The 46,990-nt window shown below is 55.5% G+C and carries 40 protein-coding genes and 2 tRNA genes; 20 read left to right on the plus strand and 22 right to left on the minus strand.

What is annotated here, in order from left to right; all coding sequences use genetic code 11:
- The first annotated feature begins 514 nt into the window (after positions 1-514).
- The gene (locus tag EI185_RS06260) at positions 515-3,655 is read left to right on the plus strand and encodes an EAL domain-containing protein (RefSeq protein ID WP_189836312.1); all 3,141 of its coding nucleotides are present in this window, start codon (positions 515-517) and stop codon (positions 3,653-3,655) included.
- A gap of 158 nt (positions 3,656-3,813) precedes the next feature.
- On the opposite strand, the gene EI185_RS06265 is transcribed toward EI185_RS06260, so the two are convergent.
- The 4 genes from EI185_RS06265 to EI185_RS06280 form a co-directional block, all read right to left on the minus strand.
- Positions 3,814-3,890: transfer RNA gene (locus tag EI185_RS06265), tRNA-Arg, on the minus strand.
- 29 nt (positions 3,891-3,919) lie between these two features.
- Positions 3,920-4,012 (minus strand) — tRNA-Ser (locus EI185_RS06270).
- Between the two features lie 48 nt (positions 4,013-4,060).
- The gene (locus tag EI185_RS06275) at positions 4,061-5,287 is read right to left on the minus strand and encodes an aspartate kinase (RefSeq protein WP_124704279.1); all 1,227 of its coding nucleotides are present in this window, start codon (positions 5,285-5,287) and stop codon (positions 4,061-4,063) included.
- Positions 5,288-5,360: 73 nt separating this feature from the next.
- A complete protein-coding gene (locus EI185_RS06280) occupies positions 5,361-6,155 on the minus strand; it encodes an inositol monophosphatase family protein (RefSeq protein ID WP_124704280.1) in 795 nt (264 codons plus the stop codon).
- Between the two features lie 53 nt (positions 6,156-6,208).
- On the opposite strand from EI185_RS06280, the gene EI185_RS06285 reads away from it, so the two are divergent.
- The 10 genes from EI185_RS06285 to iscX are packed head-to-tail and all read left to right on the plus strand — an operon-like array spanning position 6,209 to position 13,267.
- A complete protein-coding gene (locus tag EI185_RS06285; RefSeq protein ID WP_124704281.1) occupies positions 6,209-6,934 on the plus strand; it encodes an RNA methyltransferase in 726 nt (241 codons plus the stop codon).
- 53 nt (positions 6,935-6,987) lie between these two features.
- Positions 6,988-7,740, plus strand: a complete 753-nt coding sequence (gene cysE, locus EI185_RS06290; RefSeq protein WP_124704282.1) for a serine O-acetyltransferase — start codon at positions 6,988-6,990, stop codon at positions 7,738-7,740.
- A gap of 54 nt (positions 7,741-7,794) precedes the next feature.
- Positions 7,795-8,268 (plus strand): Fe-S cluster assembly transcriptional regulator IscR, encoded by a 474-nt coding sequence (iscR, locus tag EI185_RS06295; RefSeq protein WP_124704283.1) that lies wholly within the window; start codon positions 7,795-7,797, stop codon positions 8,266-8,268.
- A gap of 30 nt (positions 8,269-8,298) precedes the next feature.
- Positions 8,299-9,510 carry an IscS subfamily cysteine desulfurase gene (locus EI185_RS06300; RefSeq protein ID WP_124704284.1) on the plus strand — a complete coding sequence of 404 codons (1,212 nt, stop codon included), beginning with the start codon at positions 8,299-8,301 and terminating at the stop codon, positions 9,508-9,510.
- 21 nt (positions 9,511-9,531) lie between these two features.
- Positions 9,532-9,939, plus strand: a complete 408-nt coding sequence (gene iscU, locus EI185_RS06305; RefSeq protein ID WP_124704285.1) for a Fe-S cluster assembly scaffold IscU — start codon at positions 9,532-9,534, stop codon at positions 9,937-9,939.
- Positions 9,940-9,957: 18 nt separating this feature from the next.
- Complete coding sequence (gene iscA / locus EI185_RS06310; RefSeq protein WP_124704286.1) at positions 9,958-10,281, plus strand: iron-sulfur cluster assembly protein IscA; 324 nt, start codon at positions 9,958-9,960, stop codon at positions 10,279-10,281.
- Positions 10,282-10,316: 35 nt separating this feature from the next.
- Complete coding sequence (gene hscB / locus EI185_RS06315; protein WP_124704287.1) at positions 10,317-10,850, plus strand: Fe-S protein assembly co-chaperone HscB; 534 nt, start codon at positions 10,317-10,319, stop codon at positions 10,848-10,850.
- Complete coding sequence (hscA, locus tag EI185_RS06320) at positions 10,850-12,712, plus strand: Fe-S protein assembly chaperone HscA (RefSeq protein ID WP_124704288.1); 1,863 nt, start codon at positions 10,850-10,852, stop codon at positions 12,710-12,712. Before hscB ends, hscA begins: the two co-directional genes overlap by 1 nt.
- Before the next feature lie 20 nt (positions 12,713-12,732).
- On the plus strand, positions 12,733-13,071 hold the full coding sequence (fdx, locus tag EI185_RS06325; RefSeq protein WP_124704289.1) for an ISC system 2Fe-2S type ferredoxin: 339 nt from the start codon (positions 12,733-12,735) through the stop codon (positions 13,069-13,071).
- Position 13,072: 1 nt separating this feature from the next.
- Positions 13,073-13,267, plus strand: coding sequence for a Fe-S cluster assembly protein IscX (gene iscX / locus EI185_RS06330; RefSeq protein ID WP_124704290.1), 195 nt, complete (start codon positions 13,073-13,075; stop codon positions 13,265-13,267).
- A 76-nt stretch (positions 13,268-13,343) separates the two neighbouring features.
- Here iscX and feoB read toward each other — a convergent pair whose 3' ends face one another.
- Both feoB and EI185_RS06340 read right to left on the minus strand, forming a co-directional pair.
- On the minus strand, positions 13,344-15,128 hold the full coding sequence (gene feoB, locus EI185_RS06335; RefSeq protein ID WP_124704291.1) for a ferrous iron transport protein B: 1,785 nt from the start codon (positions 15,126-15,128) through the stop codon (positions 13,344-13,346).
- A 12-nt stretch (positions 15,129-15,140) separates the two neighbouring features.
- Positions 15,141-15,374: a FeoA family protein gene (locus EI185_RS06340; RefSeq protein ID WP_124704292.1), complete on the minus strand. Its 234-nt coding sequence runs from the start codon at positions 15,372-15,374 to the stop codon at positions 15,141-15,143.
- A 292-nt stretch (positions 15,375-15,666) separates the two neighbouring features.
- On the opposite strand from EI185_RS06340, the gene EI185_RS06345 reads away from it, so the two are divergent.
- Positions 15,667-18,156, plus strand: a complete 2,490-nt coding sequence (locus EI185_RS06345) for a glycogen/starch/alpha-glucan phosphorylase (RefSeq protein WP_124704293.1) — start codon at positions 15,667-15,669, stop codon at positions 18,154-18,156.
- 6 nt (positions 18,157-18,162) lie between these two features.
- Here the strand turns inward: EI185_RS06345 and lysS are convergent, their stop codons facing one another.
- Complete coding sequence (gene lysS / locus EI185_RS06350; protein ID WP_124704294.1) at positions 18,163-19,665, minus strand: lysine--tRNA ligase; 1,503 nt, start codon at positions 19,663-19,665, stop codon at positions 18,163-18,165.
- A 2-nt stretch (positions 19,666-19,667) separates the two neighbouring features.
- Positions 19,668-20,772, minus strand: a protein-coding gene (gene prfB, locus EI185_RS06355; RefSeq protein ID WP_124704295.1) for a peptide chain release factor 2 whose coding sequence is annotated in 2 segments (ribosomal slippage) — positions 19,668-20,690 and positions 20,692-20,772 — 1,104 coding nt in all. Because the reading frame shifts where the segments join, the coding sequence is not laid out codon by codon here.
- Between the two features lie 100 nt (positions 20,773-20,872).
- Here prfB and EI185_RS06360 point away from each other — a divergent pair.
- From EI185_RS06360 to EI185_RS06370, 3 genes are read left to right on the plus strand one after another with little or no spacing between them, the layout of a single operon-like run.
- Complete coding sequence (locus tag EI185_RS06360) at positions 20,873-21,142, plus strand: hypothetical protein (protein ID WP_124704296.1); 270 nt, start codon at positions 20,873-20,875, stop codon at positions 21,140-21,142.
- Positions 21,143-21,198: 56 nt separating this feature from the next.
- On the plus strand, positions 21,199-21,930 hold the full coding sequence (locus EI185_RS06365) for a hypothetical protein (RefSeq protein WP_124704297.1): 732 nt from the start codon (positions 21,199-21,201) through the stop codon (positions 21,928-21,930).
- Positions 21,931-21,955: 25 nt separating this feature from the next.
- Complete coding sequence (locus EI185_RS06370; RefSeq protein WP_124704298.1) at positions 21,956-22,351, plus strand: YqaA family protein; 396 nt, start codon at positions 21,956-21,958, stop codon at positions 22,349-22,351.
- A gap of 165 nt (positions 22,352-22,516) precedes the next feature.
- Here EI185_RS06370 and EI185_RS06375 read toward each other — a convergent pair whose 3' ends face one another.
- Positions 22,517-22,777 (minus strand): hypothetical protein, encoded by a 261-nt coding sequence (locus tag EI185_RS06375; protein ID WP_124704299.1) that lies wholly within the window; start codon positions 22,775-22,777, stop codon positions 22,517-22,519.
- Positions 22,778-22,864: 87 nt separating this feature from the next.
- A complete protein-coding gene (locus EI185_RS06380; protein WP_124704300.1) occupies positions 22,865-23,788 on the minus strand; it encodes a histone deacetylase family protein in 924 nt (307 codons plus the stop codon).
- A 92-nt stretch (positions 23,789-23,880) separates the two neighbouring features.
- Between EI185_RS06380 and EI185_RS06385 the strand changes: the two genes are divergently transcribed.
- Complete coding sequence (locus EI185_RS06385; protein ID WP_124704301.1) at positions 23,881-26,559, plus strand: bifunctional acetate--CoA ligase family protein/GNAT family N-acetyltransferase; 2,679 nt, start codon at positions 23,881-23,883, stop codon at positions 26,557-26,559.
- Between the two features lie 85 nt (positions 26,560-26,644).
- Here EI185_RS06385 and EI185_RS06390 read toward each other — a convergent pair whose 3' ends face one another.
- Positions 26,645-27,433, minus strand: a complete 789-nt coding sequence (locus tag EI185_RS06390; RefSeq protein ID WP_223247708.1) for an extracellular solute-binding protein — start codon at positions 27,431-27,433, stop codon at positions 26,645-26,647.
- Between the two features lie 127 nt (positions 27,434-27,560).
- Positions 27,561-27,983 carry a nuclear transport factor 2 family protein gene (locus EI185_RS06395; protein ID WP_124704302.1) on the minus strand — a complete coding sequence of 141 codons (423 nt, stop codon included), beginning with the start codon at positions 27,981-27,983 and terminating at the stop codon, positions 27,561-27,563.
- Between the two features lie 215 nt (positions 27,984-28,198).
- On the opposite strand from EI185_RS06395, the gene EI185_RS06400 reads away from it, so the two are divergent.
- Both EI185_RS06400 and EI185_RS06405 read left to right on the plus strand, forming a co-directional pair.
- Positions 28,199-28,720, plus strand: coding sequence for a sigma-70 family RNA polymerase sigma factor (locus EI185_RS06400; protein ID WP_124704303.1), 522 nt, complete (start codon positions 28,199-28,201; stop codon positions 28,718-28,720).
- Complete coding sequence (locus tag EI185_RS06405; protein WP_124704304.1) at positions 28,717-29,517, plus strand: anti-sigma factor family protein; 801 nt, start codon at positions 28,717-28,719, stop codon at positions 29,515-29,517. Before EI185_RS06400 ends, EI185_RS06405 begins: the two co-directional genes overlap by 4 nt.
- Before the next feature lie 62 nt (positions 29,518-29,579).
- Here the strand turns inward: EI185_RS06405 and EI185_RS06410 are convergent, their stop codons facing one another.
- The 10 genes from EI185_RS06410 to EI185_RS06455 all read right to left on the minus strand — a co-directional run bounded on the left by EI185_RS06410 (position 29,580) and on the right by EI185_RS06455 (position 45,811).
- Complete coding sequence (locus EI185_RS06410) at positions 29,580-31,277, minus strand: putative bifunctional diguanylate cyclase/phosphodiesterase (RefSeq protein WP_124704305.1); 1,698 nt, start codon at positions 31,275-31,277, stop codon at positions 29,580-29,582.
- A 247-nt stretch (positions 31,278-31,524) separates the two neighbouring features.
- Positions 31,525-32,403, minus strand: coding sequence for a transglutaminase-like domain-containing protein (locus EI185_RS06415; RefSeq protein ID WP_124704306.1), 879 nt, complete (start codon positions 32,401-32,403; stop codon positions 31,525-31,527).
- Positions 32,404-32,440: 37 nt separating this feature from the next.
- Positions 32,441-33,661: a VOC family protein gene (locus EI185_RS06420; protein ID WP_124704307.1), complete on the minus strand. Its 1,221-nt coding sequence runs from the start codon at positions 33,659-33,661 to the stop codon at positions 32,441-32,443.
- A 14-nt stretch (positions 33,662-33,675) separates the two neighbouring features.
- On the minus strand, positions 33,676-36,957 hold the full coding sequence (locus tag EI185_RS06425) for a transglutaminase family protein (RefSeq protein WP_124704308.1): 3,282 nt from the start codon (positions 36,955-36,957) through the stop codon (positions 33,676-33,678).
- 1 nt (position 36,958) lies between these two features.
- Positions 36,959-37,729, minus strand: a complete 771-nt coding sequence (locus EI185_RS06430; protein ID WP_124704309.1) for a proteasome-type protease — start codon at positions 37,727-37,729, stop codon at positions 36,959-36,961.
- A gap of 30 nt (positions 37,730-37,759) precedes the next feature.
- Complete coding sequence (locus tag EI185_RS06435; RefSeq protein WP_124704310.1) at positions 37,760-38,752, minus strand: alpha-E domain-containing protein; 993 nt, start codon at positions 38,750-38,752, stop codon at positions 37,760-37,762.
- A gap of 3 nt (positions 38,753-38,755) precedes the next feature.
- Complete coding sequence (locus tag EI185_RS06440; RefSeq protein ID WP_189836313.1) at positions 38,756-40,195, minus strand: circularly permuted type 2 ATP-grasp protein; 1,440 nt, start codon at positions 40,193-40,195, stop codon at positions 38,756-38,758.
- 403 nt (positions 40,196-40,598) lie between these two features.
- Positions 40,599-44,849, minus strand: coding sequence for a PAS domain S-box protein (locus EI185_RS06445; RefSeq protein ID WP_124704311.1), 4,251 nt, complete (start codon positions 44,847-44,849; stop codon positions 40,599-40,601).
- Positions 44,850-45,126: 277 nt separating this feature from the next.
- Positions 45,127-45,453, minus strand: a complete 327-nt coding sequence (locus tag EI185_RS06450; RefSeq protein WP_124704312.1) for a hypothetical protein — start codon at positions 45,451-45,453, stop codon at positions 45,127-45,129.
- Between the two features lie 73 nt (positions 45,454-45,526).
- On the minus strand, positions 45,527-45,811 hold the full coding sequence (locus EI185_RS06455) for an HU family DNA-binding protein (protein WP_124704313.1): 285 nt from the start codon (positions 45,809-45,811) through the stop codon (positions 45,527-45,529).
- A 243-nt stretch (positions 45,812-46,054) separates the two neighbouring features.
- On the opposite strand from EI185_RS06455, the gene EI185_RS17990 reads away from it, so the two are divergent.
- Together EI185_RS17990 and EI185_RS18335 are read left to right on the plus strand one after the other, a co-directional pair.
- Positions 46,055-46,210 (plus strand): hypothetical protein, encoded by a 156-nt coding sequence (locus EI185_RS17990; protein ID WP_189836314.1) that lies wholly within the window; start codon positions 46,055-46,057, stop codon positions 46,208-46,210.
- Between the two features lie 278 nt (positions 46,211-46,488).
- A complete protein-coding gene (locus EI185_RS18335; protein WP_262982380.1) occupies positions 46,489-46,611 on the plus strand; it encodes a hypothetical protein in 123 nt (40 codons plus the stop codon).
- Positions 46,612-46,990: the final 379 nt, after the last annotated feature.

A 46,990-nucleotide genomic window follows, 5' to 3' on the forward strand; every position in this document is an offset into this window, starting at 1 on the left:
AGGCCGCGTTAAATCGGTTCACGATCATGTTCGATGAGCGCATGCCGCAGCTTTAAACGATTTCCCGTTTACACAAAATCGCGGATACCCCCTGGAACGCCGGAGCGAGCCACATGAACGCGGCCTATCCAAAACGCTTCTTTGACGTACTGGGGTTGGTTTCGTTGCTGGACACTCAGCGACGCTTCCAGCATGTTTAATGAACCGCCGTATGCGGAACCGCACGTACGGTGGTGTGAGAGGGCGACGGGGGCAACTCCGTCCCCTACTCGATCACGACGCCTCCCATTCTTAGTATCTCCTCCTCTCCGCCGGTCTGACTGCTCGCTTAAAAATTCGGTTTAAGAAATGATTATGGGGAGCCGTAAACCCTTGTATGTGCAGGCCCGATGGCACGTGCCCGATTACAGGTACCAAGACGTCTGACCATCGTGGTGACTGCATGATTGATCAATTCACTCATCAATAAATAGCGAAATCTGCAAATTGCCGATAGATGCCAAGAATGGAAGTAATGCACGAGTCCAAGTTTTTTACAAACGACATCGCCGCGCAGGCACGCATTGAACGCTTGATGCAACTCTATAAAGCACTCAGTGAAGTCAATCAAGCCATTGTGCGGGTGCGCGACGAATCCGATTTGTTTCCGCTGGTATGCAGGGTAGCGGTGGACATGGGGGGCATGAGAATGTCCTGGATTGGACAGCAGAATGAGACGGGTGACCTAATCAAGTCAGTGGCGAGTTACGGCAGCGGTGCAGAATATCTGAATGGCATCGTCATTTCCACGAAAGAGGACATGCCCGAAGGCCGAGGCCCTTTCGCAATTGCATTCCGCGAAAATCGTAATGTGGTGCTAACAGACTTCCAGACGAATGAAATCACGGCACCCTGGCATGCTCGTGCTTATAAATATGGCTGGAAATCCGGGGGCTTTTTCCCGATCACGCGTGCTGGCAAACCGATTGCAGTACTGGCTGTTTACCATCAGAATGCGCAGGCTTTCGATCAGGAAACTGTCACTTTGTTTGGCGAGATGGTGTGTGATATTTCCTTTGCCTTGGATAATTTCGATCGCGAAAAACAGCGTAGTGAAGCAGTGCAAGCGCTCTATCAAAGTGAACAACATTTCCGTGCCTACTTCGAGCGCTCCATGGTTGGGATGGCCGCCACTAGCCCAGAGACTGGCTGGTTGGAGGTCAATGATGCCATGTGTGCAATGCTGGGCTACTCGCGTGAAGAATTATTGTGCCTGAACTGGTCTGACCTGACTCATCCTGACGACCTGCCTGCCAACCTGATTTTGCTGGATCGCTTGCGGAGTGGTGAATCCGACGAACACACGATAGATAATCGCTTCCTCCGCAAGGATGGCAGCATTATTCATACTCACCGCGCTGCGCGTGCAGTTCGCAAGGCGGATGGCAGCCTAGACTATGTCATAGCGCTGGTGGAGGATATTACCGCGCGCAAGCAGATGGAAAACCACGAGCGCCTACGCAATCGCGCACTGGAACTCCTGGCCAAAGGCGCGCCACTTGCGGATATCCTGAATACCGTGGTGAGTGGTGTGGAGGCCGATGACCCCACCATGATATGTTCCATACTGGTGCTCGATGACTTGGGAAAATATCTCATGACAGGCGCTGCCCCCAGTTTGCCGGACTATTTCAACACCGCCATGAACGGGATAGAAATCGGCCCTGGTGCAGCTTCCTGTGGCACAACTGTCTACACCGGTAGCCGTGTCATCGTGGAGGATATCCAGACACATCCTTATTGGAAATCCTTTAAAGAACTCGCCGCCAAGGCCGGACTCGTTTCATCCTGGTCGCAGGCGATCCGCTCTGCTTCAGGCAAGGTGCTTGGCACCTTCTCGATCTATCATCGTACAAAATGTGCTCCTACGGATTCAGATATTGAATTGATAGAGAATGCAGCGAATCTGGCCGGTATCGCCATTGATCGCAAGCATTTTGAAGATGAGCAGCAACTCGCCTCGCTGGTGTATCAAAACAGTGCCGAGGCAATGATGATCGCTGATGCAAAAAACAGGATCATCGCCATCAATCCTGCCTTTTCACAAGTGACCGGATACAACTTTGAAGAGGTGCGCGGCAAGAATGCAAAGATTCTCAGTTCTGGCCGCCATAACGAAGCTTTTTACCAAGAGATGTGGCACTCGATTAACACTAGCGGTTATTGGCAGGGAGAAATATGGGATCAGCGTAAAAATGGCGAGGTATTCCCAGAGTGGCTAACCATTAACGCCATCCGCAACAAGGACGGATCGGTTTACAGGTATGTGGCCATTTCCTCTGATATCAGCGAGCGCAAGCAGAATGAAGAGCTGATATGGAAGCAGGCCAACTATGACTCGCTCACCGATTTGCCTAACCGGCGCATGTTCCGTGAGCGTTTAGAACAGGAAATCAAGACCGCACATCGTGCCGATTTTTTATTGGCTTTGCTCTTCATCGACCTTGACCTCTTCAAAGAGGTCAACGATACACTGGGGCATGATATTGGCGATATGCTGCTGAAAGCCGCAGCTCGCAGGATCAATGAGTGTGTGCGTGAATCGGATACGGTGGCTCGTCTGGGCGGGGATGAGTTTATGGTGATTTTGTCGCAGCTCCCGGATACCAGCCCCATTGAAAATATCGCTCAAAATATAATACAAAAACTCTCCGAGCCTTACATTTTGGGTAGTGAAATAGTCTATGTATCCGCCAGTCTCGGCATCACCATTTACCCTTTCGATGCTGAAGAAGCGGAGCAACTGGTCAGGAATGCCGATCAGGCCATGTACGTTGCCAAATACGAGGGGCGCAATCGATTCAGCTATTTCACTCATTCCTTGCAAGAGGCGGCGCAAACCCGGCTGAAACTCATCAAGGATTTGCGTGTGGCGTTAGCGGCTAATCAGTTCAGGGTTTTTTTTCAGCCGATTCTGGATCTGTCGACTGGATGCATCCATAAGGCGGAAGCGCTGTTGCGCTGGGAGCATCCCCAGCGGGGAATGATTAGTCCAATGGAATTTATTCCGTTGGCCGAAGAAACGGGCCTCATTATTGAAATTGGTAACTGGGTGTTCCGGGAGTCGGCCCTTTGGGCGAAACGCTGGGCTGTCCAAGGCCGCGAAGATTTCCAGGTCAGCGTCAATGTGTCACCGGTCCAGTTCCGTGATGAGGGCAATCACATTGATACCTGGCTTACATATTTACAAACGCTCGAGCTTTCCGGGAAAAATATAGTAGTAGAAATTACTGAAGGCCTGCTTTTGCATGCGGATTCAGGCGTTATCGACAAATTGCTCAAGTTTCGTGATGCCGATATTCAGGTTGCCATCGATGATTTCGGTACGGGCTATTCATCCCTTTCCTACCTCAAAAAATTTCACATCGATTATCTGAAGATCGACCAGTCCTTCATTCACAATCTGGAAACCGATCCAAGCGACATGGCGTTATCGGAAGCCATCATTGTGATGGCACACAAGCTTGGACTGCAGGTCATCGCGGAGGGTGTAGAAACAGCGGGGCACCGGCAGTTGTTGGCAGCAGCCGGCTGCGACTATGCTCAAGGCTATCTGTTCTCCATGCCTGTACCACCCGAAGAATTGGAGACGTTGCTACACAGCGGATTTGCTTAGCTCCCCCTGTTGTTGATTGGCTTCCGGTTAGACGCCTTGGGCGTACGTCGTACGGTAACTCGCCGTCTGCGGTTTTGGCTGACTCAATAAATGGCTTGAGTGTTATTGGAGAGGAAATGAAAAGGGCTGCAGAAATGCAGCCCTTTTCATTTCATTAATGGTGCGCCCGGCACGATTCGAACGTGCGACCCCTTGGTTCGTAGCCAAGTACTCTATCCAGCTGAGCTACGGGCGCTTTGAAGCGTGACATTTTAACATAAGTTCTGGCGGAGAGAGAGGGATTCGAACCCTCGGTAAGGCTATAAACCCTACGCTCCCTTAGCAGGGGAGTACCTTCGACCACTCGGCCATCTCTCCGTTTGAGACAGCGCGCAATGATAGCTTCTTGCGCGTCACCGGTCAAATTTATGCGGCTTTTTCCAACCCGAAAGCCTTATGCAGAACGCGCACGGCCAGTTCCAGATATTTTTCATCAATGACGACGGAAATCTTGATCTCGGATGTGGAGATCATCTGGATGTTGATGCTTTCTTCGGCCAGAGTTTTGAACATGCTGCTGGCAATGCCTACATGCGAGCGCATGCCAACACCGACGATGGAGACCTTGGCAATTTTGTCGTCACCGGTCACTTCGCGGGCACCGATTTTCGCTTGCAAGTCGCGTAGCATTTGCAATGTGCGTACATAGTCATTGCGATGCACAGTAAAAGTGAAATCCGTGGTGTTGTTAGCGCCTACGTTCTGGATGATCATGTCAACATCAATGTTTGCGTCTGCGACAGGTCCCAGGATTTGATATGCAACGCCAGGGGTGTCTGGCACGCCAAGCACGGTAATTTTGGCTTCGTCGCGGTTGAAGGCGATGCCGGAGATAATGGCTTGTTCCATGTTGTCATCTTCCTCGAATGTGATGAGCGTGCCTTCGCCTTCTTCCTGAAAGCTGGATAGCACACGCAATTTGACTTTGTATTTTCCGGCGAACTCGACTGAGCGGATTTGCAGCACTTTCGATCCCAGGCTGGCCATTTCCAGCATCTCTTCAAAAGTGATCGTCTTGAGACGCCGTGCTTCTGGCACGATGCGCGGATCAGTCGTGTATACGCCATCGACATCGGTGTAGATCTGGCACTCGTCAGCCTTCAGTGCAGCAGCCAGCGCCACGCCCGTGGTGTCAGAACCACCGCGACCCAGCGTCGTGATGTTGCCGTGTTCATCGACACCCTGGAAACCCGCCACAACAATGACATTTCCAGCCTGAAGGTCGGAGCGCAGGTGTTGCTCGTCAATATTCAGGATGCGCGCTTTGGTATAGGAGCTGTCAGTGAGGATGCGCACTTGCGCGCCGGTGTAGCTCTTGGCTTTGAGGCCAAGATCCTTGAGCGCCATGGCGAGCAGGGCTATTGTGACTTGCTCGCCAGTGGAGACCAATACGTCCAGTTCGCGTGCGTCGGGTTGCGATTGAACATCGTGTGCCAGTTTGATCAGTCGATTGGTTTCCCCACTCATGGCGGATAACACAACCACGACTTGGTGCCCGAGCATTTTGAATTTGGCGACGCGTTCGGCTACCTGCTTGATGCGCTCGACGCTGCCGACTGAGGTTCCGCCGTATTTCTGTACGATGAGTGACATTTATTATTTTCTGCTTCAAAAAATCAAATTCTATCCCAGCGCCGTAAAAATAACGAGGCGGGCCAGCTGCGACTTACTTTAATGCCGTTGTCAGGTGAGGCGCCAGGGTTTGCAGTAACTGGGCGAAAATTTTCGGATTGCCGGCGACGACATTGCCGGTATCTATGTAACTATCGTCGCCATTGAAATCTCCCACCAAACCTCCTGCTTCCTGAATGAGCAGACAGCCGGCGGCAATATCCCATTTGTTCAGACCGATTTCCCAAAAGCCATCCAGTCGCCCGGCAGCAACATAAGCCAGATCCAGTGCAGCCGAGCCAGGCCGCCGTACGCCGGAGGTTTTTTGCAGCATGTCCCGGAACATGGCCATATAAGCATCGAGATGGCTGAAATCCCGATACGGAAAGCCAGTGCCAATCAGGGAATCCGCCAGCTTCAGTCGATTGGACACGCGAATGCGGCGTTCATTCAAATAGGCGCCTTGACCACGCGAAGCGGTAAACAGGTCATTGCGGCTGGGATCGTATACCACGGCCTGATTCAGCTGGCCTTTATGCAACAGCGCGATGGATACGCAATATTGCGGAAATCCATGCAGGAAATTGGTCGTGCCATCCAGCGGATCGATCACCCATTGGTATTCGGAACTGCCTTGCGCGCCGCTCTCTTCTGCTAAAATCGCATGGTTGGGGTAGGCGGTCAGCAGTACGTCGATAATGGCTTGTTCCGCAGCACGATCCACCTCCGTAACGTAATCATTGTGATTCTTGTGTTTGACCGTGAGTGCGTCAATATCCTGGGACGCGCGGTTGATAATGCCGGCGGCTCGGCGAGCGGCTTTCACCGCGGTGGTGAGCATGGGATGCATGTTGATATGTCAATGAGCGTGGAAACAGCCTCCATTTTAAAGGTAAGTGCGCGTTGAATAAAACTTTTTTACTAAATAATGTACGGATTGTACTGAGCCATACCAGCCATCCCGGCAATATTGGCTCGGCAGCGCGAGCGATGAAAACAATGGGGCTGAGCGACCTGCGCCTGGTGAATCCCAAGCAATTTCCGGATCCGGTTGCCCACGCCATGTCATCCGGAGCGCAGGATGTGCTCGATAATGCACATGTTTGCTCGTCACTGGACGAAGCCCTGAACGGTAGCGTATTTGCCGTTGGATGCACGGCTCGGCGACGAGATTTGTCGCATGAAATGCTTAGCGCACGCGACGTGGCACCGATTCTGCTGAAGCAGGCAGCTCTTCAGCCGGTTGCCCTGGTGTTCGGGACTGAAATGTCGGGCTTGACGAATGCTGAGTTGGACCGCTGTCAATTACTTACCCATATCCCGTCCAACCCAGACTATAGCTCATTAAATTTGGCGTCTGCCGTACAGGTTTTGTCTTACGAGCTGCGCTGTGCCTTGCCGGATTTGACCATGCCACCCGCGGACACGCCGGAATTGGCGCAGCACGAAGAGATTGAACTGTTTTACCGCGAGCTTGAGCTTACCCTGATTTCGGCAGGTTTTCTGAATCCAGCGGCACCCCGGCGCCTGATGACGCGCTTGCGCAGACTGTATTCGCGTACCCGGCTAGAAAAAGAAGAGCTTCATTTTCTGATGGGGATAGTTAAGGCGATGCGTAAAGTTGACTGAATTAGTTGGGTATAAGATACTTTTGATTTATGTTGAGAAGGTTTGCATGAGCCATGTTTAGCAAGCTGCGTGAAGACATTTTGGTGGTGTTCGAGCGCGATCCTGCGGCCCGCTCCAAGTGGGAAATTCTCACAACGTACCCCGGCATTCATGCGATATTGGCGCATCGCCTGGCAGCGCGATTATGGCGTGCGAACTTCAAGTGGCTGGCACGTTTCATCGCGTACTTGGCACGCAGTGTGACCGGTATCGAAATTCATCCCGGCGCTATCATCGGCCGACGAGTGTTTATTGATCACGGTATGGGGGTGGTCATTGGTGAAACCGCAGAAATAGGCGATGACTGCACCTTGTATCATGGTGTGACCCTGGGTGGCACTTCGTGGAATAAAGGCAAGCGTCATCCCACTCTGGAGAAGGGCGTGGTGGTGGGGGCGGGGGCCAAGATATTGGGGCCGCTCACGATAGGCGAAGGCGCCAAGATCGGTTCCAACGCCGTGGTGGTAAAAGATGTGCCTGTGGGCGCTACTGCCGTAGGGATACCTGCGCGTATTCTGGACGAGAATCAAGCCAAACCAGATGAGCTGATTGCCCGTAAATTGGGTTTCTCCGCTTACGCCATTAGTGCGGATATGAATGATCCTATGGTCAAGGCAGTGCATGGCTTGATTAATCACTCCACGGTTACCGATGAGCGTATCGCATGGATTTTGCAGCAGCTGGAAAAAATGGGGGCGGAGCCGCCGGCAACCTGCAAAACAGACGCGCAATTCGACGCCGCCTACCTCAATAAAATAGTTGACTGAATTAATCGGGTATTGTATTGTCTTATCAATAGTTATACGAGTGAGGCAACGCAAATGCGCTTGACGACCAAAGGAAGATTCGCAGTAACCGCCATGATCGATTTGGCGTTGCATAACGGTCACGGACCGGTGGCGCTGGCCAGTATCAGTGAGCGGCAAAAAATATCGCTGTCTTATCTGGAACAGCTGTTCGGCAAATTAAGACGGCGCACGCTGGTGGAAAGTGTACGCGGCCCGGGAGGCGGTTACCTGGTAGCAAGACCGCTGGGTGAAATAACCGTGGCGCAAATAATTCAGGCTGTAGATGAGCCGATTGATGCGACGCAGTGTGGCGGCCTGGAAAATTGTCAGGACGACCAGCGCTGCATGACCCACGAACTATGGACGAATTTGAACAGGCGTATTCAGGACTATCTGGCGGAAGTGACGCTGGAGAATCTGGTGGCGCAGCAATCAGGCAGGTTACCATCTGCAAATGTGGTGCATGACCACCGTCGTGGACGCGAAAAAATAAGTGTCGCGGCCTGACGCGATACAGATTGAACAATGGAGTTAGTGATGTCAAAGATGCCGATTTACCTGGATTACTCAGCGACTACGCCGGTTGACCCGCGTGTGGCGCAGAAGATGATCCCATACCTGACCGAGCAGTTTGGCAATCCGGCCAGCCGTTCCCATGCGTTTGGCTGGGATGCCGAAAAAGCTGTGGAAAATGCGCGCGAGGAAGTAGCCAAACTGGTTAATGCCGATCCAAAAGAGATCGTGTGGACTTCCGGTGCCACAGAGGCCATCAATCTGGCACTCAAGGGCGCGGCACATTTCTATAAGGGCAAGGGTAAGCACCTGATTACCGTGCGTACCGAGCACAAGGCGGTTCTCGATACCATGCGCGAACTGGAGCGTGAAGGCTATGAGGTGACGTATCTCACCCCGGAACCCAATGGCCTGCTCGATCTGGAAAAATTCAAGGCGGCGATTCGCCCGGATACCATCCTGGTGTCCGTGATGTATGTGAACAACGAAATTGGGGTAATACAGGACATTCCTGCCATTGGCGAAATCTGTCGTGACAAGGGTATTATTTTTCATGTGGATTCCGCTCAGGCTACTGGCAAGGTAGAGATTGACCTGGCCAAGCTCAAGGTGGATTTGATGTCGTTTTCGGCACATAAGACCTACGGTCCTAAAGGCATTGGTGCACTATATGTACGACGCAAACCACGCGTGCGCATCGAAGCGCAAATGCACGGCGGTGGACATGAGCGCGGTATGCGTTCCGGTACCTTGGCGACGCACCAGATTGTCGGTATGGGCGAAGCATTCCGTATAGCTCGCGAAGAAATGGCTGCAGAAAACGAGCGTATCCGCATGTTGCGTGATCGCCTGTTGAAGGGCTTGTCCGACATCGAAGAGGTCCATGTCAATGGCGATATGGAACATCGCGTGCCGCACAATCTCAATATCAGCTTTAATTTCGTCGAAGGCGAATCGCTGCTGATGGCAATCAAGGATCTGGCCGTGTCATCTGGATCGGCTTGTACTTCAGCCAGTTTGGAGCCATCTTATGTATTGCGTGCGCTGGGACGTTCCGATGAACTGGCGCATAGCTCGATTCGTTTTTCGGTAGGTCGCTTCACGACCGAACAGGACATCGATTTCGCAATTGAATTGTTGCACCAGAAAATCGGCAAGCTCCGTGAACTTTCCCCATTGTGGGAGATGCACAAGGAAGGCATTGATCTCGAAACCGTGAAGTGGGCAGCACACTAATTTTACTGAAGGAGAACGATCATGGCATACAGCGATAAAGTACTCGATCACTACGAAAATCCCCGCAATGTGGGTTCTTTTGGCAAAGGCGATGAAGATATCGGCACCGGTATGGTGGGCGCCCCGGCCTGTGGCGACGTGATGAAGTTGCAGATTAAGGTGGGCAAGGACGGCATCATCGAAGATGCCAAATTCAAAACCTACGGTTGCGGTTCGGCGATAGCCTCCAGTTCGCTGGTGACCGAATGGGTCAAAGGCAAGACACTGGATCAGGCGATGGAAATCAAAAACACCGCCATTGCTGAAGAGCTGGCGCTACCGCCGGTTAAGATCCATTGCTCCATCCTGGCCGAGGACGCCATCAAGGCAGCGGTGGAAGATTACAAGAGCAAACACGGCAGCACACAAGCTGCTGCCAGCTACGGTTAAACCCAGAAGAGGTTCATTATGGCGATTACCCTGACTGAACGCGCTGCCAAGCATGTCTCCAACTTTATTGCCAAGCGTGGCAAGGGCGTGGGCTTGCGCTTGGGTGTGCGTACCAGCGGTTGTTCCGGACTGGCTTACAAGATGGAATTTGCCGATCAGGCCGGAGAAGAGGATCTGCGCTTTGAAAGCCACGGCGTGACCGTCCTGATTGATCCGAAAAGCCTGCAGTATCTGGATGGCACCGAGCTTGATTTTGTGCGCGAAGGCCTGAACGAAGGTTTCAAATTCAATAACCCCAACGTCAAAGACGCCTGTGGCTGCGGCGAAAGCTTTAACGTCTGAGCTGCGCGCCGGGCATTATTCCCAGCGAGCCTATCATGCAGTTTGACTTCAATCGTAACCATTTCGAGTTGTTCGGGCTGGTTCCAGGTTTTGCACTGGACTCAGCCGCGCTCGAACAAGCCTACCGTGCATTGCAAAGCCAGGTTCATCCGGACAAGTTCACACATTTGTCAGCGGCTGAACAACGCGCTTCAATGCAATGGTCAACCCGCGTCAATGAAGCCTATCAGGCGCTGAAATCGCCGCTCAACCGTGCCCAGTATCTGCTGCAACTGCAAGGCATAGACGCGCTGGCTGAGCGCGATACTGCGATGCCAGGTGACTTCCTGATGCAGCAAATGGAATGGCGGGAAGGCATGCAGGAAGCGCGCGAGGCAGCAGATGTGGCAGCCCTGCAAACCATTGAGGCGGAGATTACCGATACCGCCCAGCAATTGCGTGCCGTACTGGCTCGGCAGCTGGATGAGCAACACGATTACCTCGGTGCTGCGCAGAGCGTGCGCAAGCTCAAATTCATGGACAAACTGGTCGTAGAAATCCACGACACCTACGAAGCACTCGAAACCTGATGGCTCTTCTGCAAATTTCCGAACCTGGCATGAGTACCGAGCCACACCAGCATCGTCTGGCTGCAGGCATTGATCTGGGTACCACTAATTCACTTGTCGCCAGCGTGCGTAACAGCGTATCCGTTGTGCTGAATGACGAAGATGGGCGGGCGTTGTTGCCATCCGTGGTACGTTACTCAGCCACGGCTGCACCTGTGGTGGGTTACGCTGCCCAATGCGCGCAAAGTATCGATCCGCACAATACCCTTGTATCGGTGAAACGATTTATGGGACGCGGGCTCGCCGACATTACTGATGCAGGCAGCTTCCCTTATCATTTTGTCGATGCGCCGGGCATGGTGCAGTTCAGGACCGCTGCCGGAGTAAAAAGCCCGGTTGAGGCATCGGCCGAAATTTTACGCGTATTGCGCGATCGTGCCGAACGTTCGCTGGGCGGTGAGTTGAGCGGTGTGGTGATTACCGTACCGGCGTATTTTGACGATGCCCAGCGCCAGGCCACAAAAGATGCCGCCAAGCTCGCCGGCCTGAATGTATTGCGGTTACTCAATGAGCCCACGGCAGCCGCCATTGCCTACGGTCTGGATAATGCCGCTGAAGGCATCTACGCCGTATATGACCTGGGTGGGGGCACTTTCGATATCTCCATCCTGCGCTTGTCGCAAGGCGTATTTGAAGTGCTGGCCACCAATGGCGACTCGGCACTGGGTGGAGACGACTTTGATCAGCGCGTGTTCTGCTGGATACTGGAGAAATCGCGTTTGGCCGCGCTGGATGCAAAAGACACCCGGCTATTGTTGACCAAGGCACGCGAGGCCAAGGAGTCCTTGTCCGAACACCGTGAAGTCAGTATCACAGCCGTGCTGTCGACCGGCGAAACCGTTGATCTGATGCTGAACGCCACAACGTTTCACGAGATTACCCAAAGCCTGGTCAACAAGACCTTGGCACCCACGCGTAAGGCCTTGCGCGACGCCGGTTTGAGCGTGGACGAGATTAAAGGGGTAGTCATGGTGGGCGGCTCGACACGGATGCCGCGTATCCAGGCGGCCGTTGCCGAATTTTTCCAGCAGACCCCACTGACTAATCTGGATCCGGACAAGGTGGTCGCGCTGGGCGCAGCCATTCAGGCCAATGTACTCGCTGGCAACCGTGGAGAAGATGACTGGCTGCTGCTGGACGTCATTCCGCTGTCACTGGGGATTGAGACCATGGGCGGCCTGGTGGAAAAAATCGTGCCGCGCAACACCACCATCCCCGCTGCACGCGGACAGGAATTCACGACCTACAAGGATGGCCAGACCGCGATGAGCATTCACGTGTTGCAGGGCGAACGTGAACTGGTGTCCGATTGCCGCTCATTGGCGAAATTCGAACTGCGCGGCATCCCGCCGATGGTGGCCGGGGCGGCGCGTATCCGTGTGACCTTTCAGGTGGATGCCGACGGCCTGCTGTCGGTTTCGGCACAGGAGCTGAAAAGTGGCGTGCAGGCCTCGGTCACGGTCAAACCCGCATATGGTCTGGCTGACGAAGATATCACCCGGATGCTGCGCGATTCCTACACACATGCCAAAGATGACATGCAGATGCGTGCGCTACAGGAAGCGCGAGTGGACGCACAACGCCTGATGGACGCGACACAAACAGCCCTGGATGAAAATGCTGCGGAGTTGTTGACAGCAGATGAGCGTAATGCGATTGAAGCAGCCATGCGCACACTGCAAGGCAGACTCGACGGTTCAGACCCTCGTGCCATCAAGGATGCAGCCGAAGCGCTCAATGCCGCTACCCATGATTTTGCTGCACGGCGCATGGATGTGAGTGTGCGGGAGGCATTGACAGGCCAGCGTCTTGACGCGATTTAATTAAACAACCGGTTATTGATATGCCAAAAATAATTGTTCTGCCCCACGTGGAGCTTTGTCCGGAAGGTGCGGTGATCGAAGCCGAGTCCGGCGTCTCCATCTGTGACACCTTGCTGGCCAATGGAGTGGAAATCGAGCATGCGTGTGAAAAATCCTGCGCTTGCACTACCTGCCATGTCATCGTTCGTGAAGGCTTTAATTCACTGGCACCATCGGATGAGCTGGAAGACGATATGCTGGACAAGGCATGGGGTCTGGAACCCCAATCGCGACTGTCCTGCCAGGCAAAGGTGAATCAAGCCGACCTGGTCGTCGAGATTCCCAAGTACACCATCAACATGGTCAAGGAAGGGCATTGACATGAAGTGGACAGACACCCTGGATATTGCTATTGAATTGCTGGAAAACCATCCGGATGTTGACCCGCAATACGTGCGTTTCACCGACCTGCACCGCTGGGTGACTGAATTGCCCGGGTTTGACGATGCGCCGGATAAATCCAGTGAAAAGATACTTGAAGCGATACAGCTGGCATGGATGGATGAGGCCGAATAACGCCACCTGATCCGTTCCGGGCAATGACTTTGTTCTGTCCGGATCGGCCTGCTGCCACGTTGTGGCTGCTATGGCATTACCAGCCCAAAGCGCGCGCGCTCTGGTAGAAAATAAAGCTCACCAGCCAGGCCAGGCCGAGTGGCCAGGCGACTGCCAGCACGGTAAACCACCAGCTTTTCGACTCCTGCTTGAGCACCGCCACGGTGGACAGGCACGGCGTATAAATCAGTGTGAACAGCATGAAACTATACGCCTGTACCCAATCCAGTTTGCCGGCGATGATACCCGCCAGATTGGACTGGCCGGCGCCATAAATTACCGCCAGAGCACCGATCACGATTTCTTTGGCGATGAAGCCGAACAGCAGCGCCACCGATAACAATCGGTCGATACCCAATGGCTGAAACAGTGGCGCCATGAAATCGGCCAATTGACCGGCCAGGGTAGCGGGGCTGGCGGGCGGGACGTTGAATGGATAGTGCGTTAATGCCCACACCACAATGACCCCGCCGACGATGTAACCCGAGGCACCTTTCAAAAAATGCTGCGACTGCTGCCAACCTTGAGCGATGAGTTGTTTGAAGGTGGGAAATCGGTAAGGTGGAAGTTCCAGCAATAGCGGTTCCACGCTGCGGTATTTGCCGCGCCACACCAGCGCGGTGAGGAAAGCCATCAAAAAACTCATCAGATACAACGAAAACATCACCATCGCAGCCGCGCGTGGCGCGAAAATGGCGGTGGTGAAAAACAGGAATACTTGCAAGCGGGCCGAGCATAGCGAGAACGGAATCACCAGCATGGTCAGCAGGCGCAAGGCGCGAGAGCGCATCACCCGCGTGCCCATCAGGGCGGGGACATTGCAGCCAAAGCCCATTAGTTGCATCACGAACGAGCGCCCATCCAGCCCCAGCCTGGCCATGACCGCATCCATCAGGTAGGCAGCACGCGCCAGATAGCCGCTGTCTTCGATAATCGCCATGAACATGAAGAACACGACGATGATGGGCAGGAAGCTCAACACGGTGCCGATACCATCGAACAAGCCATCCTGAATGAAACTCTGCAGGGGTAACGGTGCGTGAACCAGTGCGGGTTGCAACAGGCCGGTCTTGATATGCTCCAGCCCCCAGTTCATGCCATCCTGCAAGGGCGTGCCAATGCCGTAAACCAGCTGGAACAGCAAAAACACGGTAATAAAAAACAAGGGCAGGCCCAGCCAGGGATGCAGCAAGACCCGGTCCAGACGGCGCGTGATACCGGGCGACAGCGTAATCGGCGTGCTGACCGAGCCACTGACAATCCGGTCAAGCTCGACCTCGATGCGGTCATCCTGACTGAGACCCTCGGTATCGGCCAGGCGTGCTGCCGGATTGTGTTGCACAATTTGTTCGATGGCATGACGTGCCGACTCGAAACCCTGACCATATTTTGCGCTGATCAGCGTGACTGCCATATCGAGGTTGCGCGCAAGCTCGGCGAGATCAATTTTGACCCCCAGTTGTTTGGCCTCGTCCGACATATTCAGAACCAGCGTCATCGGTAGCTTGAGTGCCTTGAGCTGAAGCAGCAGCGCCAGTTGCCGATCCAGCTGGGCGGCATTGAGAATCACCACCAGACCATTGACGACCTGGGATTCAAGAAAATGCCGCACCACCTGCTCGTCGTCAGAAAAGCCGTGCAGATTGTAAATGCCCGGCAAATCCACCACCTCCACCATGTTGCCGCCCAGCAGAATTTTGGCGGCCAGCAGGTCAACCGTGATGCCCGGCCAGTTGCCAACACGTGCGCCAGCGCCGGTCAGGCGGTTAAAAAAAGTGGATTTACCCGTGTTGGGCATGCCCAAAAGAGCGATACGTTTCATGATGGCGGGGCGTCAGGCAACCAGATTGACGCAGATTTTGGCAGCGTCGATGCGTCGTATCATCAACTCGGTGTGACCAATACGAATTTGCATCGGGCCTTTGAGCGGCGCCGTGCGCACCACTTCTATACGTCGTCCGGGGCGCAGTCCCAGCGCGGCCATACGCCGTCCCAACTCGGGACCGGCATCGATGGTTTCAATCGTGCCACTTTGATTTGGAAACAGATGATCAAGCGAGGTATGCATAAATTTTTATAAATGAGAAACGTTCTTATTTGTATCATAAGCCAGTATGCCATGCAAGCCTGCGAGCAATAATTTTGAAAAGCCATGCAAAATAAAATACAGTTGGAACTCATTGATCCTGTAATCGGATCAATCAGCAATAATCACAACACGGGCTATAACAACGTTCGGGCATGGAGCAGACGTTGAATACGTACTAAATGCGAACCCGTATCCGGCACTTTTGTAGAACTAGCCACTCTGCCAATGTGCAAAATCAACAAACAGGCCAATTAATCAAGGAGCCCCATCCATGCCAGGTTTTACCCCCAAAAACGTTTATCGTCCGGTTCAGCTCAAACCTCTGGCTCACAATGCCAAGGCTATTGGCGCCGACTTTCAGCGTTATCTGTCTTACCATCTGGGACGCTTTCAGGGATGCGAGCCATTCTATGCATACGAGTCCCTTGCGTACACGCTGCGTGACCGTCTGATGGTGGACTGGCGCAACACCTGGGATCGTCAGTTGCAGCCAGGCAGCCGGCGTGCCTATTACTTATCTCTGGAATTTCTGATCGGACGGGCCCTGGGTAATCATCTGCTGAATCTTGGCATTAAAGATGAAACCCATAAAGCCATGCTGGATATTAGCGAGCAGCTGGAAGACATTGTTGATCAGGAGCCCGATGCAGGCCTGGGCAACGGAGGCTTGGGGCGTCTGGCGGCGTGCTTCATGGATAGCTGTGCGACGCTGCAATTGCCGGTAATGGGATATGGCCTGCGCTATGAATACGGCATGTTCCGCCAGCATATTGACAACGGTTATCAGGTGGAAGAGCCGGATCGCTGGTTGCGCAATGGCAATCCCTGGGAGATTGAGCGCAGTGAATATGGCCAGCGCGTGCATTTCGGCGGACGTAGCGAGCACTACCGGGATGACCATGGCAATCAACGCGCACGCTGGGTGGATACACAAGACGTGCTGGCGATTCCATTCGATATGCCTATTTCCGGCTATCGCAACAAAACAGTGAATACCTTGCGCTTATGGAAGGCGGCAGCTACCGAGGAATTCAATCTGGGTGAATTCAATGCCGGGAGCTACACCGAAGCGGTGCAGGCGAAGAATAATGCCGAGCATATTTCCATGGTGCTCTATCCCAATGACACCAGCGAAAATGGCAAGGAGCTGCGTCTGCGTCAGCAGTATTTCCTGGCTTCGGCCAGTATCAAGGACGCCATGCGCGTATGGGAGCACCATGAGGCGCGTGATTACCGCGATTTTGCAGCTGAAAATGTGTTCCAGATGAACGACACACACCCGACCATCGCGGTGGCCGAACTGATGCGCATCCTGATGGATGAAAAAAACCTGAGCTGGGAACAGTCCTGGTCAATTACCACGCGCTGCATGGCTTATACCAATCACACCCTGCTGCCGGAAGCGCTGGAGAAATGGCCGTTGAACCTATTCGAGCGCTTGCTGCCGAGATTGCTGGAAATCATTTACGAAATCAACGCACGTTTTCTGCGTCAGGTATCACTCAAATGGCCCGGCGATATCGAACGACAGCAGCGAATGTCCATTATCGAAGATGGCAGTCAGCGCTACGTGCGCATGGCGTGGCTGGCAATCGTGGGCAGTTTTTCGGTCAATGGTGTGGCGGCCTTGCATTCGAAGTTGCTGCGCGACGGCTTGTTTCAGGATTTCTATCAATTGTGGCCGGAGAAATTCAACAACAAGACCAACGGTGTGACGCCGCGCCGTTGGGTGGCTTATGCCAACCCCGGCATGACTGCGTTGATTAGCGAAACGATCGGTGATGGCTGGGTGGCGGATTTGAGCCAGCTGGAACAACTGAAATCCTATGCCGAGGTTCACCATGAGGCCTTTCATACGCGTTGGCGAGAAGTTAAATTATCCAACAAGCAACGTCTGGCTGCTCTCGTCAAAGCCGAGTGCGATGTGGATTTTGATCCAACGGCGTTATTCGATGTGCAGGTCAAGCGTATTCACGAATACAAGCGTCAGTTGCTCAATGTACTGCACGTGATCCATCTCTACCTGCGCATCAAAAATGGGCGCCTGGAAAACTGGACCAATCGCTGCGTACTGATAGGCGGCAAGGCTGCGCCAGGCTATGTCATGGCCAAACGCATCATCAAGCTGGTCAATAATGTGGCTGCCGTGGTGAATAGCGACCCCGACGTTAACGGGCGCCTGAAACTTGCGTTTCTGCCCAATTACCGGGTATCCAGTATGGAGATCATTGCCCCGGCGACGGATCTTTCCGAGCAGATTTCCACCGCGGGAAAAGAGGCTTCCGGTACCGGCAACATGAAGTTCATGATGAACGGTGCTGCCACCATTGGCACCTACGACGGTGCAAACATCGAAATCCTGGATGCGGTGGGCGCAGAAAATTTCTTCCTGTTCGGACTCAAAGCCAATGAAGTTGATGCCTTGGGCCACCATTATCAGCCATCACGCTATGTCGACGAGGATAATGACCTACACGACGTGCTCAGGCTGCTGCGTTCAGGCCATTTCAACCCTAACGAGCCACACATCTTCGACATGATTCTGGATGCGCTGCTAAGCCCTCACGACCCATGGAAGACGCTGGCGGATTTTCACAGTTATGTGGATGCACAGGAGCAGGTTTCGCTGGCCTGGCAGGATACTGCACGCTGGACGCGCATGAGCATCCTCAATACCGCTTCCAGTGGCTTCTTCTCCACCGACCGTACCATGCTGGAATACAACCGCGAAATCTGGAAGCTCAAGCCCGGAGTGAAGTAAAGTCGGTTATTCCGGCCGCATCTGCGGGAACAGAATCACGTCGCGGATGCTCTGGCTGTCCGTTAGCAGCATCACCAGCCGGTCGATGCCGATGCCGCAGCCGCCGGTGGGGGGCAGGCCATACTCCAGCGCGCGGATATAGTCGGCGTCGTAGTGCATGGCTTCCTCGTCGCCGGCTTCCTTGTTGCGCACTTGTTCCATGAAGCGTTCGGCCTGATCTTCTGGGTCGTTCAATTCGGAGAAGCCGTTGGCCAGTTCGCGTCCGGTGATGAACAACTCGAAGCGCTCGGTGATATCCGGCTGGCTGTCGGAACGGCGCGCCAGCGGGGACACTTCCGCCGGGTAGTCGATGATGAAAGTCGGCTGGATCAGCAAGGTCTCGGTGGTTTCCTCAAAGAACGTCAACTGCAAGCCGCCCAGCCCATCGGATTCGCGGAACTTGGCCTTGTTGGCCTTGAACCATGCGGCCAGCCAGGCGCGGTCGTTGAGTTGCTCGACGCTGAATTCGGGATGGTATTTGCGCACCGCATCGACGATGGTGAGGCGGTCGAACGGCTGGCCCAGGTCAATGATCTGGCCGTTGTAGTTGACCTGCTCGCTGCCGGTGGCGGCACGCGCCGTTTCGCGCAGCAGCGTTTCGGTGAAGTCCATCAGGTAGCGGTAATCCCGATACGCCTCATAGAATTCCATCATGGTGAATTCAGGATTGTGACGTGTGGAGAGGCCCTCGTTGCGGAAGTTGCGGTTGATTTCGAACACCTTCTCGAAGCCGCCCACCACCAGCCGCTTCAGATACAGTTCCGGCGCAATGCGCAGGAACAGTTCCATGTCCAGAGCATTGTGGTGCGTGGTGAACGGCTTGGCCGCCGCGCCACCGGGAATGGGGTGCATCATCGGCGTTTCCACTTCCAGAAAATCGTGACCGGTCATGAAATTGCGGATGGTCTGCACGATTTTCGAACGCGTTGCAAATACTCGGCGTGCATCCTCGTTGGTAATCAAATCAAGATAGCGCTGGCGGTATTTCTGTTCCTGATCGCTCAAGCCGTGGAATTTTTCCGGCAGGGGGCGCAAGGATTTCGACAGCAGGCGCACCGATGTGGCACGCACCGACAACTCGCCGGTCTTGGTCTTGAACAGCACGCCGGTGGCGCCGATAAAATCGCCCAGGTCCCAATGCTTGAATGCCTCGTGCGTGGCTTCGCCGGTAATATCGTTGGCAACATAAATCTGCAAACGCCCGCCCATGTCTTGCAAGGTCGCAAAGCTGGCCTTGCCCATCACGCGCTTCAGCATCATGCGCCCGGCGAACTGCACTTCCACCGGCGCGGCTTCGAGGTCTTCCTTGGTTTTTTCACCATGCGCTGCGTGGATCCTGGCGGCGTAATCGCGACGTTCAAAATCGTTGGGAAACGCCACGCCGGATTCGCGCAACTGCGCCAACTTGGCGCGCCGCTCGGTGATGATCTGGTTGTCGTCTTGCGGAATTGGTTGCGTGGTATCGGTCATGGTTAAACGCCTTGTTTCAAACTGGCTTGAATGAACTCATCCAGATCGCCGTCCAGCACTTTCTGGGTATTGGAAATTTCCACGTTGGTACGCAAATCCTTGATGCGCGACTGGTCGAGCACGTAGGAGCGGATCTGGTGACCCCAGCCGACGTCGGATTTGCCGGCTTCGAGCTTGTCCTGCTCGGCCTGGCGTTTGCGCAGCTCGGCTTCGTACATGCGCGATTTCAGCATGGACATGGCCTCGGCGCGGTTCTTGTGCTGGGAGCGGTCGTTCTGGCACTGCACCACGATGCCGGTGGGGATGTGCGTGATGCGCACCGCAGAATCGGTCTTGTTGATGTGCTGGCCGCCTGCACCCGAGGCGCGGTAGGTGTCGACACGCAGATCGGCCGGGTTGATATCGACCTCGATGGAATCGTCCACCTCGGGGTAGACGAACACGCTGGCGAATGAGGTATGGCGGCCGCCGGATGAGTCGAACGGCGATTTGCGCACCAGCCGGTGCACGCCGGTTTCGCTGCGCAAAAAGCCGTAGGCGTATTCACCATCCACCTTGATGCTGGCCGATTTGATACCGGCCACGTCGCCGTCGGAGACTTCCATCACCTCGGTCTTGAAGCCTTTGCGCTCGCAGTAACGCAGATACTGGCGCAGCAGCATCGATGCCCAGTCGCACGCCTCGGTGCCGCCCGCGCCGGATTGAATGTCAATGAAGCAGTTGGCGGGGTCCATCGGGTTGGCGAACATGCGGCGAAATTCCATGGTTTCCACGGTTTGTTCCAGCTTTGCCGTATCGTCGCCTACCGCTTCCAGCGTGGCGTCATCGTTTTCCTCGCGCGCCATCTCGAACAGGTCGCGCGCATCGCGCAAACCCTGGTCCAGGCTTTGCAGCGTGAGCACCACATTTTCCAGCGATTTCTTCTCGCGGCCCAGTTCCTGGGCACGTTTCTGGTCGTTCCAGATGGCCGGGTCTTCAGCCAGCACGTTGACTTCCTCGAGGCGGCCTAACTTGGTATCGAAGTCAAAGATACCCCCGAAGTTCGGCGGTGCGGCGCACCAGGTCGGTCAGGGTGGCATCGATCTGATTGAGGCGTTCTGCTTCCATGATGTTTGTATAAGGTGCTGAAAAACGGCAAATTATATCATTCTTGTACTACTGCCTTCACGCGTAGAATAAGCGCCTCAATTGATGAAGGACTCGCACCATGAAAAAAACCGACCTGTACAAAAACCAGGGACTGAAAATCAACAGCCAGATGAAACAGGCCGGAATCCCCGGCCGTTTCGGCGGTGAAGCCGGGGCCATGCCGGATCGGCGCGAACAGCGCAAGCTGGATCAGGCGCAGGGGCTGGTGCCGTTTGCAGTGAAACTCAACAGTGAACTGGTGCAACAGATCCAGGCTCTGGCGCAAACGCGCCAGATGGGTTTGAACGAGATGGTGGCCGAATTGCTGAAAAAGGGTCTGGCGGGATAATTGATTTTGCCGGAATGAAATCGAGTGAGCGAACGGCAAGGCGTGCTATGTGTCGTATGAAAATTCATTTTTCCATCCTGCCTGCGGCGGCCATGCTGCTGGTAACAAATGTATTGGCGCAACCCGCGGCCGGAGGAGGCGAGCCGTCGCTGGCGTTCAAGCTCACCCCCGCTTTTTACCGTATCAGCGACGGCAATAATGCGGCTGACCTCAACCTGCGCGCCGATTATGGTGACAATGTTGGCTGGATTGGTTATTACCGCGACCGGCTTGGGTTTCAACAAGCTCGTGCCGGTTACGAGAGGCACGTTGACTTGGATGCAGCGCGTCTGGTTCTTTCCGTTCAGGTGGCCTCGCACGGATTTCTGGGCGGCTCGGCGAATGCGGAAATCGGCGGCGACACCTTTGCCATTGTCGGCTTTGGCCGTACCAATCTGCGCGATTACTACAATCTCAACTTCGATCCGAACGATGCCATCACGCTCGGTATCGGTACGCGCGCGATCAGTAATACAGTACTGTCGCTATTTATGGTCAAGGATGACCGGCTCGGCACTGGGCAACGCGTCACCCACTTGATAGCACGTCGCAGGTTTGCCGAAAAGCAGCGGTTTACAATTGATCTGTCCTACAAAAGCGGGAGGAACACGGCAGGCGACGACGTTGAGGGAAGCGGTATCGCCGTGACTTACGATTACGCGCCCTGGTTTGTGCGCGTGGCCTACGATCCTTACGTCAATTTCAGCGCCAATCGAATGACGCTATTTGCTCTCTGCAGACGCTTCTGAAAACTGCAATCCTGAATGTTTCGGAATGACTGAAACCGCCAGCCTGATTTCATTATTTGTCAGCAGCTTTCTCGCGGCCACGCTATTGCCGGGGGGCTCGGAGGCGGTGCTGTTCGCGCTGCTTAAAGCCTATCCGTCAACGATGTGGACGGCTCTTGGCATTGCCACCCTGGGCAACACGCTGGGCGGTATGGTGAGCTTCGGCATGGGCTGGCTGGTGCCGCAAACCAAACGACTCAAACACGTGGAGAAGGTGCGCCGTTACGGCACACCGGCATTGCTGCTTGCCTGGGCGCCCTTGATCGGCGATGCGTTATGCCTGGCTGCCGGCTGGTTACGCCTCAATCCGTGGCAGGCCGCGCTGTATATGGCGATGGGTAAATTCGCACGCTATTGGGTGATTGCTTACGCCGCCGGTTGATCCGGAAGGCAAAAGGCAAAAGGCAAAAGGCAAAAGGCAAAAGGCAAAAGGCAAAAGGCAAAAGGCAAAAGGCAAAAATCAAGCCTGGGGAGGGACTTAAATTGTGCCTTCTCGTTTTCCCGTGCTTTGCGTGGTTAACGTTTTTTTTCCAGGATCAAGCAGCCTTCAAAACAGTTTGCGTATCCTGTCGTAACCAAGGGCAATTTCATCCGCTAACTGCTTGGCAGCAGTCTTGACGTTCCTGGCGGTGTCTTCTGCGGAGTCGCCCACCAGGCTGGCCCTGGCACGCAGCTGCGTCAGTTTGCCTTCCATGCTTTCCCATTCTTCCATGGCTTCCAGCTTGGCCAGATGGGCCTGGACTATCAGTTCGTCACGTTGCTGGGCAAGACCATCCAGAACTTTTTGTATTTCCTCGCGCGTATCCATGTTGCTTCCTTATTGATTGCGATAGGGTATCGGGTTTCTACAATATAGCCCGGATTCCGGGATGATGGGTTTGAATTGGTGCCGGACTCATAGTCCTGCCAGTACCCGGATATGGGCGGCGGCACTGCGACCCAGTGCGGGCAGGGCATAACCGCCCTCAAGGGTGGAAACGATGCGGCCATGGGCGTATTTCTGCGCGATGGCTTTCACCTGTTGCGTCACCCATGTGTAATCTGCCTCGGTGAGATTCAGCATCGCCATGTCGTCCTCACGGTGGGCGTCAAAGCCGGCGGAAATGAACACCATTTCCGGCGCAAATTGTTCCAGCGCAGGCAGGCACCGTGCCATGAAGGCCGCGCGGAATCCGGCGCCATCCGTGCCTGCCGGCAGCGGCACGTTGATGATGTGTTCGTTGCCGGAACCCGCGCCGCTGTGCGGGTAGAACGGATGCTGGAAAGTGGAGCACAACATGACGCGCGGGTCGTCGTGGAAAATGTCCTCGGTGCCGTTGCCGTGGTGCACATCGAAGTCGACGATGGCCACGCGCTGCAAGCCGTGTTGCGCGAGGGCATGGGCGACGCCGACAGCAACGTTGTTGAAAATGCAGAAGCCCATGGCCTGGTCGCGAGTGGCGTGGTGGCCGGGCGGGCGTACCTTGCAGAAGGCGTTGTCCACCTCGCCCCGCATCACCATATCGGTAGCCATGACTGCCGCGCCCGCCGCACGCAGGGCCGCTTCCAGTGAATAGGGGTTCATCGCGGTGTCGGGGTCAAGCCTGGTCAGCCCGGCGGCAGGCGCACTGGCCTCTATCCGGTCCAGATGCGCCGCCGTGTGCACCCGCAACAACTGTTCCCGGGTGGCGCGCGGCGCATCGTAATAGCGCAGAAAATCATGCAGCCGGGCGGCGATGAGCTGATCCTGGATAGCAGTGAGCCGCTCCGGGCACTCCGGGTGGTACGGCCCCATGTCGTGTCTGGCGCAAGCGGGATGGGAGATGATGGCGGTGAACACAGGCTTGGTCTCGTTCGGTTGGTAGCAAGAATGATCATGTTGTAACCAATGGATGCTACATTGCAAATACTTTGTAACGATCGGGTCAAGTTATGGCGAGTCATTACCTCACCCCCCTGTTCAGCCCGCGTTCGGTCGCCGTGATCGGTGCCAGCACCAAGCTGGAGTCGATCGGCGGCATCGTGTTCCAGAACATGCTGCAAGCCGGTTTCCGCGGCAAAATCTACGCCGCCAACCCGAAATACACGGAAGTTCAGGGGCAGCCCTGCTATGCCAGCCTCGCCGATATCCCCGAGCAGGTCGACCTGGTGGTGATCGCCACGCCTGCCGCCAGCGTACCGGATCTGGTGGAAATCGCCGGACGTCGTGGCGTGCGCGCGGCGGTGGTGATGTCCGCCGGCTTCAGCGAGGGTGGCGCGCAAGGCAAGGCGCTTGAAGCGGCCATGCAGCAAAATGCACAGCGCCACGGGCTGCGGCTGATCGGGCCGAATTGCCTGGGCATCATGCGCCCCAGTATCGGGCTCGACGTGACCTTCAGCCGCGGCGGTGCCAACTCCGGCAATCTGGCGCTGGTCTCGCAGTCCGGGGCGATTTGTACTGCCATTCTCGACTGGGCCAAACCCAATGGCGTGGGCTTTTCCACCGTGGTTTCCGTGGGCATTTCCGCCGATCTGGATTTCGGCGAGATCCTCGACTATCTGGTGGCTGATCCCTTGACCGACAGCGTGCTGCTCTACATCGAGGGCATCCGTAACGCGCGCGGTTTCATGAGCGGTCTGCGCGCGGCCGCGCGCGTCAAGCCGGTAATCGTGGTGAAATCCGGGCGTCACCAGAGCGGCTCGCGCGCCGCGCAGTCCCATAGCGGAGCGCTGGTTGGCGCCGACGACGTGTTCGATGCCGCGCTGGCTCGCGCCGGTGTAGTACGGGTGGATACCATCGTGCAGCTGTTCGCCGCGGCCAAGGCGCTGGCCGGACACCTGCGCAGCCAGGGCAACCGTCTGGCCATCGTCACCAACGGCGGCGGACCGGGCGTGATGGCAGCGGACCGGGTGGCGGAGCGCGGCGTCCGGCTGGCTGAACTGGCGCCGGAAACCATGACCCGGCTGGATGCGGTGCTTCCCGCCACCTGGTCTCACGGCAATCCGGTGGATGTGATCGGCGACGCCGATGCCGGGCGCTATCGCGCGGCGATGCGCGCCTGTCTGGAAGACCCCGGTGTGGACGGCGTATTCGTGATTCTCACCCCGCAGGCCATGACGCATCCTTTGGAAGTGGCCGAGGCCGTGATCGAGGCAGCAGCGTCCACCAGAAAGCCGGTGCTGGCCTGCTGGATGGGCGAAACGCAGATCGCCGAAGGACGGCGGGCCTTGACTGCGGCGGGTATTCCCAATTTCCGCACGCCGGAGCCGGGGGTGGACGTGTTCGCCTGCATCTCTGCCCATTACGCGAACCAGAAGCTGCTGTTGCAAACCTCCGGACCGCTTTCCCACCACCTTGAGCCGGACGTGGAAGGTGCACGCTTGCTGATCGAGAACGCCTTGTCCGAGCGCCGCCGCGTATTGAGCGAGATGGAGTCCAAGGCGCTGCTGGCGGCTTTCCACATTCCGGTGGCGCAGGCGCTGCTGGCGCGCTCGCCCAACGAGGCCCTGCAGATTGCCGAGCAACTGGGCTTTCCCATCGCGATGAAAATCCTTTCCCCCGATATCACCCACAAGACCGATGCCGGGGGTGTGCGGCTCAATCTGAACAACGCCAGCGCCTTGCGCTCGGCCTACCATGAGCTGATCGCCACGGTGGAAGCAGCCCGGCCGGGTGCGCGCATCGAGGGCGTGCTGATCGAGCCCATGGTGATCAAACCCAATGGCCGCGAGTTGCTGGTGGGCGTGATCCGCGATCCTGTATTCGGCCCGGTGATCACTTTCGGCGCCGGCGGCACCGCAGTGGAAGTGCTGGCCGACCGCGCGGTGCAGCTGCCGCCCCTCAATGCTTACCTAGCCCGCAACATGATCGCTTCCACCCGCGTCGCGCGCCTGCTCGGCGCGTTCCGGCACCTGCCGCCAGTCAATATGGAAGCGCTGGAGAGCGTGCTGTTGCGGGTGTCGGAGATGGTGTGCGAGCTGCCCTGGCTGGAGGAGATGGACATCAATCCGCTGATCCTGGACGAGCACGGTGCGCTGGCTGCCGATGCGCGCATCGTGATCGGGCCGCGGCCGCCGGTGGCGGATCCTTACGCGCATATGGCGATCTGCCCCTACCCGACGCAGCTGGTCAGCCACTGGCAACTGCCGGACGGTACCAATCTGACTATCCGCCCGATTCGCCCGGAAGACGCGGAAATGGAGCAGGCATTCGTGCGCGGCCTGTCCCATGAAACCAAATATTTCCGCTTCATGGACACCCTGCAGGAGCTCTCCCCCAGCGCGCTGGCACGTTTCACCCAGATCGACTACGACCGCGAGATGGCACTGCTCGTCTCCAGCGCGGAAAACGGCCGCGAAGTGGAATTGGCCATTGCCCGCTACATCACCAATCCGGACGGCGAATCCTGCGAATTTGCGCTGGTCGTGGCCGACGCCTGGCAACATCGGGGAATCGGACGCAAGCTGCTGCACAGCCTGTTCGACGTGGCCCGGCAGAAAGGTTTGAAACGCGTGGAAGGCGAGGTGCTGTACAGCAATGAGAAGATGCTGGAGATGATGCGCTCGCTCGGTTTTCAGGTCAGCCAGAACCCGGACGATGCGCAGGTGAAACAGGTGGTGAAATACCTTTAGGCTCTCCTATAAAATCCCTATTGGAAAAGCATGTTCCCGGCCCGGCCTATTCGCAAGGCCGGCACCTCGCAGTTGCCGGGATGGTTTACTTGCGGCCGGTTTCCCAACCCCATTTGGCGAATATTTTTGCGCCTGCAGGGGATTCCAGGAAGCTGGCAAAAGCCTTGGCTGAAGGTTTGTTTTCAGCGCGCTTGGTGATGGCGATACCGGTATCGCGATAGATGGCGTAGTCGCGCTCAACCGGCACGATGTCGGCCAATTTCGGGTTGGAAACCTGCCAGATATTCCAGATCAGCCAGACGTCGATGTCCTTGTCGTCTATCCAGGTCTGTCTGGCTTCGGCGCTGTTTTTGGAATAGGCGACGATATTGCGGCGTAGCGCGCGGACGGTGTTGATATCGCCCTTGCGCCCGGCCATGTCTTCCCAGACACCATTCTGTCCTGCACCATTCACCACCAGCACTTTCACGCCAGGCTTGAGAATGTCTTTCACGTCCTTGATGTGTTTGGGGTTGCCGGGCCGCACCAGGATGGACAACGGACGCAGGTACAAAGGCGTGACTTGCTGATGGGAAAGCTGGCCGTCCAGGGCATAGACAAAATCGGTCATCATCGTCTCCGAGCCGCTGAAAATCAGGTCGGCGTCGGTCTTCGCCTTGTCCAGCCATTTAGGTGTGGGGCCGGCGCTGACTTCGACTTTTACGCCCGAGGTTTTTTCAAAAGCAGCGGCGGCTTCCTTCATGGCCGGGGCGGGGCCACCTGGACCGTAAACGTATAGCGTTTCCTGTGCCAGAGCCGACTGGGATAGCGCAACCGCAGCGGAAAAAACGAGTGCATGAAAACTGTTGAAGAGCATGGATTTGAATGAGAGCATTTGAGATTCCTTAAATCCGGGAAGCCGGGGAGAAGTCTATTTGGACAAGGCGTCCGGCACTAAGTGACTATGGCTGTGGGAATAAAAACTGGCGGGGCTGCTTGCGTTAGAGCGGCAGCTTGCCTGATCAGTAAGCCACCAGTTTCGGATCGATTTGCCAGATTTCGTCGACGATCTTGCCGTCGCGGTAGGTCAGCACATAGCGCACCTTGATCGCGCTCTGTCCCTGGAACACGACATTGGCAGTGACGGTAGCGCCTTTCGGATTCGCGGACTCTTCCACCTTGTCGGCGCTGACTTTGAGGTTCGGGTTGCCTTTGGTGAATTTTCCCCAGACTTCGCGTACCTTGTCGGCACCGACATAGGTGCCGTCCAGCGGGCCGCCGACCCATTCCAGTACGGGCTGCGCCCCGTATTGCTGCATGATGGCAGACACATCGCCGGCAGCAATGGCGTTGAAGTGGGCCTTGGCGTCGTCTGCGGGCGCGGCCAGTGCGGACGAGGCAATGGCGAGACTGACGGCAGATGCGGACAGGATTTTTTTCAGCATGATGGGTGCTCCTTCTGTTGGGTGGGTCGACATGAGTGCTACCCTGACGTATACAGTCGCACGCTGCGTTTTATTCGCCTGTTCCAATATTGTTTTGAAATTCCGGAAACAGGAAAATTTCCGTTTATGGATGGAATAAACTGCCTTAACCGGCCGTATATGTAGAATAAATCAGCTGCTGTTGCGAACTATTTTTTGAAGTAGCGTTTGAGCCTATGCCGTTATTCAAACATCCGATCATCGACCATATCCCCAGCCTGCGCCGCTACGCCCGTGCGCTGACCGGAGGCCGTCCGGACGACGCCGATGACCTGGTACAGGACACGCTGGAACGCGCCTATGCCAAGTGGCACTTGTGGCGAATCGGCTCGGATCTGCGCCCCTGGCTGTTTTCCATCATGCATAACCTGTTCGTGAGCCAGGTGACGCAGCTTAAAAACCGCACATCGCATGTCACGCTCGACGATATGCCGGAGATCGCCACGCGCGCCACCCAGTCGGAGCGGCTGGAAGGGCTGGACATTGCGGCTGCCGTGACCCGGCTCTCTCCTGAATTGCGCGAAGTATTGTTGCTGGTGGCACTCGAAGATTTCAGCTATGCCCAGACCGCCAAGGCACTCGATATCCCGATTGGCACAGTGATGTCGCGTCTGGCGCGTGCGCGGCAACGGCTAATGGAATTCATGGATGGCTCAATATCTTATGAGCACAAAGTTGGATTAAAGGTAGTGAAATGAAGGCACATGTACAGCCTGTTACGCTGGATGATCTGATGGCTTATGTCGATGGGCAGCTGGATGCTCAGCGGTGCCCGCAAGTCGAGGCACTCATCGCATCCGATCCGCTTGTCGCTGAACGTGTCGCCGGGATGCGCGCGCAGCGTCAGGCGTTGCATGCCCATTACGACCCGGTATTGACCGAGCCCATACCGGTACGACTCCTCGCCCAGCCCCAGACCGGTTCCGCGTGGACCAGGGGAGCGAGCATTGCCGCATCGGCATTGATCGGACTGGCGCTAGGCAGTGCCGGTACCTGGCAATACCTGGGCCACGCTTCAGGTGGCTCAACAAATATGGCATTAAACGGAAGTCAGATGGATTTGCCGCGCTTTGTGCATCAGGCGGCGGTGGCCCATATTGCCTTTGTGCCGGATGTGCGCCGCCCGGTTGAAATCTATTCGGCCCAGGAACAGCAACTGGTGACCTGGTTGTCCAAGCGGCTGGGACGCCAACTCAAGGTCCCCGATCTGGCCAGCACTGGATTCAAGCTGGTAGGGGGTCGCCTGCTACCCGGCGAAGTCAATAAGCCGGCGGCGCAATTCATGTATGAAAACCCGGCGGGTCAGCGTATTACCTTGTATCTGCGCAACATGGCGCAACCCACGCCGGAAACCGCGTTCCGTTTTGCCGAGCAGGACGGCATCGCCACGTTTTATTGGGTTGATCTGGATTGGGGCTATGCGTTGTCAGGAGATTTGCCGCGCACCACTTTATTGAAAGTGGCTAACTCGGTGTATCAACAACTGGGTGGTTGAACATGGCTCATTGTCTGTTTACCTGCGCGGATCAGTTTTTTTGGGTACCAGAAAATGTCCGTCTACTTGAATTGCCTGTTTAGTAAGGCCTCGAAATCTTCGGCTGGCACCGGTATGGAAAACAGGTAGCCCTGGCCGTAGTCGCAACCCGCGGCTGCCAAAAGCTCGCGTTGCTCCGGGGTTTCCACACCTTCTGCAATCACCTTCAAGCCAAGTTTGTGCGCCATGGCGATCATGGCCTCGCACAGCACCATGCCATCGGAATCTGGAGCAAGATTGCGCACGAAGGATTGGTCAATCTTGATGTTGTCGATGTTGAACTTTTTGAGGTAACAGAGCGACGAGTAACCGGTGCCGAAATCGTCAAGGGAGACTTCCATGCCAGCTTCGTGGAATGCGCGCAATTTTTCAGTGACGCCGATACTGGCATCCAGCAATAGCCCCTCGGTAATTTCCACCACGATGCTTTGTCCCGGCAAGCCGAGAGTCTGCAAGTAATCTGGCCAATTGCGGGCATTGGCCATGTTGTGAATCTGTACTGGCGAAACATTGATGCTGATCTGGAATGCAGCATGGTGGGATAGACGCCAGCGTGCGGCCTGACGCGCTGCATCGCGGAATACCCAGTCGCCGATTTCGAGGATCATTTGGGTTTCCTCGGCTATTGGAATAAATTCCATGGGATGGATGAGGCCGCGCGTGGGATGCTGCCAGCGGATCAATGCTTCCGCCTTATGGGTGGTGCCGGTGGCCAGATCCACGATAGGCTGGTAAAACAGCCGGAACGAGTCGTTCAGAGCGCTCAATGCAGAGCGCAAATCGTTGGCCAGCCGCATCCGGGTCTGCACTGCTTCCTGCATGAACGGAGCATAGTAGCTGCAACGGTTGCGACCCTGATGCTTGGCCGCATACATGGCTTGATCGGCGTTCTTGAGTAGTTCGTCAAAGCTGGTAGCGTCTTGTGGATAGAACGTGATGCCGATGCTGGTCGACAGGTAGACCACTTGATCGCCCAGATGAAACGGTTCGGAAAGTTTTTGCAGGATGGTCAGGGCAATCCGCTCCACGCAATCAACATCGTTCAGTTCGCCCAGAATGACCGTGAACTCGTCTCCACCCAGGCGGGCCACGGTATCCGCTTCACGCACGCAGCTGATCAAACGCTGCGCCGCCGCCTTGAGCAAAAGGTCACCCACGTCGTGTCCAAGAGAGTCGTTTACTTCTTTGAAACGATCCAGATCGAGGACCATCAACGCCAGCGGCAGATTGGCGCGATATGCTTTTTTGATATCCTGCTCCAGACGATCCTGGAACATATGGCGATTGGCGAGCCCGGTCAGGGAATCGAAGTTGGCTTGCTGCCAGATCAATTCTGCGGTTTTTTTCTTTTCGGTGATGTCGCGTGCCACACCGATGAACATGTCGCCGGCATCCAGATTGACTTTGTTCAGGCTGATTTCAATCCATCTAGGGACAGTGCTTGCAGGTTGGATGAAACATTCAAAACGAACCGGCTGCCCCGTCAGCGCCACTCTAAAATGGCGTGAAAATAGCTGCCGGTTTTCTTCATTGCCAATGAAATCGGTGATCGGCCGACGGCGCCCATGCTCGGTCAGGCTTTCCTCGGATACGCCAAGCCAGGATTGGAGTAGGGGGTTGGCGACATGAAACTTCATCTCATCACACAGCACGAAAATGCCATCGTTCGCACTGTCGATGTAGGCTCGCAATAAGCTGCGGTAAAATTCGCTATCAGTCATCAGATGAAGTGGCGAATAGGATTAACGTCATTGCCTGTATTTTGGATCATTATGCAGATTCTATGCGATTTATGGATGCGTCTGCACTTTCGAATCAAACCGGAAAGCTGAAAATATGGCGGCAAGTTTCCATGAGTGACAGGAGGCCTCGATGCGGGAACATCATCACAGAATACTGCTGCCGGTTCTGATCGAGTTCAGTTAAGGCTGTCCAAAACGCCTGGTCAGGCATTTCGTTCGTTGGGAATCATTGCGTATGGATAGGCTCTGTGCTGGACAGGACGTCCGTGCAATGCCGTGGCAGTGTATAGCCATTGGCGGGGTCGTCTATCGCCGCAATGTTGATCACTGGCGCAATTGATTTGACCGAGCCGAACACCGTAGCGAAAGAAGCATCGGCTGCGTCCCGCCCGGTACCGAGCCTGACCAGACCCATCGGTGGTGAAATGCCGCTGGGATCAAAGGAATACCAGCGCTTACTGAGAAAAACTTCGACGAAGGCATGAAAATCGGTCGGCCCTAATTTTGGGTCTGCGCCATAATCGATTCCCGTGACGAAGCGTGCAGGGATATTCATCGCCCGGCACAACGCTATCATCAGATGGGCGAAGTCACGGCATATCCCCGCCTGCTCGATAAGGGTATCGGTTGCCGAGGTGTTGCTGTTCGAGCTTCCTGACAAAAATGACGTGCGCCGGCGCACCCAATCCTGTATCGCCTGCACCCGCGGATAGCCGGGTTGGAAATGCGCGAATTCCCAGGTTGCCAGCTTCCCCAGCCGGTCAGACTGGCAGTAGCGACTCGGGTAAATATACGGCAGTACCTCCGACGGCAGTTGCGAAATTGGTACTTCCGCAAGGTTTTCGGGCGACTCGAAATAATGGGCGATATCAACGGTCGCCTCGTAGCGTACGGTCAACGGGCCAGGGGCGGTTTGCAGTCGCATATAACGCGTGCCATAGGTCAGATCGGTATAGATCACCGGTGTTACAGGCTGGCTGAGATAAAGCTGCTCGTTGGCTACTGATTGATGGGCCGTTTGCGCAGCATGAATGTTAAAGATGAAATCGCTCGTGGATCCGGCGATTTCGTAGCCAAGTTCTATGTCGAATTTTAACCTGATCATGGCGACCCCGCATTATTATGAGGATGTATCTCCTGTATCAACTCGCCTCCCGCACGCCTTCTTCCAGCCCCGCCGCAAACGTTAATAACGCGACATTGTCGCGTGCGAAGAAGCCTTGAAAGTCGCCAAAACGTTGTACGTATTCGATAATCAGTGCGGAAAAATCCGACGCGGAAGAGAAGATTTGCTTGAGACCTTCCTCGCGTGAGCCGACGGTGTCGAGCAGAAAGCCTTTGCCCTGGGCAGTGATTGCTTCCACGACAAAATCAATATGCTCCTTGCCGTCATGCTGGCCATCTTTTACCGCAAGCGCCATGTGGTGCAGGCGTGGGCCATAGTTGCGCACGAAAGTTTCGGTGGGGCTGGGCAGTTTATCCAGGTGGTTGACGCAGTAGGGGTGATTGTTGGCGGTGAACACCTTGGCCGGGCTTGCGGATTCGGGTGCGCCGCGCACGTTTTTGGTGACGTTGGTGGAGGAGTTCTGATCCCCGATATCGTAGCTGCCCCAGTAGTAGTAGCTTGACAGCGCCAGGTATTCAAGCAAAGCGGCCTCGCGGTTCTGACTGTACACGCGGGTGGCAAGATGGTCGATAGGCAGAATGAGGTCTTTGATGCCGATCCGTTCCTGCATCTCCTTGCCGCGTTCGTAGGCCGCCTGCGCGCTGCCAAGGATGACGCATTCACCATGCTGATAGACGCGGATACCGTCCGCAGCTCGCTCCATATAGCCCACCATGTTCTGGGTATAGGGTGAGGGCTTGGACAGGCTCACATTGAGCGGCAAATCCAGTTCGGCGAGCTGGCCGATGGGAAAGAAGCGAAACTCACGCTCCTGTTGCTGTGCAACGACTTCGTGACGGTTGGACGTGAGCAGGATTTCGCCCAGATAACGGCTGTGCGGGCGCCGTGCACCCACCGGGTACAAGTCATTCAGGCTGCGGAAAATATCGCTGTAGCCCGGATCTTTTACCTCGCGCAACAGGATGTCTGGCGCATTCATATCGATGCGCAACACGTGTGTGAGATGTTTTGGGCTGTCCAGCGTGACCAGATAATGATAGGGCGTCATCAGCGCCAGCTCGGCGATGTATTCAAGCGCATTGCCCGGTTCTACGGTCATCATCAGCGCTTCGATGCCGCCGATCATTTCGGTCAGGCCACTGCGGTCGCGCGCTTCCAATAGACGTGGGAGGTATGCTTCAAAGAACGCGGAGTTTTGCTTGTCGCCAAAGCGCGGGCGGTGGCTTGAGTTGAGCATATCTGTTCCTGCGGCTACCTGGGTTGCCAGCGCAAATCCAGGGTCATGGGAAAGCGCGGATTGAGTGCTTCGGGTTTGATTACCATTGCCCCGGTGCTGTGGCCGTGATCCCAGAAACGCGCTCGGCGGCGCGCCTCAGCCTCATTGGCATTGACCGGAAAAGTGTCGTAGTTGCGCCCGCCGGGGTGGCTGACATGGTAGGTGCAACCGCCGATGGCACGGCCATTCCAGCTGTCCACCACATCGAATACCAAGGGCGCATGAATACCAATGGCGGGGTGCAATGCAGACGGCGGTGCCCACGCCTTGAAGCGTACTGCAGCAACGAATTCACCGGGCACGCCAGTCGGATGCAGCGGTAGCGGACGGCCATTGCACGCTACCTGATGGCGGCTGTCGGTCATGCCGCTCACCTTGACCTGCATCCGTTCTGCCGATGAGTCCACATAGCGTGCCATGCCGCCCGCGGCCATTTCTTCGCCCAGCACATGCCACGGCTCGATGGCCTGGCGCAGCTCCAGCTGTATACCCTCATAGGCCACGCTGCCGTAGCGTGGAAAGCGGAACTCGATGAACGGCGCAAACCAGGCGTCTTCGAATGCATAACCTGCTGCGCGCAGGTCGCGGCTGATGTCGCGCATGTCCTGCTCGATGAAATACGGCAGCATGAAGCGGTCATGCAGCGCAGTATCCCAGTACACCAGCTTGCCTTGATAAGGTGTTTTCCAGAACCGGGCTACAAGCGCCCGCAGCAATAGCGATTGCACCAGACTCATACGGTAATGGGGCGGCATCTCAAACGCGCGTAATTCCACCAGCCCCAGCCGCCCGGTAACAGAATCCGGCGCGTAAAGCTTGTCGATGCAGAATTCCGCGCGGTGCGTGTTGCCGGTCAGGTCAATCAATAAATTGCGCAACAGCCTGTCCACCAGCCAGGGCTGGTCGCTTTCTTTACCGGGAGTGAGCCTGGCATCCATTTGCTGGAACGCGATTTCCAGTTCGTACAGGTTGTCATCACGCGCTTCGTCCACTCGTGGCGCCTGGCTGGTGGGGCCGATGAACTGTCCGGAAAACAGGTAGGACATGGCCGGATGTTGCTGCCAGTAAGTAATCAGGCTTTTCAGCAGGTCCGGCCGACGCAGAAATGGGCTGTCTGCCGCTGTAGCGCCTCCCAGCGTGACGTGGTTGCCGCCGCCGGTACCGGTGTGGCGACCATCAAGCATGAATTTTTCGCTGCCCAGCCGGGTCTGGCGTGCATCCTCATACAGTGTCTGGGTACGTTCCATCAGCGTTGGCCAATCGGCAGCGGGGTGGATGTTGACCTCGATGACGCCCGGGTCGGGTGTGACTGACAGCGACAACAAACGCGGGTCGCGCGGAGGCGCGTAACCTTCCAGGCGAATGGGCTGGTTAAGTGCTTCAGCGCAGTGTTCCAACGCAGCGACCAAGGCTAGCCAGGATTCAATCGTGGTGGTGGGCGGCATGAAAACGTGCAACAGACCGTCGCGTACTTGCAGCGCCAGCGCCGTGTGGATGACTTCGCGCGCATTCGGGGATTCGTCGATGGCTGTGGCGGCGGTTGTCTTGGGAGCGGGTGGAGATTCCGGCAGCGGGACGTGCTCGGAAAATGGGTCGGGAGCCAACTCGACTTCAAAATCTTCTGGCGCCAGCCACGGCAGGCTATCTAGCGGCAGCCGGTAACCCAGCGCGGAATCGCCTGCCACCAGATACAGTCGATCCTGACGTAACGGCCAGCGGCTGGAACGCCATTGCGGCGCTACGGCGGTACCGGCTTTAAGCGGCAGCACGTAGCCGACAACCTCTGCCAGTCCGGCGCGTAGCTGTTTAGCGAGACGGTTACGCGCATCGGGTTGGGTGAGGTCAGCCGTGTGTGGGTCGAGGTTGGCAGGCAAGCGGCTTTCCATGTCCAGCGCCTGCCACGGGTCTTCATACGCCGGGATAATATAGCCTGGGTTGAGCCCAAGCCGCTGGGCAAGGTGGGTGGCGAAGTTTTTGAGTGCATCGAGGCTGATAGTTTTGCTGGCCTCGGCGACAAGTGCCGGCTTGTGCCAGAGTGGGGTGCCATCCGTGCGCCAATAGACCGTCAGAGCCCAGCGTGGCAGCGGTTCGCCCGGATACCATTTGCCTTGGCCGAAGTGCAGCACGCTGCCGGGAGCAAAGCGTGTTTGCAGGCGGCGCATCAGGGCGTTGGCAAGTGTCCATTTTTCTTCGCCCAGCGCGGCGATGTTCCATTCCGCGCCGTCCATGTTGTCGATCGAGACAAAGGTTGGCTCGCCCCCCTGGGTGAGGCGCACATCGCCTTTTTTCAATTCGGCGTCAATCTGCAGCCCGAGCGCGTTTGCCGCCTGCCACTGTGCGTCGGTGTAGGGTTTGGTCACGCGCGGGTCTTCGTGGATACGGGTGACCGTCATGCTCACGTCGAGCTGCGATTCGCAGATGCCGGTGAGGCCGTTGATGGGCGCTGCGGAGGCAGGTTGTGCGGTGGCGGCCAGTGGTATATGGCCTTCTCCGGCGAGCAGGCCCGAGGTGGCGTCCAGTCCGACCCAGCCGGCGCCAGGGATATAGGCTTCGCACCAGGCGTGCAGGTCGGTGAAATCGGCGCTGGGTCCGGCCGGGCCGTCGAGCGGTTTTTCATCGGCGGCAAGCTGAATCAGATAACCCGATACAAAGCGTGCGGCAATGCCCAGATGGCGTAACACTTGTACCAGCAGCCAGGCGCTGTCGCGACATGAGCCGGAACCTTTGGAGAGTGTTTCCTCGCAGGTTTGTACGCCTGCCTCCATGCGGATGAGATAGGAAACGCTGCGCTGTATGCGTTGATTCGCGTGGACCAGAAAATTGGTAATGCCCATCTCGGCAGGCAGGGCACGACGGAGTTCGTCTAGCCATTGCGCCAGAGCTGGGCCCGCAGCGTCAGTCTGCAGAAACGGCGTCAGTTCTGATTTAAGCTCGGCCGGGTACTGAAACGGGTAATGCTCTGCCCATGGCTCGACAAAAAAATCGAACGGATTGATTACCGTCATGTCCGCCACCAGGTCCACCGTCACTTCGAGTTCGCGTGTTGGCTCAGGGAAGGTGAGGCGGGCAACGAAATTACCGTAGGCGTCTTGCTGCCAGTGAATAAAGTGTTTGGCTGGCTGCACCTTAAGCGAATATGCCGAAATGGGAGTACGGTTATGCGCAGCAGGTTTAAGCCGGATTTCATGAGGAAACACCATGACCGGGCGATCGAAGCGGTAATGGCTGTGATGATGCAGAGCAACGCGTATGGTCATATCAGGGAGGCGGTAGGGAGAAGCTGTCGCGGGTGTCTGGCGCGATTTCCCAATCGGGGTCGGGGAGCGAAGCGAATACGCCGCGCAGGCCTTCGCTCCAGCGCTGGCTGATCTGGGAAAAATAGCTGTCGCTATCGGTGATGTGATGTACGCGATCCAGATTAAAGCTGTTGCGCGCATAGCATGCCAGGTCAATCGGCAGTCCTACCGAGATATTGCTGCGCATGGTCGAGTCAAACGATACCAGTACGCACTTGATGGCATCCATCAGGGGCGTTTCGGCATGAATGACGCGATCAATGATGGGTTTGCCGTATTTGGTTTCGCCGATCTGGAAGTAAGGGGTTTCGTCGGTGGCCTCGATAAAATTGCCCTCGTCGTACATCAGGAACAAGCGTGGCGGTTCGCCTCTTACTTGACCACCGATGATGAAATTGGCACCAGCCGCAACATTCCCTTCGAGCAGGAAGGGACCATCGCGTTCGCGTACCTCTCGCAGGCAGTCTCCCAGTAGCATGGCTACGTCAAACATGGATTGGGCATTCCACAAATTCTGCAATTCATTTCGCCGCCCCCGTTGCTCGAGCAAATTGATCGCGCTCTGGGTGATGGACAAATTACCCGAGCTGAGGATGACGATGACGCAGTCGCCGTTGTTGACGAAACTGCGCATTTTCTTGAATCTGGCGATTTGATCCACCCCCGCGTTGGTGCGGGAATCCGAAGCAAAAACCAGCCCGGCGTTGAGCTTGAGTGCGACACAGTAAGTCATGAAGGAAGCGGTGCTGTCATGGGGTATCTTTTACTGTACTTGAGCCATCTGGCGTATGGGAAACGGCGCAACTGATTCGTCGCGGCGCGCCAGATATGCGCTGCGAATTTCCTTCGCGAGGACATCGATCCGCCCGAGAAAGTCGGTCAGATACTCATGCAATCCTTCGGCGAAGATATTTTCAATGAGATTGAAATGCAGGGATGCATGTAGTTCGCCCGCGCAGCGGCGAGCTTCGCGTCCGGTCGAGCCGTTGATGATTTCCAGAGTGGAATCCACTTCGTTCAGGCAGGCGTGCAGCGAACGCGGCATGTCGGCGCGCAGTACCAATAGCTCGGCAACGCGTTGCGGTGAAATCACATCGCGGTATATTTTACGATATGCCTCAAGTGCACTGACCGAACGCAACAGCGCACCCCACTGGTAATAATCTGCTGCGCCGCCGACATCCTGCACGCTGGGCAGCAGAATGTGGTACTTGACGTCGAGAATGCGCGCGGTATTGTCCGCTCGCTCCAGAAAGGTGCCGAGGCGGATGAAGTTGAGAGCATCGTCTTTGAGAATGGTCCCCAGAGTCACCCCGCGAAACAGGTGTGAGCGTTCTTTCACCCAGTCGAAAAATGGTGTCAGACGATTGCCACTGAGGGTAGGTGACATGCGGTTGAGTTCCAGCCAGGTGGCGTTAATGATTTCCCACATTTCTCCGGTGATTGCACCGCGAACAGCGCGTGCGTTTTCCCGGGCCAGCATCAGACTGGTGTAGATGCTGGCCGGGTTGTCCGGATCCAGTGCGATAAAGCGTGTTACCGAAACCGATTCTGCCAATCCGCCATATTTGGCAGTATAGTCGGCGGCACAGCCAGAAATGTTGAGGGGGGCATACCACAAGTTGGCTTCTGCGCCAGCGGAATCGTCCGGGAGCAACGAGGTGCTATGCGTGACATCCAGTACGCGAGCGGTATTTTCGGCACGCTCGATGTAGCGCGCCATCCAGAACAGGTGATCTGCGGTTCGTGACAACATGGTTTAATCCTCCAATATCCAGGTATCCTTGGTGCCACCGCCCTGGGATGAGTTGACGACCAGCGATCCCTCGGTCAATGCCACACGGGTGAGCCCTCCCGGCACCAGACGGATTTCCTTGCCGGACAGTACGAATGGGCGCAAATCCACGTGGCGTGGGGCGATACCGGCCTCTACCAGGGTAGGGCAGGTGGATAGCGCCAAAGTTGGTTGGGCGATAAAGCTGGCAGGGCTGGCCAGAATCCGTTCGCGGTATGCAACAATTTCATCGGGAGTGCTGGTCGGACCGACCAGCATGCCGTAGCCTCCCGAGCCTTGTACTTCTTTCACTACGAGCTCGGGCAAGTGGGCGAGCACGTATTTGAGATCTTCCGGTTCGCTCAGACGCCAGGTGGGTACGTTGGACAGAATGGGTTTTTCTCCCAGATAAAATTCGATCATGGCCGGCACATACAGGTAAGTTGACTTGTCATCGGCCACGCCAGTGCCGACAGCGTTGGCCAGTACTACCCCTCCACCGCGGTAAGCACTCATCAGACCGGGAACGCCCAGCATCGAATCGGGGCGGAAAACCAGCGGATCGAGAAAATCATCATCCACACGTCGATAAATGACGTGTATTTGCTGCGGACCCTCGGTGGTATGCATGTAGACCTTGCCTGCATGGACAAACAAATCCTTGCCTTCCACCAGTTCCACCCCCATTTGACTGGCGAGGAAAGCGTGTTCGAAGTAGGCGCTGTTGTTGGCTCCAGGTGTCATCACAACAATTACTGGTTGATCCACATTGGGGGGAGCCGCCTCGATCAGGGTGTCGAGCAGCATTTGCGGATAGTGGTCGACCGGGGCGACGGTATGGCTGGCAAACAGATCGGGAAACAGCCGCATCATGGTATTGCGGTTTTCCAGCATGTATGACACGCCAGAAGGCGTGCGCAGATTGTCTTCCAGTACATAAAAGTCGTTTTCTGCCACACGCACCAGATCAATGCCGGCAATGTGTGCATAGACCTGATTAGGCAAATCGATACCTTGCATTTCCGGCTGATACTGGCTGTTTTTCAGTATCTGATGGGCGGGAATCAAACCTGCTTTGATGATTTCCTGGCCGTGATAAATATCGTGTAAAAAAGCGTTAAGTGCGCGCACCCGCTGCTTCAGGCCGCGCGCCAGGAGACCCCATTCGCTGGCACTGAATATGCGTGGAATAACGTCGAACGGAATCAGGCGTTCAGCGCCTGCGTCCTGCCCATAAACGGCAAAGGTAATTCCCAGTCGACGAAACAGCACCTCGGCTTCGCGTTGTTTCAGAGATAGGGCTTCCAGAGGCATGGAAAATAGCTGACCAGTTACATCCCTGTATTGATCGCGCACTTCGCCTTCCGGGGAGAGCATTTCGTTGAATGCGGGCGGTTTAGACAATATGGTTGTAGATTCATGCATAGTCGTACTCTGCTCAGGCCGTGGATGCTCACGGCATTTCTATAAATCACATTGTTCTCTCTTGGTAACGCAAGCAATATGCCAGCTCAAGAATTGTTTTAATTTATTGTTTTTTAATGTTTTTGTAAGTTATTTATGTGATGAAGAGGATAGGGCGCTCTCTTCAGGTGCAGGTACGGCGGGGCAAGCACAGGTCCGGTGCGCTGTCTAAACTTCGTTATTGAACGAGCATCGGTGCTGCGTAGGTGGGACAGTTATTACTCACAGGAGATTATTCTGCGTGGTGAAGCCGGGACGGAGAGAGGCCGATCGGGGAAATTGGCGCTATGGGAGTATTAACCAGCAGAGAGGAGATTGTTTGGCATTGGACATTTTTTATCGGCCAATCGTCGATCGGTGAAACTCATAATTTGATCAATGCCAACTTTGCATTTTCAGCGAAGGCTGCAAACTGTGCTGCCGGCAACGGCTTGCTGTAAAAATAGCCCTGTACCTCATCGCAGCCCTGTGCGCTCAAGAACTCGAGTTGCTCGGCTGTCTCGACGCCTTCAGCAATGGTTTGCAGGCCCAGGCTTTTTGCCATGCTGATAATCGCCGCAACAATGGCTTTGTCTTCAAGGTCGGTACTGATGTCGCGTACAAAAGACTGGTCGATCTTGAGTTTGTATACCTTGAATTTTTTCAGGTAGCTCAGTGACGAATAGCCCGTGCCGAAATCATCTATCGACATGCGGATGCCGCGTTCATGCAACTTGTTCATCATCGCGATCGCTCCCGGCGGATCCTGCATCGCTACGCCTTCTGTCAGTTCCAGCTCCAGATATTGCGCAGGTAATTGTGCTTCATTGAGAATGTTCGTCACCAGATCGGGCAAGCCTGGGTGACGGAACTGCACTGCCGACAGATTGACTGAAATGATCATGGGCTCCTGGCCGTTGTCTATCCACTGTTTTAGCTGTTGTACAGCGGTACGCAGCACCCATTCTCCAATGGTTAAAATCAATCCGCTATCTTCAGCAGCGGGGATGAATTCCTCCGGTGAGATCATGCCAAATTCCGGATGTTGCCAGCGTAGCAAGGCTTCTGCGCCGGTGATATGCGGATCTCGCATGGACACTTGCGGCTGGTAATAAACCTGGAGTTGGTCTCGTTCCAATGCGTGGCGCAACGCATTGATCAATTGCAGATTGCGGGTCGTGCGCGCCTGCATTTCTGCGGTAAAGAAACAATATCCATTGCGGCCATCCTGTTTGGCGCGATACATGGCCGTATCGGCGCTTTTAGACAGTGTTTCCAGATCCACACCATCATAAGGATAGAGGGCGATGCCGATCGATGCGGTTATGACCAGGTCATATAGATTTATCAGGTAGGGCTCGGAGATGGCATGCAGTAACTTCTGCGCCACTTGCGCTGCGCCTACCGCATCACAACCCGGCAACATCAGAATAAATTCGTCACCACCCATGCGGGATGCCGTATCTTCTTCACGCAGAACCGATTGCAAGCGTCTGGCGGCTTCGATCAAAAAAGCATCGCCAATACTGTGACCAAGCGTGTCATTGATATCCTTGAAACGGTCAAGATCAATGAACATCAGCGCCAAATATCCGTTACTGCGCTTCGCCAGACTCAGCGCATATTTGAGATGTTCGGCCAGCTGGATGCGGTTGGGCAGGCCGGTGAGCACATCGAAATTGGCCAGATACTGAATACGTTCCTCGGCGTACTTTCGTTCGGTGATATCTTCCTTGATGCCCAGGTAGTGAGTGATCTGTCCTGAGTCTTCACGCATAGGCGAAATGTACACAGACTCGATGTATTCGGTGCCGTCCTTGCGCTTATTGAAGAGCTCTCCTTGCCAGCTTTCCCCGCGATTCAGACAATCCCACATGCTGTCGTAGGTTGTGCGCGGCGTCTTGCCGGATTTCAACAGGCGCGGGTTTTTTCCGATGACCTCGTCGGAGCTGTACCCGGTCGTTTTGACAAAGGCCGTGTTGACGTACTCAATCCTTGCATCGAGGTCAGTGATAAGGATGACGTTGGGGCTTTGCTCGACTGTCTGCGACAGCTTGCGCAACTGATCCTGCTCCCGCCTGCGTTCAGCCTCGTTGTCGAAGCGATCCAGCGCAAAGCCGATATCCATCGCCATTTCAACCAAAAGATCCTGAGCCGCCTTATCGAATGCATTGACTGTATCGGAATACAGAATGAATGCGCCCACAGCGACGCCGTTTCGATGCAATGGCAGCGAAGCCATGGCACGCCAGCCGAATTTTGCACCACCATTACGCCAGGCGGCGGTAGCGGGGTCCTGGTGAAAGTCCTGACACCAGTAAGGTTTGTTTCCACGCATGGCAGTACCGGTCGGGCCAAGTCCGCTTGGTTTATTCGCATCCACCGAGACTTCGATCCCTTCCAGAAATTCAATGCCGATACCGAATGAAGCCACTGGTTTGATCAGTTTGCTTGCTTCATCCAGCATGCCGATCCACGCCATTTTCATGCCGCCGAAAACGACCGCGTCACGGCAGACTTGTGGCAACAACTCTGCCTCGCAGGCACAGCGCACGATGGCCTGGTTGCATTGACTCAGTGCGGCGTACAGCTGGGTTAATCGCAGCACCTGGGCCTCGGCAAGCTTGCGTTCGGTGATGTCGCGTATGATCCCAAGCAGGTTGCCATCAGGCATTGTGGTGGCAGTCACCTCCGCCGCAAAGGTGGAACCGTCCTTGCGGCGAAGCCGCCACTCGCGCAGGTAATGGTTTTCGGTTTTGATCGCCTGCAACGCGGGTTCGATATACTGAATCTCGGCCTGAAAAACGATATCCGAGGCGTGCAAACCAATTAATTCGTCGCGTGTATAGCCGAGCATTCGGCACATGCTCTCATTGGCGTCGAGATAGTAACTCTCAGGATCGGCGATGACGATACCGCTTGGCGTATACTCGAACAGCAAACGGTAACGAGCCTCGCTTTCCTGTAGCGCAACCTCCGCCCGCTTGCGTTCGGTAATGACATTGGCCGACGGGACGAGAAACTCGACCTTGCCGGTCTCGTCGCGCAGCGGATGCAGGGAGAAATCAATGATGATGAACTGATTTTCAGCTGCGCGTACCTGCACGTCATAGCGCGAACTTTCACCCAAAGCGGCGCGTTCGATGGCGGCGCGCAGCTGTTGCTGAACAGACTCGGAGTAAGACCACCAGTAGGTGTGTTCAAACGGCTTTCCCAGTACATCGGCGGGTTTTAACCCGCCTGCTGCCAGCGCCAATCGGTTGGCTTCGATCAATGTCCCGTCTGTTGTCATCAGGCCCAGGAATGTTTCCGGGCCAAGTCCGTCAATCAGTTTACGCAGCCGTTCTTTACCCGCCTTCAACGCAGTTTCTGTTCGATGGTGGATGATGGCGATGGCAGCAGTATGCGTGGCGGTGTCGATGAGCCGCAGATGCTCGGGTTGCGGCAGGCCGGGCTGGCGGTAATACATCGCGAAGGTGCCGAGTACGCGTTGCTGCTTGTCGAAAATCGGCGTGGACCAGCAGGCGTGCAATCCGTGGGGCAACGCCGCCGCCTTGTAAGCAGCCCAAAGCGGATCGGTGGCAATTTCCGCCACGAACACTGCTTGCTTGCGGTAGGCGGCTGTGCCGCACGATCCGGCGCATGGTCCGATCGGTTGCCCATCCACCGCCGCCACAAATTCCGCCGGCAGGCTCGGCGCTGCGCCATGCCGAACGTGAATACCGTCCGCGTCGAGCAGAAGTATGGAACCCAGCATTCCCGGTGATTGTGCCTCGATCAGCCGCACCAGTGCGGTCAGCGTATCCGGCAAAGGGGTTCCGGTGGCGATCATCTCCAGGATCTGCTTCTGCCCGTCAAGCAGGGTTTCCATGTGTTTGCGCCGGGTGATGTCATGTGCAATTCCGAGAATCTGGTTTACTTGTCCATGCTCATCCCGGGTAAATGGGGTTTCCCGACTATGCAGCCAGTGCCAAACACCCTGTTTATCCCGGATGCGGTATTCGATAGAGCGGATTTCTTCATTCGAGGCATCTTTCCATGCGGCATGCTTTGCGGAGATAGCGGGCAAGTCGTCAGGGTGGAAAAGTTGAAGCACTTCGCTGCCCATTGCCTGCGCCTCTTCATGCGTATAGCCGAAGGCAGTAAGCCAGTGCCGGTTGACATAGATATTTTTCTGTTCTGGCAGATCGAAAATATAGACCGTGCCCGGTTCAGTTTCCAGAATCCGCTCAAGCATGTGCGTTTTATCTTGAAGCCTGGACTCAAGTTTTTTGCGCCGGCTGATGTCGCGCACACTGGAAAGAATGGCTCGTTCACCCAGGTAAATGATGGGGGAGGAATAGATTTCCACCTGCAGTTCGTTACCGTTTTTGCACCGGTGTATCCACTCGAACTGTTCGGCAGAGTCCAGGGCTTTATGCAGCCGGGGCAAGATTTCATCCCTCAGTTGCGGGGCAGCCAGGTCAGAAACATTCATCTGCATCAACTCATCTGTACTGTAGCCATATCGTAAGGTCGCAGTCAGATTTGCATTGAGTATCTGGCCAGTGGAATCAACTATAAAAATCGCATCGGAAATCGCATCGAAGATCATGCGGAAATCAGCATTTTTATCAGGCGGGGTATTTTTTCCCATATTCGATTCCGTTGAGATTATCGTGAGACCCTGAATTACTATAGCAAATACGGATTTGATTTGATTTGATTGGCAAATTTTGGCTATCAATTCACGCTAGCATCAAGTTTGAAGATGCTATTCGCCAGGCCGAGGACGCAAGCAGGTGCACCTCGTTTGTAGATAAGATGCGGGCGGGAATGAAGTGTGCTGCAATCTTGCCGTTGCGCTTGCGAATTGAAGGGGTGCCAACCAATAACAGTGCGTCGATAACCAATGCGGCAGTGGGTTCGCTGACTTACGCCTGCCAAACCCCATAGCCGGCCTCACGCAGGCCGATCGCCAACTCCACTTCCATGTCGCGAGCCCCCTCATAGGGCATCGGGTTGTAAACTTCGTAGAGATCCGGCAACAGGCGCAAGCCGAATTGTTTGACGTATCGATTGGACTGGATACCTGCCTTATGTTTGTCGAAGCGCACGTCGGGGTCCAATCCGGTCATGCCGACATAAACGCAGGGTTTGCCCGTGACATAACCGGGGTTGGATTTTTTGAAGCGGCCTTCGTAAAGAACGTCTTTCGACAGTTCGATCACATAGACGTGGTAGTGGTTACGGCGCCCCATGGTTGGGGGTCAGAGGACTTGTTTCACAGGCTCTGTTACAAGACCGGCGGGTGATCGCCGGTCTTTATGGTGATTACTTCTTGCTGCCGTTCACCGCTGCTTTCAGTGTGGCACCCGCCTTGAAGGCAGGCGCTTTCGATGCCTTGATCTTGAGCTCGGCGCCGGTAGCAGGATTGCGGCCGGTACGCGCTGCACGCTTGCGGACTTCAAATGTACCAAAGCCGACCAAGGCAACATTGTCGCCTTTCTTCAGCGTGGCAGTGACGATTTCGATCAGCGCAGCAATGTTACGGTCAGCGTCAGCCTTGGTGCTGCCAGTCTTGCCTGCCAAAGCGTCAATCAGTTCTTTACGGTTCATTTTGATAGCTCCCGGTTGTTGTGGTGAAAGTACCGGCATGGATTGTTGTTGAAATTTGGTTTACTTGCAAGGGTTAGCTGCGCGCCTGCCTCGTGCCAAAGGGGCGCTTCAGTTTGCGCTGCCCCACAACGATGACATCCTATGTTGGCTACCGTACAGTGTTTGAGGTGAGGCAGGAGTATTTTAAATTCTGGTCGACGCCGGATGCGACGCGACTGACAAACTATTTACCAGGAGACTGTCATGACTAAGCAAACCAAAGATCAGCATCAGAAACCGGGACAGACTCATCCTTCTCCTTTAGAAGAAGTGAACAAGCAAAAACAGAAGGCGGAAGAACGCGAGGTAGCTGGCCGGCATAAAAATGACGGTCAAAAAGATCACAAAGGCGCCCGTTAATGAGGACGTAACCACCGAAAAAAGGTGGCCAATATCCTTTTTTGTCAGCCATGACACGGTCACACTGATCGCTCATGCGGCGCCAGGCGGTTGAACATCCGTTCGGGACGGATGGGCGCAACGCATTCCACCATAGTAGATGCTTCCAGGTTCGCAGACTTCAAGCAGTGGCGGATCAACTGTTTTAATAAAAGGATGGATCATGAAAAAACTACTGCTGATCTTGAGCTTAATGGTGATTGGTCTGAGCGGTTGCTATGTTGTGCCTTACGGAGGCCATGATGATGGCTATCGGAGAGGACATGATCATCGTGATGATGGTGATCATCAGCGAGGTCGCGATGACCATGATGGTGGGTGGGGTGGAGAACATGGCGACTGAGATGGCTGTCATTGGGTAGCTGCCGCATCTAGAGCCAAGGTCTATCTTCGACAGGGTTTGAACAATTCGAAATGATGTCGTCTGAATGGCTGCTTCGAGAAGCGACGGACACATCCGACAGGCTCAAATCCGAATAGCAGAAATAACGACGCGAGACTTCGCATGATTCTCGAATAACTACCCCATGCCGAGATTGACGCTCCGACAGCAGCCTCCATCAACACAAGTCGAAGTAGACTACGGCGTAGACACATCTGCACGGGTGATGTTGATCGAGAATGGTGACCGGCTACCCACTATAAAATCGGGGGTATCCGCGATTTTGTGTAAACGGGAAATCGTTTAAAGCTGCGGCATGCGCTCATCGAACATGATCGTGAACCGATTTAACGCGGCCT

The organism is Sulfuriferula multivorans, assembly GCF_003851125.1.
Taxonomy (GTDB): domain Bacteria; phylum Pseudomonadota; class Gammaproteobacteria; order Burkholderiales; family Sulfuriferulaceae; genus Sulfuriferula; species Sulfuriferula multivorans.

Excerpts from the sequence above, each read along its gene's own strand:
- EI185_RS06260 (WP_189836312.1), top strand. The coding sequence starts at position 515 with ATGCACGAGTCCAAGTTTTTTACAAACGACATCGCCGCGCAGGCACGC.
- EI185_RS06275 (WP_124704279.1), bottom strand. The coding sequence starts at position 5,287 with ATGTCACTCATCGTACAGAAATACGGCGGAACCTCAGTCGGCAGCGTC.
- EI185_RS06280 (WP_124704280.1), bottom strand. The coding sequence starts at position 6,155 with ATGCATCCCATGCTCACCACCGCGGTGAAAGCCGCTCGCCGAGCCGCC.
- cysE (WP_124704282.1), top strand. The coding sequence starts at position 6,988 with ATGTTTAGCAAGCTGCGTGAAGACATTTTGGTGGTGTTCGAGCGCGAT.
- iscR (WP_124704283.1), top strand. The coding sequence starts at position 7,795 with ATGCGCTTGACGACCAAAGGAAGATTCGCAGTAACCGCCATGATCGAT.
- EI185_RS06300 (WP_124704284.1), top strand. The coding sequence starts at position 8,299 with ATGTCAAAGATGCCGATTTACCTGGATTACTCAGCGACTACGCCGGTT.
- iscU (WP_124704285.1), top strand. The coding sequence starts at position 9,532 with ATGGCATACAGCGATAAAGTACTCGATCACTACGAAAATCCCCGCAAT.
- iscA (WP_124704286.1), top strand. The coding sequence starts at position 9,958 with ATGGCGATTACCCTGACTGAACGCGCTGCCAAGCATGTCTCCAACTTT.
- hscB (WP_124704287.1), top strand. The coding sequence starts at position 10,317 with ATGCAGTTTGACTTCAATCGTAACCATTTCGAGTTGTTCGGGCTGGTT.
- hscA (WP_124704288.1), top strand. The coding sequence starts at position 10,850 with ATGGCTCTTCTGCAAATTTCCGAACCTGGCATGAGTACCGAGCCACAC.
- fdx (WP_124704289.1), top strand. The coding sequence starts at position 12,733 with ATGCCAAAAATAATTGTTCTGCCCCACGTGGAGCTTTGTCCGGAAGGT.
- iscX (WP_124704290.1), top strand. The coding sequence starts at position 13,073 with ATGAAGTGGACAGACACCCTGGATATTGCTATTGAATTGCTGGAAAAC.
- feoB (WP_124704291.1), bottom strand. The coding sequence starts at position 15,128 with ATGAAACGTATCGCTCTTTTGGGCATGCCCAACACGGGTAAATCCACT.
- EI185_RS06340 (WP_124704292.1), bottom strand. The coding sequence starts at position 15,374 with ATGCATACCTCGCTTGATCATCTGTTTCCAAATCAAAGTGGCACGATT.
- EI185_RS06345 (WP_124704293.1), top strand. The coding sequence starts at position 15,667 with ATGCCAGGTTTTACCCCCAAAAACGTTTATCGTCCGGTTCAGCTCAAA.
- lysS (WP_124704294.1), bottom strand. The coding sequence starts at position 19,665 with ATGACCGATACCACGCAACCAATTCCGCAAGACGACAACCAGATCATC.
- EI185_RS06360 (WP_124704296.1), top strand. The coding sequence starts at position 20,873 with ATGAAAAAAACCGACCTGTACAAAAACCAGGGACTGAAAATCAACAGC.
- EI185_RS06365 (WP_124704297.1), top strand. The coding sequence starts at position 21,199 with ATGAAAATTCATTTTTCCATCCTGCCTGCGGCGGCCATGCTGCTGGTA.
- EI185_RS06370 (WP_124704298.1), top strand. The coding sequence starts at position 21,956 with ATGACTGAAACCGCCAGCCTGATTTCATTATTTGTCAGCAGCTTTCTC.
- EI185_RS06375 (WP_124704299.1), bottom strand. The coding sequence starts at position 22,777 with ATGGATACGCGCGAGGAAATACAAAAAGTTCTGGATGGTCTTGCCCAG.
- EI185_RS06385 (WP_124704301.1), top strand. The coding sequence starts at position 23,881 with ATGGCGAGTCATTACCTCACCCCCCTGTTCAGCCCGCGTTCGGTCGCC.
- EI185_RS06390 (WP_223247708.1), bottom strand. The coding sequence starts at position 27,433 with ATGCTCTCATTCAAATCCATGCTCTTCAACAGTTTTCATGCACTCGTT.
- EI185_RS06395 (WP_124704302.1), bottom strand. The coding sequence starts at position 27,983 with ATGCTGAAAAAAATCCTGTCCGCATCTGCCGTCAGTCTCGCCATTGCC.
- EI185_RS06400 (WP_124704303.1), top strand. The coding sequence starts at position 28,199 with ATGCCGTTATTCAAACATCCGATCATCGACCATATCCCCAGCCTGCGC.
- EI185_RS06405 (WP_124704304.1), top strand. The coding sequence starts at position 28,717 with ATGAAGGCACATGTACAGCCTGTTACGCTGGATGATCTGATGGCTTAT.
- EI185_RS06410 (WP_124704305.1), bottom strand. The coding sequence starts at position 31,277 with ATGACTGATAGCGAATTTTACCGCAGCTTATTGCGAGCCTACATCGAC.
- EI185_RS06415 (WP_124704306.1), bottom strand. The coding sequence starts at position 32,403 with ATGATCAGGTTAAAATTCGACATAGAACTTGGCTACGAAATCGCCGGA.
- EI185_RS06420 (WP_124704307.1), bottom strand. The coding sequence starts at position 33,661 with ATGCTCAACTCAAGCCACCGCCCGCGCTTTGGCGACAAGCAAAACTCC.
- EI185_RS06425 (WP_124704308.1), bottom strand. The coding sequence starts at position 36,957 with ATGACCATACGCGTTGCTCTGCATCATCACAGCCATTACCGCTTCGAT.
- EI185_RS06430 (WP_124704309.1), bottom strand. The coding sequence starts at position 37,729 with ATGACTTACTGTGTCGCACTCAAGCTCAACGCCGGGCTGGTTTTTGCT.
- EI185_RS06435 (WP_124704310.1), bottom strand. The coding sequence starts at position 38,752 with ATGTTGTCACGAACCGCAGATCACCTGTTCTGGATGGCGCGCTACATC.
- EI185_RS06440 (WP_189836313.1), bottom strand. The coding sequence starts at position 40,195 with ATGCATGAATCTACAACCATATTGTCTAAACCGCCCGCATTCAACGAA.
- EI185_RS06445 (WP_124704311.1), bottom strand. The coding sequence starts at position 44,849 with ATGGGAAAAAATACCCCGCCTGATAAAAATGCTGATTTCCGCATGATC.
- EI185_RS06450 (WP_124704312.1), bottom strand. The coding sequence starts at position 45,453 with ATGGGGCGCCGTAACCACTACCACGTCTATGTGATCGAACTGTCGAAA.
- EI185_RS06455 (WP_124704313.1), bottom strand. The coding sequence starts at position 45,811 with ATGAACCGTAAAGAACTGATTGACGCTTTGGCAGGCAAGACTGGCAGC.
- EI185_RS17990 (WP_189836314.1), top strand. The coding sequence starts at position 46,055 with ATGACTAAGCAAACCAAAGATCAGCATCAGAAACCGGGACAGACTCAT.
- EI185_RS18335 (WP_262982380.1), top strand. The coding sequence starts at position 46,489 with ATGATGATGGCTATCGGAGAGGACATGATCATCGTGATGATGGTGATC.